This is a genomic window from Micromonospora sp. CPCC 205554 (assembly GCF_036902745.1).
Classification (GTDB): Bacteria; Actinomycetota; Actinomycetes; order Mycobacteriales; family Micromonosporaceae; genus Micromonospora; species Micromonospora tulbaghiae.
In genome coordinates this window covers 506,788-563,809 of the sequence record NZ_JBAKHP010000003.1, presented here as the reverse complement: position 1 = coordinate 563,809, position 57,022 = coordinate 506,788, and the positions used below count along the sequence as shown (strand labels likewise).

Sequence of the window (57,022 nt, the reverse complement as noted above, 5' to 3'; positions counted from 1 at the left end):
GGGCGGCGCTGCCCTGGATCGTCGCCGGGCTCGCCCTGTACCTGGTGATGCTCGTCGTCACAGTGGCGGTGAACGTGCCGCTGAACGACGCTCTCGCCGCGGCCGGTCCGGCCGATCCCGCTGGGGCACGGGAGCGCTTCGAGTCCGCCTGGGTCGCGTGGAACGTGGTGCGGACGCTGGCGAGCACGGCCGGGTTCGGCGCACTGTGCTGGGCGCTGGTGCTCGCGGGCCGCGCCACGTGAGCACCGTTTGCCTGGGAGATGCTAGGAGACGAACCTGTCCGCGTACTCCTCCGCGGGTTCCACGTTGGTGATGACGTCGATCAGGACACCGTCCGGGCCGGCGAGGATGAAGTGCCGCTGTCCGAACTCTTCGGTCCGGACGGGGAGCACGACGTCGAGGTTGCGCAGCCGCTCCCACTCGGCGTCGACGTCGTCCACTTCCAGGTTGAGCAGCATCCCGCGGGCGGCCGGCCCACGGTAGGCCGCCGGGATCGTCTCGTGGCTGCTGTCCAGCACCGCCAGTTCCCAGTTGTCGCGGCGCAGGCTCACGTACCACTCCGTCTCGAAGGTGGGCTGGAACCCGAAGTGCTCGCGGTAGAAGGCCGCAGTGGCGGCCACGTCAGTCGTCATCAGGACCGGGTACGCGCTGGCCAGTGTCATCGCAGACTCCCTTACATACACTGTGCAGGTAAGAGGAATATACATACACGGCGCATGTAAGAGAAGGTGCGGTATGGCGCGAGCCACCAAGGAGCAGAGCGAGATCACCGGCCGGCGCATCCGGGACGTCGCGACGACCCTGTTCGCCGAACGCGGCTACACCGCCGTCCGTCTGGAGGAGGTGGCCGCCGCCGCCCAGGTCACCCGGGGCGCGGTCTACCACCACTACCGCAACAAGCAGCATCTGTTCGAAGCGGTTGCGGCCGCCGCGCAACAGCGGGTCGCCGCCGCTGTCGCCACCGCCGCCGAGGCGGTCGCCGACCCGTGGGACGGCCTGGTCGCCGGCTGCCGGGCGTTCCTCACCGCCAGCGTCGACGACACCTACCGGCGGATCCTGCTGGTCGACGCGCCCGCGGTGATGGGTTGGCGCACGTGGCGCAGCCAGGACGCGGCCGCTTCCGGGCACCATCTGGCCGAGGCGGTGGCCGCGCTGGCGGCGGAGGGGCACCTGGAGGTCAACTCGCCCGAGGCAACCGCCACCCTGCTCTCCGGCGCGATGAACGAGGCGGTGCTACGGATCGCCGAGGCGCCGGACCGGGACGCCGCACTGGCCGACACGTGGCCCGATCTGCTGCGCCTGCTTCAAGGTCTCCGTAGGCCGCGCCCCGTACCGGTCCGGCACGGTTAGTCGGTGCCGGGTGATGCGCGATCAGCGCACAGATACGACAAACACCCCGGCGCGGGATCATGTCCCTCACCAGGGTGTTTCGCTCGGGTGGAGCCGAGGGGACTCGAACCCCTGACCCCCACACTGCCAGTGTGGTGCGCTACCAGCTGCGCCACGGCCCCTTGCGGTCGTCCCCGGTCGCCCGGGCACGGAGAGAACTATACACACGCCGCCCGGCATGGTCATCTCGCGGGGGTCAGCCCGCACCCGCCTCAGTTCAGCGCCACGTCCGGCGGGAAGTGGGCCACCGCGGCCATCATGCCGCCCTGCCGGCGCAGCACCATCGGCCAGAGATCATCCGGCCGGTCGACGAAGGCGTCACCGGGCAGCGCGTCGAACACGAACCAGGAGCCCTCCTCGATCTCGCGCTCCACCTGCCCGGCGCCCCAGCCGGAGTAGCCGGCGAAGACCCGGATCCCGCCGACGGCCTCGCGCAGCTTCTCCGGGTCGACCGAGAGGTCGATGGTGCCGACCGCGCCGGAGACGCGGTGGAAGCCCTTGACCGGCCGGACGGGGTGCCGCATCCGGGCCAGGCAGATGGCCGAGTCGGGCTGCACCGGGCCGCCCTCGAACAGCACGGCCGGGTCGCGGGCCAGGTCGCTCCAGTCGCCGAGCACGTCGGCCACGGAGACCTCGGTGGCCCGGTTCAGCACCACCCCGAGGGCGCCGCCGGGTTCGTGGGCGACGAGCAGCACGACCGTACGGTCGAAGTTCGGATCCTTGAGCCCTGGTGTCGCGACCAGCAGTCGTCCGGTCATCGACTCCATGGCTCGGCCACCGATCGCCTGCCCCTCACTCTGCATGTCCGACACCCGTCAGCCGTGCGCCCGTACGGGCCCCAGGCCGTCGACCGTCCACCCTGTCAACGCCATGTCACGCACCATAGCCTGCGCCCGGCCCGCTGGTTAAGGTCTGACGGGCGGGTGATCACGACGGATCGAGGGAGGGCCGGATGGCGGCGCAGGCCGAACTGGCGGTGATCGGCGGGTCGGGGCTCTATGCCCTGCTCGACGGGGTGGAGCACGTGGTGGACACCCCGTACGGCGAGCCGTCGGGCCCGATCACCGTCGCCGAGGTGGGCGGTCGCCGGGTGGCGTTCCTGCCCCGGCACGGCCGCGATCACCGGTACCCGCCGCACCTGATCCCCTACCGGGCCAACCTGTGGGCGCTGCGGTCGCTGGGCGTACGCCACGTCCTGGCGCCCTGCGCGGTGGGTGGCCTGCGGCCGGAGCTGGGCCCGGGGACGTTCGTGGTGCCGGATCAGTTGATCGACCGCACCAGCGGGCGCGCGCAGACCTACTACGACCGGGGCGCGGTGCACGTGTCGTTCGCCGACCCGTACTGCCCGGCCGGGCGGCGCACGCTGCTGGACACGGCGGCCGGGCGCGGCGTGCCGGCGGTGGACGGCGGGACCGTCGTCGTGGTCGAGGGCCCGCGCTTCTCGACCCGGGCGGAGTCGCGCTGGTTCGCCTCGATGGGCGGCACGATCGTCAACATGACCGGCCACCCGGAGGCGGTGCTCGCTCGCGAACTGGCCCTCTGCTACACGTCCATCGCGCTGGTCACGGACCTGGACGCGGGCGTCGAGGCGGGCGAGTCGGTCACCCACGAGGAGGTGTTCCGGGTCTTCGCGGAGAACACCGACCGGCTGCGCGGGCTGCTGCTGGACGCCGTCGCGGCGCTGCCTGCCGAGCGGGAGTGCGGGTGCGGGAGCGCGCTGGACGGGATCAAGCTGCCGTTTCCGCTGCCCTGAGCGCGGGAAGCGCCCGAAAAGCCGCCTTCGGCCCGATAGATTCGGCTGGTCGGGAGACTGGGCACCGGGCCGGCTCCGGCATCCGCGTACGGAACGGAGGCAGCGGGCGATGGCGACGGTGCGGGAGGCGACCTACGACCTGCTGCGCGCGCTCGGCCTGACCACGGTCTTCGGCAACCCCGGCTCGACCGAGGAGCCGTTCCTCCAGCAGTTCCCGGCCGACTTCCACTACGTGCACGCGCTCCAGGAGGCGTCGGCGGTCGCGATGGCCGACGGCTACGCCCAGGGCACCGGCCGGCCCGCGCACGTCAACCTGCACACCGCGCCGGGCACCGGTAACGGCATGGGCAACCTGGTCACCGCCTGGCACAACCGGACGCCGCTGATCGTCAGCGCGGGCCAGCAGACCCGCGAGATGCTGCTGATCGAGCCGCGCCTGGCCAGCCCCCGGGCGGTCGAGCTGGCCCAGCCGTACGTCAAGTGGGCCCACGAGCCGGCCCGCGCGCAGGACATCCCGGCGGCCTTCATGCGGGCGTACGCCTCGGCGGTGCAGCCACCGGCCGGCCCGGTCTTCCTCTCCCTGCCGATGGACGACTGGGACCGTCCGGCCGACCCGCCGCCGCAGGTGCGTACCGTCGCCACCCGGATCGCGCCGGACCCGGACCGGCTGCGGAGTTTCGCCGGGGCGCTGGCCGCCGCCCGCGCCCCGGCGCTGGTGCTCGGCGCGGCGGTGGACCGGTCGGACGCCTGGCCGGACGCGGTCGCGCTGGCCGAGCACCTGGCCGCCCCGGTCTGGGCGGCCCCGGCGCCGGAGCGGGCCGTGTTCCCCGAGCGGCACCCGCACTTCCGGGGCGTGCTGCCGTACGCGATCGGGCCGCTGTCGGAGGCATTGCGCGGCCACGACGTGGTGCTGGTGGTGGGCGCGCCGGTGTTCCGCTACTACCCGCACGTGCCGGGCGACTACCTGCCCGGCGACGCGCGGCTGCTGCACGTCACCGACGACCCGGACGAGGCGGCGCGCGCCCCGGTCGGGGAGAGCCTGCTCGGCGACGCCGGGCTGACCATGGCCGCGCTGCGGGAGCTGCTGCCGGCGACCGACCGGGCGGCGCCGTCACCGCGCCCGCGGCCGGCCCCGCCGGAGCCGGCCGATCCGCCGAGCGCCGACGCGTTGTTCGCCGCGCTGGCAGACGCATGGCCGGCAGACGGGGTGCTGGTGCAGGAGTCGCCGTCCAACCTGGCCGCGCTGCGCCGCCGGCTGCCGATCGAGCGGCCGCGCTCGTACCTGACGATGGCCAGCGGCGGTCTCGGCTTCGGGCTGCCGGCGGCGGTCGGCCTGGCGCTCGCGGAACGCGACACCGGGCGTGGTCGCCCGGTGGTCGCGGTGGTCGGCGACGGCTCGTTCCACTACTCGGTGCAGGCGTTGTGGACGGCGGCGCGGCTGCGGCTGCCGCTCGCCGTCGTGGTCCCGGTGAATCAGCAGTACGCGATCCTGAAGGCGTTCGCCGAGCTGAAGCACACCCCGGGCGTGCCGGCGCTGGACCTGCCCGGGCTGGACGTCACGGCGGTGGCACACGGCTACGGCTGCGCCGGTGAGGTGACCACGCTGGACGGGCTCGGTGCGGCGCTCGCGGCCGCGCTCGCCGCGGACCGGCCGACGGTGCTGCCGGTGCCGATCAGCACCGACGTGCCGCGGATCCTGTGAGCCTCAGCCGGGCCGGACGGTCAGCGGGGCGCCGCTGGCGGCATCCAGCACGGCCCGGCCACCCACCGGCGCGCCGAGCGTGACGCTCACCGGCTTCAGCACGAGCTGGGCGGTGCAGGGGCCGGTGGGCGGGACCACGGCACCGCCGATCACCACCACGTCCGGCCGTTCCAGCACCAGCGGCGTGGGCGGGCCGTCGCAGGCCCCGACGCCGAGCAGGTAGTCGATGCGGTCGCCCTCGACCGCCCGGAGCTGCTGCGCGGACACCAGACCGTTCGGCAGCGGCTCACCGGGCACCGCGCCGCCGGGAACCCGGCCGGTAACGCGCGGCGCGACAGCGATCCGCGCCACGGGCACGGCCAGCTCGTCCACGGTGAACAGCCAGGCGGGCACCTCGGCACGGCCCCGGCTGGTCCACACCGGCGCGGTGCCCAGCCGTACCCCGGTCACGGTGAGCGCGACGCACGGGGCCGGCGCCGACGTCGACACCGGGTCGTCCGGGCCGGGCCGCCCGGTCGGTGCCGGGTCCGGTGCGGCCGGGCGCCCGTCGCAGGGCGGCGGGTCGCCCTGGCGGAGCTGGGCGTACGCGTCGGCGGCGCTCACCAGCGGCACCCGCAGCGTGCCGTCGGTGAACCGGATCGTGCCGTCCTTCGGCACGGCGGCCGGGATCGGGATCTGGTCCCGGTACCAGCCGGCGCCGAACGCCGTCTTCGTCTCCTCGGTGAAACCCGGGTCGCCGGTGAGCACAGTGGCGTCCTGGAGCGGCACGTACCCGTCGCGCCAGCCCGGCCCGGGCCGCCAGCCCGCGGCGACCTCCTCGGCCCGTTCGGTGAACGCGGGCCGCTGGTCCGGGCCGGTGGGCGGGGTACGCACCGGAACCCCACCGGGTGCGGCGCACGCGGAGAGGGCCAGCAGCGGGATCCCGAGCAGGGCGACGACGCGACGCATACCGCTTGGACGCGCGCCGGTCCCGGCCGGTTCCCCGGGCTCAGTCCTCGCCGCCGAGGTCGGCCTGGTACGCCTCCCAGAGCAGGTCGGCGCCGAGCCGCCGGTGCCGGTCGAGCGCCCGCAGCAGGTCGCGGGTGCGGGCCCGCACCTCATCGGCGGACACCCCGGGCAGGCGTACGGCGTGCTGGAGCGCCGCGAGCGCCGCGCTGATCGCGGCGTGCTCGCCGACCAGCAGGCGTACGCCCCGATCCAGCCGGGGCGCGGCGCGCACCAGGTCGGCGTAGTGCCCACCCGCTCCCTCGGTGACGCGGACGTGTTCGGTGAACCCCCGCCGGACGGGGTCCAGATCGGTGAGAAGGCGCTCCCGCCAGCGCGGCCCGGTGGTCGGCGAGCGCCCGAGGGCGCGCAGGCCACCGGCGACGCCCGAGAGCGCGGCGGTCGGCTGCTGGATCGGACTGGTGACCATGGGACACCTCCCGCTGCTGGGTGCGAACCCGTATGGCGATGGTGGACCCGGTTCGAGGGCCTGTCCAGCCGTCGGCGCCGCCTCATCTGCCCCGTCTGTATCAGCGGCCCCAGAGGTCTCAACCACCCCGGACACGACTGTGCGCCCCGGTCCGGTGGACCGAGGCGCACAGGTCGTGTGGTGGAGGTGCCGGGAATCGAACCCGGGTCCTTCGCCGGTTTGTCAGGGCTTCTCCGAGCGCAGCTCGCTATGCCTCTACTCGGCCCCACCGCTCACGCGAGCAAGTTGGTGTGACGGGCCCAGTCGCTGATTGATCTCGCCGCACGGACCCCGCGACCGGGTCCGGTTGGCCAGCCTTCTAGCTGATGCCGGCAAACTGGGTCGAAGGCGCTCCCAGGCCGACAGACTTGCTACTCGCCTCAGGCGGCGAGAGCGAAGTCAGCGCGATTGTTCTTGGCGCTTATTGGTTTCCGACGACCGATTCTCGAGACGACGTCGGCTTCCTCGGCTCGCTTCCCCTGTCGCTGCGTACGAAGTCGAAACCAGTCACCCCCTCGTAGCGCTGCCCCTGTCGGCAGCACACCAAGCCTAACGCCTGGCGCAACCGGATTCATCCCGAGGCCCGCTCGACGCGGGCCACCGGACGAACCGGACGTATCACTCACCCATGCCCTTGCCACGCCGGCCCACCGCCCGGGCGATCTCCCGGTCGGCGTCCCGCTTGGCGAGGTCCTGGCGCTTGTCGTACGACTTCTTACCCCGGGCCAGGCCGATCTCCACCTTGGCCCAGCCGTCGGAGAAGTAGACCTGCAACGGCACCAGCGTCAGGCCGCTCTCCTTGAGCTTGCCCAGCAGCCGGTCGATCTCCAGCCGGTTGAGCAGCAGCTTGCGGGTACGCCGGGGCTCGTGGTTGGTCCAGGTGCCCTGCGCGTACTCCGGGATGTGCATGGCGTGCAGGTAGATCTCGCCGTCGCGCTCCTGGGCGAACGCGTCCACCAGCGACGCGCGCCCGGCCCGCAGCGACTTGACCTCGGTGCCGGTGAGCGCCATGCCCGCCTCGTACGTGTCGAGGATGGCGTAGTCGTGGCGTGCCTTCTTGTTGGAGGCGACCACCTTGCGACCCTTTTCCCGTGGCATCGGCGCCACCCCCTTCCTGATCGACTCACCGGCCACCGGCCGGCGGGCGGAGATCATGCTACCGGAACCACAAGGGCCCTCCCGCGCCGTTTATTCCGGCGCGGAAGGGCCCTCGGTGAGCCGTACGAGGTGACTAGACCCGCAGGTAGAACCGGAGCGTGACCCAGGCGGTGACCGCGCTGACCACGCCACCGACGGCGGCCATCAGCGGGAAGGTCAGGAAGATCTCGGACCAGGAGATCGGCGTGATGAGGCCCTCCAGGGCCGCCATCGAGCTGCCCGCCGCCAGCAGCTTCACCGCGATCAACGCGAGCAGGCCCAGGATGGAGCCGAACAGACCGGCCACCACCGCCTCCAGCACGAACGGTGCCTGGATGAACCAGTTCGACGCGCCGACGAGCTTCATGACCGCCACCTCACGCCGCTTGCTGTACGCGGCGACCTGGATGGTGTTCGCGACGAGCAGCAGGGCGGCGACGGCCATCACGATGGCGATCGCGAGCGCGCCGTTCTGGAAGCCGCTGAGCACGCCGAAGACCTTGTCGAGCAGCTTGCTCTGGTCGACGATCGTGTCGATGCCCTCGGCGGTCTTGTACTTGTCGTAGATCGCCTTGTACTGCTCCGGGTCGTTCAGCTTGACCCGGTACGACTCGGGAAGCTGGTCCGGCTTGACGGCGCTGACCAGGTCCGGGGCGTCGGCGTACATCTGCTGGAAGCGCTCGTACGCCTGCTCCTTGTTGACGTACGTCGAGTCCTTGACCAGCGGGTCCTGGCCGAGCTGCTGGCCCAGCGCGTCGACCTGTTCCTTGGTGGCGTCGGTCTTCAGGAAGATCGAGACCTCGACGTTCTCGTAGTAGAGGTCCTTCATGTCGCCGACCTTCTGGTAAAGAAGGCCGCTGCCGCCCAGCATGAACAGCGACACCGCCATTGTGATGATCATGGCGATGGTCATGGTGACGTTGCGCCACAGCCCGACCAGTACTTCGGACAGGACGTACTTCATCCGCATCGGGATATTCCTCCGGCTCTCCGGCGTGAGGTTTCGTCGTCAGGGTCTACGGAACGTCGTCCGGCTCAGCCGTAGACGCCGCGGGCCTGGTCGCGCACGATGCGGCCGCTCTCGATCTCGATGACCCGGCGCCGCATCTGGTTCACGATGTTGGAGTCGTGCGTGACCATCACGACGGTCGTACCGGTGCGGTTGATCCGGTCCAGCAGGCGCATGATCTCGATCGAGGTGTCCGGGTCCAGGTTTCCGGTCGGCTCGTCGGCCAGCAGGATCAGCGGCCGGTTGACGAACGCCCGGGCCACCGCGACACGCTGCTGCTCACCACCGGAGAGCTCGTGCGGGTAGCGGTGCTCCTTGCCGCCGAGACCGACCAGCTCCAGCACCTCCGGCACGACCCGGCGGGCGACCGCCTTCGTCTTACCGATCACCTCCAGCGCGAACGCCACGTTCTCGTACGCGGTGCGGTTCGGCAGCAACCGGAAGTCCTGGAAGACGCAGCCGATGGAACGCCGGAAGTGGGGTCGCTTCCAGGAACGCATCGAGGTGACGTCCTTGCCGTTGACGACGACCCGGCCCTTGTTGGGCGTGACCTCGTGCAGCAGCAACTTGATGATGGTGGACTTGCCGGAGCCGGATGGACCGATGAAGAAGACGAACTCACCCTTCTCGATCGAGACGGACACGTTGTCGAGCGAAGGCCGGGACGCCTTCGGGTACGTCTTCGTCACTTGCTCAAGCTGAATCACGGGTCGGTAGTCTACGCGGTGTAACCGCAGAGCCAAGCCCCACGCCCCGTCGAAGCGGTGCGCGTCATCGATTTACCCGGTCAGACCGAGATCGATGACGCGCTGCGTCCAACCGTGATCACGCACTGTCAGCGCTGAGCTGCTGCTGCTTCCGCCAGCGGATTCCCGCCTCGATGAAGCTGTCCAGGTCACCGTCGAAGACCGAGGACGGATTGCCCGTCTCCTGTTCGGTACGCAGATCCTTCACCATCTGATACGGGTGCAGGACGTACGAGCGCATCTGGTCGCCCCAGGAGCTGGTGCTGCCGGTCTTCAGGCCGGCCAGCTTCTCCTCCTCCTCCTGCCGCTTGCGCTCCAGCAGCCGGGCCTGGAGCACCCGCATCGCGGAGGCCTTGTTCTGCAGCTGGGACTTCTCGTTCTGGCAGGTCACCACGATGCCGGTGGGGATGTGGGTCAGCCGCACCGCCGAGTCGGTGGTGTTGACGCTCTGCCCACCCGGCCCGGACGACCGGTAGACGTCCACCCGGACCTCGTTCTCCGGGATGTCGATGTGGTCGGTCTGCTCGGTGACCGGCAGCACCTCGACCCCGGCGAAGCTGGTCTGCCGGCGGCCCTGGTTGTCGAACGGGCTGATCCGCACCAGCCGGTGCGTGCCGGACTCCACACTGAGCGTGCCGTAGGCGTAGGGCACCTTCACCGTAAAGGTGGCCGACTTCAGGCCCGCCTCCTCGGCGTACGAGGTCTCGTAGACCTCGGTCGGGTAGCCGTGCCGCTCGGCCCAGCGCAGGTACATCCGCAGCAGCATCTCGGCGAAGTCGGCGGCGTCCACGCCACCGGCGCCGGCCCGGATCGCGACGAGCGCCTCCCGCGAGTCGTACTCGCCGGAGAGCAGCGTGCGGACCTCCATCTCCTGGATGGCCTTGGTCAGCCCGGCGATCTCCGACTCGACCTCGGTCAGCACGCCCGGGTCGTCCTCGGCCTGGGCCAGTTCCAGCAGCACCCCAGCGTCGTCGAGCCGGGAGCGCAGGTCACCGAGCTTGGTGATCTCGCCGTTCACGTACGACAGCTGCGACGTCACCTGCTGCGCCTTGGCCTGGTCGTCCCAGAGGTCGGGCGCGGAGGCCTCCTGCTCCAGCCGGGCCTTCTGCTCGCGCAGCTTGTCGAGGTCGAGCACAGCCTCGATGTTGCGCAGCGTGGCGTCGAGTTCCTTGAGCTGTTCGGCGTAATCGGCAGCGGTCACGACAGACAAGACTACCGGCGCGTGCGAGGAGTGAGCTTGCGAGCCCCGCAGTCACGCGCGAAAAGTCGGCGCTGCCTGTCCTGGTCGCCGCAGGTGGTCAGCCGACGGGCGCGGTCTTCAGCCAGGACAGCGCCGCCTTGTGGTAGGCGACGGCGAACTCCAGCGCGCTGGCGTCGTAGCTGTCGCCTTCCTTCTTGGCGTTCTTGACCTGCTCCCGCACCGCCGCCAGCGCCTCGGTGTGGTACTCGTTCGCCGAGGCGTACAGGTTCTTGAGCTGGCTCGACGAGTGCAGGTTGCCGAACGCGATCCGTAGCGCTATCGGGTTACGGATGGTGTCCTTGCCGGGATTCTCCGCCAGCCAGCGGGAGAATGTCCGTTTCCCGGCCGCCGTCAGCGCGTACGGCTGGCTCATCCGCGGCCCGGGCTTGCCGAGTCGCACCAGACCCTTCTCGGCCAGGACCGGCAGCTCCCGGTAGACCTGACTGCGGGTCATCGACCAGTACGGCGCCAGCCGGCGCTCGGCGGCGGCCATCAACTGGCCGCCAGTCATCGGGCCGTCGTGCAGCAGACCGAGCAGAGCTGCTGCCGTCGGGTTGACTCCGGATTCCGCCATGCCCTCTAAGCTGCCACTTTGTCGGCTCTGGCGTCCAGGATTTGCTCATTTCGGCACCCGATGACGGGTCCGATGTGCACTGTCGGATGAGGAAGAGGGCCCGCCCCGGCCGGGACGGGCCCTCGTGGAGCGCCTCAGCCCATGTGCGGGTAGGCGTGATCGGTCGGCGGGACGAAGGTCTCCTTGATCGTCCGCGGCGACATCCAGCGGACCAGGTTGTGCCAGGAGCCCGCCTTGTCGTTGGTGCCGCTGGCCCGGGCGCCGCCGAACGGCTGCTGCCCGACCACCGCGCCGGTCGGCTTGTCGTTGATGTAGAAGTTGCCCGCGGCGTACCGCATCTTCTCCGCCACCTGGTCGACCACCCGGCGGTCGGTCGCGAAGATCGACCCGGTCAGCGCGTACGGCGCGATCGACTCGGCCTGGGCGACCACCTCGTCGAAGCGGGCGTCGTCGAAGACGTGCACGCCGAGGATCGGCCCGAAGTACTCGGTGGTGAACGTCTCGTGCGCGGCGTCGGAGCACTCGAACAGCGTCGGCCGGACGAAGTAGCCGACCGAGTCGTCGGCGGTGCCCCCGGCCAGGATGCGGCAGGAGTCGTCGCCCTTGATCAGCTCCAGCGCGGCGGTGTGCCGGCCGAACGCCTTGTCGTCGATCACCGCGCCGCCGAAGTTGCTGAAGTCGGTCACGTCGCCGTAGGTCAGCGAGTCGGCGGTGGCGGCGAGCCGGTCGCGCAGCCCACCCTCCCAGATCGACCGCGGCACGTACGCCCGCGAGGCGGCGGAGCACTTCTGGCCCTGGTACTCGTAGGCGCCCCGGATCAGCGCGGTGTGCAGCGCGTCCACGTCGGCGCTGGAGTGCGCGACCACGAAGTCCTTGCCGCCGGTCTCGCCGACCAGCCGCGGGTAGCCCCGGTAACCGGCGATGTTGTCGCCGACGGTCTTCCACAGGTGCTGGAACACCTTGGTCGAGCCGGTGAAGTGGATGCCGGCCAGGTCCGGGTCGGCCAGCACCACCTCGGAGACCTCCTCGCCGCGCCCGGTGACCATGTTGATCACGCCGGGCGGCAGGCCGGCGGCCTCGAACAGGCGCATGGTGAAGTGCGCCGCGAACTGCTGCGTCGGGGACGGCTTCCAGACCACCGTGTTGCCGAGCATGGCCGGCGCGGACGGCAGGTTGCCGGCGATCGCGGTGAAGTTGAACGGGGTGATCGCGTAGACGAACCCCTCCAGCGGCCGGTGGTCCAGGCGGTTCCAGACCCCGGGCGAGGACAGCGGCTGCTCGGCCAGGAGCCGCCGGGCGAAGTGCACGTTGAACCGGAGGAAGTCGATCAGCTCGCACGCCGAGTCGATCTCGGCCTGGACGGCGGTCTTGGACTGGCCGAGCATGGTGGCCGCGTTGAGCGTGTCCCGCCAGGGGCCGGCGAGCAGGTCGGCGGCGCGCAGGAAGATCGCGGCCCGCTCCTCGAACGGCAGCGCGCGCCACATCGGCGCGGCGTCCTTGGCGGCGCGGACCGCGGCGCGCGCGTCGTCGTGGGTGGCGTGCCCGGTCACGCCGAGGACGTGCGCGTGCTTGTGCGGCTGCACCACGTCGATCGACGCGCCGCCGGCCATCCGGCGCTCGCCGGCGATCGTCATCGGCAGCTCGATCCGCTCGGCGGCCAGGTCGGCCAGCCGCCGCTGGAGCCGTTCCCGGTCGGCGCTGCCGGGCTCGTAGGTGTGAACCGGCTCGTTGACCGGCTCGGGTACGGAGAACACGGCGTCCATCACAGGCTCCTGGCGATCTCGACGGCGACGGCGAAACCGGACCCGCGGGCGCCGGCCGGCGGCCGGACGCCGGACACCGCGGGGTCAGCGGCGGCGGGACCTGGCCCGATTCTGTCACGAGACGCCCCCGCGGGCCGCGCCTCCCCGGTACACCGGACAGCCCGGCCGTCTCCGGACCTTCGGCCGCAGCCCACCCACAACCGACGAAACATCGGAGTACGGGATGACGCGTCGTTGATCCTTCGGCGCGCTCGGTTCTCGCGCCCGCCGTGCCCGGCCCACCCGAGTGGCGGCGGCATGCCGCGTACGCTGGATGGCCGGTGACCTGCCCGGCCCGGCGCGGGGCGATCCGGCGACCGTCGAAGGGGAGACGATGAGCAACCAGCCCGGCAGCTCCACGGCCGCGGAGACGGACGAGCCCGAGGCCGTCTCGCCGTCGGCCGGCGAGGCGAGCGTGGACGAGGCCCTCGCGACCGGGCGCCCCGAGTTCGCCCCGGGGGCGCTCGTGCTCGCCCTGGTGTCGATCGGGTGGCTGGCCGCCATGCTCTGGTCCACCCGCGAGGCGATCCACTCGACCGCCGCCGGCGTCACCGCGATCAGCCTCTCCGCGTACGCGCTGCCCGGCGTCATCACCGCGGCGCTGGTCACCGGCGCCACTGTCGCCCTGCTCGCGACCAACCGGCTGGGCCGCGCCACGCTGCGTTTCCTGGCCGCCGTCGGCACCGGCCTCCTGGTCGGGCTCGTCACCGCGGTGGCGATCAACCTGACGTACGCGGACAACGCCACCACGAACACCATCGCCGGCACCGCGGCGGCGGCCGCGATCATCGGCGGGGCGATGGCCGGCGCGCGCCAGGCCCGGGTGGTGGGGGCGATCACCCTCGCGACGCTCACCGCGCAGATCTTCGTGGTGCTGTTCAGCCGCGCCCGCGATCCGCTGTCCGACCTGTTCGGCGCCGGGGAGACCCAGCAGTCGATGCTCGACGCCGCGAAGTGGGTCTCGCGTACCGAGTCGTTGCTCGCCGGGCTGCTCGCCGGCCTGGCCGCGTACCTCTACCTCACCTGGTCCCGCCGCCGGGCGGAGCGCCGCGACGGCGCGGCGTCGCCGCTGCGCTGGCCGGCGTACCTGGTCGCCGGGGCGGGCGCGGGCCTGCTCCTGCTGCTCACCGAGGTGATCATCCGGATCGGCGGGCGCGGGCTGCTCGACCTGGCCGCCGCGCTCAGCGAGGCCGACGAGGTGGCACAGACCGCGCTGGGCACCTCACGGGTGGACAACGGGATCTGGGTGCTCTTCGTCGGTGCGCTGACCACGCTCATCGTCTTCGGGCGCACGCTCGGCCCGCGCCCGGTGGACGAGGACGAGGACGAGGACGAGCCCGCGGCCTGAACCGGCAGTCAGCCCGCCTCGCGCAGCAGCAGGTCCAGCTCGGTCACGTCGTACCACTCCAACTCGTGGTCCTCGGCGCCGTCGACGGTGAACTGGGCGTCCGGGTCACCGGCCTGCGCCTCCACGACCACGTCGACGGCCGCGGCCACGTCCTCGACCGCGTCCGTGCCGTCCACGTGCAGCGCGGCGACCGACTTCACCGGCACCGGCCCGGCCGGCCGGACCACGCTCGACCCCAGCTCGCCGTCGACCCGGCCGACCGCACGGGCCGGCAGGTCGGCCGAGACCACCACCCGTCGCCGGGGCGCTGTGGGGTCGTTGCGGAGCAGGAGCAGCGCGTCCTGGGCGGCCCGGGTGAAGGCCACGTACTCCAGTTCCTCCTCGTCGCCCTCGGCGTACCACTCGCGCAGCTCCGGGGTCACGGCGTGCGCCGCCTCGGCGCTCAGCCCCTCCTCGCGCAGCCGGGCGAGCATGGGGACGGTCGCCGGCAGGTACACCCGGACAAGCTCGTCGGTCACGGGTCACTCCCACACTCAGGCCGATCGCCGGCGGACGCCGACTCCGGGCGCCGATCATGCCGTACGCCGAGACCGTCATACACCCGGCACCCGCGCGGGTGAAGTGTCCCGCCGGTGTGTCTCCCGAACGGGCGCGCGACGGTGTCACCAGGTGATGGCAAACTGAAGCAAACGCAACCAACCCCGGGAGTCACCGTGGAGTCGAGGTTCCTGCTGCTGTCCGACGTCGCCGCCGAGCTGAACGTCTCGGACTCGCAGGTCTACCACATGGTCCGCAGCGGCGAACTGCCCGCGATCAAGATCGGCGGCCGGGGCCAGTGGCGGGTCGAGCGCGCCCGGCTGGAGGAATACATCGAGCGCAAGTACGCCGAGACCGCCGAGTGGGTACGCGGCAACCCGCTCGGCGAGCGCGACGAGGAGTAACGTCGCCGGGACCGCCCGCCATTGACGACGGTCGTCCGCGTCCGGAATGATGAGAACCTGTCGGAGGCAAACGAAGGCAAACGCAAGGATTCGAGATGGTCGACACCCGCCGTCCCCGAGCACCCCGCCCGCCGGTCCGTCTCCGGCCCGCCCCGCCGCTCGATCCGCCATGCACCGACGAGGAACCGCTCTGGAGTCCCGTCGGTCAGCTCACGCTCGACCTGGCCGACCCGCGCCGCCGCGCCGCCGCACGCCCCGCCGGCCGCGCCCCGGACCCGGCACCCGCCTGGCCACGCTGGACCGGCACCCCGGCGTCAGCCCTCGCGTCCGCCACACCCGAGGGAGCGCGGGCCGCGCACCGGTTCGTCCGCACCTTCCTGGAGATCGTCAACGGCTTCCGGCCACCCGGTCAGCTCCGGCCGCTCTGCCTGCCCGAGTCGGCCGGCCCGGTGGCTGCCGAGCTGACCCGCGCGGCCCGCCGGGTGACCCCGGTGCGCCGCCGTAACGCCCGGCCGGCGCTGCTGCTGCGGCGCCTGCGGGTGTGCGAGCCTCGCGCTGGCGCGGTCGAGGCCACCGCCGTGTTCGCCGGCGCCGGAGGCGCGAGCTGGGCGATCGCGGTACGCCTGGAACGCCGCCGAGGCGCCTGGCTGTGCCTCGTCCTCGACGTCCTCTGAGCCCGGCCGCAGCCTCCCCGACCACGCTCGACGCGCGGCCCACCCGCGCCGATCCGCGAGCCGGGCGTAGTCAACCCGACTCCCGACTCCCGACTCCCGACTCCCGACTCCCGACTCCCGACTCCCGACTCCCGACTCCCGACTCCCGACTCCCGACTCCCGACTCCCGACGAGATCTTGGTACCAAACGGCCCCCATAAGGGCCCTTTCCTACCAAGATCTCCACCGCTCCCGCCGAGTGGAACGCCGATCTCGCTCATCGGGAGGCTCTCCGCAGCTCCAGCCGAACGAGGATCTACACCCACGCCAGCGCCTCCACCGGCGCCGATCTTGCACTTTCAGCCCCCCGATACCGGTATGAATCGGGCACGATGAGGGCTGAAACTGCAAGATCGCGGGGCAGGTAGAGCGGGTGGGGACGGGTGGGGACGGGGACGGGGACGGGCCCCGGCCGGAAGGCCGGGGCCCGTCGGGGCACTTGTTCGGGGTCAGTTGCCGCCGTTGGGGGAACCGTGGCAGCGCTTGTACTTGCGGCCGGAGCCACACGGGCAGGGCGCGTTCCGGGACGGACCCTCGCCGCCGTCGACCTGGCCCGGCGCGGCTCGCCGGGCGGTGCTCGCGGCGACCGCCTGGCCGCTCGCCCCGGCCGCCGCACCGGGAGTACGGCGCGGCGTGGAGGCGGCCGGACGCTCCGAGGACTGCTGGCCGATGCCGAGCGCCGGGGCCTGCTGCTCGGGCCGCTCGATCACCGGGGCGCCCCGGCCGGCCTCGCCGTCCACGGCGGGCGCGGAATACTGCAGGCCCTGCTGCTGCGGCGCGCGGTTGAGACCCTTGGCCCGGATCTCCACCGGCTTCTCCAGCAGCTGCACCTCCTCGGCCTCCGGCTCCGCCTCCTCGACCTGGACGTCCAGGTTGTAGAGGAAGCCGACCGTCTCCTCCTTGATGCCGTCCATCATGGAGGCGAACATGTCGAAGCCCTCGCGCTGGTACTCGATGACCGGGTCGCGCTGGGCGTAGGCCCGCAGGCTGATGCCCTCCTGGAGGTAGTCCATCTCGTAGAGGTGCTCGCGCCACTTACGGTCGATCACCTGGAGCAGGACCATGCGCTCGAGCTGGCGCACCGCCTCCTCGCCGAGGTTCTCCTCGCGCCTGTCGTACGCGGCGTGCGCGTCCTCCTTCAGGCGGGCGAGCAGGAAGTCCTGGTCGATGCCGGAGCGGGAACCGACCTCCTCCTCCAGCTCCTCGACTGTGATACCGACCGGGTAGAGCTGCTTCAGGCTCGACCAGAGCTGGTCGAGGTCCCAGTCCTCGGCGTAGCCGTCGCTCGTCGCGCCGACCACGTACGCGGTCACCACGTCGTCGATCATGTTGCGGACCTGGTCGGACAGGTCCTCGCCGTTGAGCACCCGGAGGCGCTCGGCGTAGATCACCTGGCGCTGCTTGTTCAGCACCTCGTCGTACTTGAGGACGTTCTTGCGGATCTCGGCGTTCTGGCCCTCGATCTGGGCCTGGGCGCTCCTGATCTGGCGGGTGACCATCTTCGACTCGATGGGCACGTCCTCCGGGATGTTGAAGCGGTCCATCACGGCCTCGACCGCGCCGGCCCGGAAGCGCTTCATCAGCTCGTCCTGGAGCGACAGGTAGAAGCGGGACTCGCCCGGGTCACCCTGCCGGCCGGCGCGACCGCGCAGCTGGTTGTCGATCCGGCGGGACTCGTGCCGCTCGGTGCCCAGCACGTAGAGCCCACCGGCGGCGGCGACCTCCTCCGCCTCGACGTCGCACGCCTGCTTCCAGGTCGGGAGGATCTCCTCCATCGCCTTGGCGTACTCCTCCGGCTGCTCGACCGGGTCGAGCCCGCGCTGGCGCAGCTCGTTCGCGGCGAGGAACTCGGGGTTGCCGCCGAGCAGGATGTCCGTACCGCGGCCGGCCATGTTGGTCGCGACGGTGACCGCGCCCTTGCGCCCGGCCTGCGCGACGATCTCCGCCTCCTTGGCGTGGAACTTCGCGTTCAGCACCGAGTGCGGGATGCCGCGGCGGCGCAGCATGTGCGACAGGATCTCGGAGTTCTCCACCGAGACGGTGCCGACCAGCACCGGCTGGCCCTGCACGTGCCGCTCGGCGATGTCCTCGACGACGGCGTTGAACTTGGCCTTCTCGGTCTTGTAGATGACGTCGGGCCGGTCGAGCCGGACCATCGGCCGGTGCGTCGGGATGGTCACGACGCCGACCTTGTAGACCTTGTTGAACTCGCCCGCCTCGGTCTGGGCGGTACCGGTCATGCCGGAGAGCTTCTCGTAGAGGCGGAAGTAGTTCTGGAGGGTGATGGTGGCGAGCGTCTGGTTCTCCTGCTTGATCTCCACCCCCTCCTTGGCCTCGATCGCCTGGTGCATGCCCTCGTTGTAGCGGCGGCCGTGCAGGATGCGGCCGGTGAACTCGTCGACGATCAGGACCTCACCGTCGCTGACGATGTAGTCCTTGTCGCGCTTGTAGAGCTCCTTGGCCTTGATCGCGTTGTTCAGGTAGCCGACCAGCGGGGTGTTCACCGACTCGTACAGGTTGTCGATGCCCAGGCGGTCCTCCACCTTGGCCACGCCGCGCTCGGTGATCGCGATGGTGCGCTTGGCGTAGTCGACCTCGTAGTCGCCCTCGCCGTCGGTGCCGGGCTGGAGCCGGGCCACCATGGCGGCGAACTCCTGGTACCACCGGGCGGAGTGCTCGGCCGGACCGGAAATGATCAGCGGGGTACGCGCCTCGTCGATCAGGATCGAGTCGACCTCGTCGACCACGGCGAAGAAGTGGCCGCGCTGGACCAGTTCGTCCTTCGACCAGGCCATGTTGTCGCGCAGGTAGTCGAAGCCGAACTCGTTGTTGGTGCCGTAGGTGATGTCGCACTCGTAGGCCGCGCGGTGCTCGCTGGCGGGCCGGTTGGGCAGCACCACGCCGACGCGCAGGCCGAGGAACTCGTGGACGCGGCCCATCCAGGCGGCGTCGCGCTCGGCCAGGTAGTCGTTCACCGTGATCACGTGCACGCCCTTGCCGGCGAGCGCGTTCAGGTAGACCGGCATGACCGAGGTGAGCGTCTTGCCCTCACCGGTCTTCATCTCGGCGATGTTGCCGAAGTGCAGCGCCGCGCCACCCATCACCTGGACGTCGTAGGGGCGCTGGCCGAGAACCCGCGAGGCGGCTTCCCGGCACACCGCGAACGCCTCGGGCAGCAGGTCGTCGAGGGTCTCGCCATCCTCGAGCCGCTCCTTGAACTGGTCGGTCATGGCGCGCAGCTCGTCGTCGCTGAGGTTGACGTAGTCGTCCTCGATCGAGTTGACGGCGGCAGCGATGGCCTTCAGCCGACGCACCATGCGGCCCTCGCCGGCGCGAAGGAACTTTTCCAGAATCGACACGGATCAACGCTCCCCTAGACGGTCTCGAACCATCGTAGGCGCTCCGACGCGACGATGGTCACTGGTGGCGGCGGTCCGGGCTCCGGAACCCGACATAACGCCGCGACCGTGCGCCACCGGGCCGCTAATCGGGTTACGCCGTGCGCGAACGATCCGGCACGATGGCTCGAATGCAGCCTGTGGAGATCATCGAGGACGGCCTGCTGCTGCGCCCGTGGCGCGCGGAGGACGCCGACGCGGTGCACCGCGCCTGCCAGGATCCGGACATCCAGCGCTGGACCACCGTACCTCGCCCGTATCTGCCGGAGCACGCGACCGAGTACGTCACCACGATCAGCGCCACCGCCTGGGCCGAGGGCACCGGGGCGCTCTTCGCGGTCTGCGACGCCGGCACCGGTGAGCTGCTCGCCTCGTTCGGCCTGGTCTCCGTCGACCGCGCGCGGGACTCGGCCGAGGTGGGCTACTGGACCGCGCCGTGGGCCCGGGGCCGGGGCGTCGCGGTCCGCGCGACCCGCGCGCTCGCCCGCTGGGCGTTCGACGCGCTCAAGCTGCGCCGGCTCACCTGGCAGGCCGAGATCGGCAACCACGCCTCCCGGCTGGTCGCGCTGCGCGCCGGCTTCCGGATCGACGGTGAGCTGCGGCTCGCCCACCCCTCCGAGGGCGGCCGGTCCGAGGGCTGGATCGGCTCGCTGCTCCCCGGCGAGGTCGCCGCCGCCGGCGATCCGGTCCCCTACGGGCCGGACACGCTGCAGGCCCGCCGGGCGGCGGTCTTCGGCCGGCCGCAGCCGGTCCTGTTCGCCACTGCCGGGGCCACCGAACTGCGGCTGCGCGCGCTGGAGGAACGCGACCTGGCCGAGGTGACCCGCACCTGCCAGGACGAGCAGACCGTCCGCTGGACCACGGTGCCGCACCCGTACCGGCCCGAGCACGCCGAGGGCTTCCTGCACGACCTGGTGCGCCCGGCCTGGGCCCGGGGCACCGCCGCGACGTTCGCCGTGGCCGACCCGGACGACCGCTACGTCGCCTCGGTCGACCTGCGCCTGCTGCCGAACGACCCGCTGGTGGCCGACGTGGGCTACATGACCGCGCCGCACGCGCGCGGCCGGGGTTACCTGCCGGCCGCTCTCGCCGCGGTCTGCACCTGGGGTTTCACCACGCTCGGCCTGGCCCGGATCGAATGGCGGGCGAACGTGGGCAACACCGCCTCGCGCCGGGCCGCCGAGAAGGCGGGCTTCACCGTCGAGGGCACGCTGCGCGGCGGCGTCCAGCACCGCGGCGAGCGGCAGGACGTCTGGATCGGCGCGCTGCTGCCGGGCGACCTGACGTGACCCCGGAGACGATCGAGGGGTACGGCGTACGGCTGCGGCCGTGCCACCTCGCGGACGTGCCCGAGATGGTGGCCGGGTGCGCCGATCCGGAGACCCGCCGGTTCATGCCCCTGCTGCCGGACCCGTACGACGCCGACGCCGCCCGTTGGTGGATCACCGAGGGCGCGCCCGCGGCGTGGGCGGCGGGCGGTGCCGCGTACACGATCGCCGACCCGGCGACCGACCGGCTGCTCGGCAGCATCGGGCTGACCCGGCTCAGCGCGGAGCGGGCCACGTACGAGATCGGTTACTGGGTGAGACCGGCGGCGCGCGGCCGGGGTGTGGCCACGGCTGCCACCCGGCTGCTGACCGAGCGGGCGTTCGCCGCCGGGGCGGCCCGGCTGGAGCTGCTCACCCGCGTCGACAACGTGGCGAGCCAGCGCATCGCGCTGGGCTGCGGTTACCGGCACGAGGGCGTACGCCGGGCGGCGGGCGCGGACGGCGACGGCGTACGCCAGGATCTGATCGCCTGGGTGCGGCTGGCCGACGACCCGCCCGGTCCGGTCGCCCGCCTGCTGCCGGACCTGCCCGACGGCCGGCTCACCGACGGTGTGGTGACGCTGCGTCCGGTGGAGCCGGCGGACACGGACGCGCTGTTCCGGCTGCACTCGCTGCCGGAGGTGGTGGCGAACCGGGTGCCGCCGGTGGCGCCGCAGCGGGCGGCGCTCGCGCGCCGCTGCCGGCTGGCGGCGAGCCGCTGGCTGGCCGGCGAGGCCGCCGACCTGGCGATCCTCGACGCGGCCACCGGCGCTGTCGTCGGCGGCTGCGCGTTGTTCTACGACGAGCCGGCCACCGGGCAGGCCATGGTCGGCTACAGCCTGCTGCCCGAGGCGCGCGGGCGCGGGCTGGCGGCCCGGACGGTCCGGCTGGTCTCGGGATGGGCGTTCGGTGTCGGAGTGGCCCGGCTGTGGGCCGGCACCCGGCCGGACAACGTCGCCTCGCAGCGGGTGCTGGAGCGGGCCGGCTTCCGGCGTGAGGGGCTGTTGCGCGGCCGGCTGCCCGGCCCGGACGGCGGCCGTGTCGACTCGGTGGTCTACGGCCGCCTGGCCACCGACGAGGACTGAGGACGGACCCCTGCGCGGGGCCCGTCCTCGCCGGTCAAGGGGTCACGTGTCGAGCTGGATGATCCCGTAGTCGTACGCGTGCCGCCGGTAGACCACGCTCGGGCGGCCGGACTCCTTGTCCTGGAACAGGTAGAAGTCGTGGCCGACCAGTTCCATCTGGAACAGCGCGTCGTCGACGGTCATCGGTTCGGCGGGGTGGACCTTCGCCCGGGCGATGTGCCACGGCTGGTCGTCGGGTTCGGTGTAGCCGCTCTCGTCGGGGCGTTCGGCGACCGCTGTGGCGGTGCCGTGGCCGTCGAGCGCCGCCAACCCCGGGCCGTCGAGATCGGCCACCGGCAGACCGGCGGTCGCGGCGGCCACGGAGATCGGCGCGTGCCGCCCGCGGTGTACCCGGCGACGGTCCGCCGCGCGGCGGAATCGCGTGTCCAACTTGGCGATTGCGGCGTCGAGCGCGCTGTAGAAGTCGTTCGTGCAGGCCTCGGCCCGGATCACCGGGCCGCGCGTCACGCACGTGATCTCCACCCGCTGGCAGGTGTCCGCCTGGCGTGGATTGCGCTCGTGGAACAACTCGACGTCCACGCGAATGAGCTTCTGGTCGTAGCGTTCGATCTTCGCGAGCTTCTCGGCTACGTGCACCCGGTAATGGTCCGGCACTTCGACGTTACGGCCCTTGACCACGATGTCCACGTGACCTCCCTTGTTCGGACGGTCGTTCGGTCCGGATCAGATCCGGCCGACGCACCCGGGAGGGCCCCGCTCGGCGTCGACCGGTGTTGTTCGGCTACGCCTCCTTCCAGTGCCGGGGGAAGGTTTGACACTCACTACCCCCGACACCGAAACGCTAACTCCTGTACGGCCACCCGTCACCCCTGGTTGCCGAAGGCGGTCGCGAAATTTAACAGCTCATACACCATGGGGTGAAACGGATACACGAAGCGTCACCGACGGTGCCGCTTTTGCGTTGCGGCGAGCACCGCCGCGGCCTTTGGCGTCATTCCCGCGCGGTGCAACATCCGGCTCACCGCCGCCAGCGTGGCGCCGGTGGTGACGATGTCGTCGAGCAGCACGACGGTCTCCCCCGGCCGCCTGCCGGTGAGCGGGCGGCGTAGCCGGAACGCGGTCTCGGCCGCGGCGGCACGCCCGGCGCTGTCCAGCGCCACCGAGTCGGTGCGGGGCAGCGCGCGCAGCGGACGCAGCACGCGTACCGGCCAGCCGGCCGCACGCAACCGGGCCGCCGCCGGCCGGACCAGCCGGTCCAGGTGGTCGCCGTAGCGTGCCCGGGCGGCGCGGGCGGTGTCAGGCACCGCCACGAGCGCCACCGGGCGGGGTGCCCCCGCCGCCGCGGCGACCACCTCGGCGAGCAGCGCGCCCAACGGCCGGGCCAGCCCGTGCCGGCCCTTTTCCTTGTACGCCAGCAGCCCCTCGCGCAACGCGCCGCCGTACGGACCGAGCGCGACGCAGGGCGGCAGGCCGGGCGGGGCCGGATCGGGCCGGGCAGGTGCGGGACGCAGCGACTCCAGCTCCCGCACGCAGCCGCTGCAGAAGCCCTGCCGCAGCCGTACCGACCCCGCACCGCAGCCCGCGCACCCGGCGGGCAGCACCAGGTCGGTCAGGTCCGACCAGAGCCCGCCGAGGTCACGCACGGGCGGGTCAGTAGAGGAAGAACGGCGCGGTCGGGTTGGTCGCCCGGCTGCCCGACGGAACGTCGAGCACCTGCTCCCGCTTGACGTAGTCGAACGGGTTGTTCCGCCAGGCCGCGCCGTCCGTCTCGAACATGAACGAGAACGCGGCCAGGCCGCGGTCGCCGCCGCCCGGATACCCGGCGAGCTGGGTCACCGGGGCGCCGATCTCCACCGCCAGCGGGGTCTCCCAGGCGCCGTCGACGCTGAGCTGGTGGATCGCCGAGCGCCGGTCCGCCTCGTTGCCGGCCAGCGCCAGCTCGTTCTCCGCCACCCAGTCCACCACGGTCACGCCGGTGAGCAGCGTGGTCACCCGGCGGGGCTGCCCCAGGCTGACCACGCCGCCGTCGACGCTCACCGCGGCGACGAAGACCGCGCCGCCGGAGGCCAGCGCGATCCGGTGCCCGTCGAGGGAACCGGCGACAGCCGTCACCGGCCCGGGGACGGACAGCGGGATCTCGCTCGTCCGGCCCGCGCCGTCGAACCGGTAGAGCCGGCCGTCCGCCGCCACCAGACCCGCCGGGCGGGCCTTGTTCAGCGACCGCAGCCAGGTGGGACGGCTCATCGTCCGGAACGTCCGGTCGCCTGGGTTGAGCGTCGTGACCGGATCCGGGCCGGTGCCCACCTTGAGCCGCCTGCGGTTGTCCGACCCGGTCACCACGAGCGCGGCGAGCACCTGGTCGTCGGCGCGGGCGAGCGACGCCGAGACCACGTTGCGGTTCTCCGCGGGCGGCAGCGGCACGGCGGCCCGGGACTCGTTGCCGAACGCCAGGGGACGGACGGCGCCGTCGTAGACGGCGAACCGCATCGGGTCGCCGCCGCGTGGATAGGCGGCGGTGGAGACCCGCTCGCGCCGCAGGTCGACGGTGAGCCGCTTCTGGTTCTGGATCTTCAGGTCGACCTGGCCGTCCAGGTCCGACAGGGACCACGCAAGCTGGGTGCCGAGCCGGGTCAGCCGCTGCTCGTTGGCGCCCGGCATGTTCAGGTTGATCTCCCAGTGGCCGTCCGCGCCGGTCGCGTTGTTGATCAGCTGGGTGCCGTCGGGCAGCCCGGTGACGCCGGGGGACAGCCAGTCCGACGGGCGGTCGGCCAGCCACTTCATCACCTCGGTGATCCGCCGCTCGGTCGGCGCGGACGAGGGCAGGTAGCGCTGGTCCGGCACCAGCCGGGTCAGGTCGGTGTTCCAGAAGTAGACGGTGCGGGGACGGTAGTACTCGCGCATCGCCGAGTCGCTGGCCAGCAGCACGTTCGGCAGCTCGGTGATCAGCAGGCCGGTGCCCGCCGGCTCGGCCCGGCGCAGCTCGAAGGCGTACTGCGTCTCGCTCGCCACCGGCGGGCCGAGCGTGCCGTCGGCCCGCAGCACGCCCACCTGCTGCACCTTGAGCGTCACGGTGCTGGTGCCCTGGTTGTTGGGCGGCGTGCTCTCGGGCTTCTCCCGCAGCCGCACCACTGTCAGCTCGACCTCGCTGGTCTGCGGCTTGCCCGGAAGCACGTCCTGGGCCTCCGCGGCGAGGAACTTCCGGGCCCGGTCGTACGCCTGGTCGCGTTCCCCCGCGGCGGCGGCCCGCAGGTAGTTCTCGATGAACGGCACCGGCTCGCTGCTGTCGGCCGGTTCGGGCGGCCGGGCCGGGCTGCCGTTGAGCGCACCGGACTCGGCGGCCGGCACCGAGCCGTCCACCTGCACGTCGGTCTCGTCCGGGATGCCGCATCCGGCGAGCGCGGCCGGCAGCAGCGCGCCGGACACCAGCAGGGCCAGGACGCGGCGGTTCACGGCCGCGCCTCCGCGTGGTCGCCGCCGGCCGGTCCGGCGGTCAGCGCCGCGACGCCGCCGCCGGGCCCGACGGCGGGCAGCCCGCCGTCGCGCGGGCCACCGAACGGCACCGTGGCGTCGGCCGGCACCAGCCGCAGCGGGGAGGTGGTGAGCCGGTCCCCGGCCCGGGCCGGCAGGGTGAGCCGGAACTGCGCGCCCTGCCCCGGCGCGCCCCACGCCTCCAGCCAGCCGCCGTGCAGCCGGGCATCCTCCAGGCTGATCGACAGGCCCAGCCCGGTGCCGCCGGTCTGCCGGGCGCGCGACGGGTCGGCCCGCCAGAAGCGGTTGAACACCAGCTTCTCCTCCCCCGGCTTGAGGCCGACGCCGTGGTCCCGCACGGTGATCGCCACCGCGCTCTGGTCCTGGCCCAGGGTGATCCGCACCGGCTTCGCCTCGCCGTGCTCGACCGCGTTGCCGACCAGGTTGCGCAGCACCCGCTCGACGCGGCGCGGGTCGACCTCGGCGATCACCGGACTGTCCGGCAGGTCCAGCTCGATGGTCACCCCGACCCGCTCGGCCAGCCCGGCCAGCCGCTCGGTCACCCGGTGCACCACCGGCACCAGGTCGGTCGGCTCGCTGTCCAGCACCGCGAAACCGGCGTCGAACCGGCTGATCTCCAGCAGGTCGGTGAGCAGTTCCTCGAACCGGTCCAGCTCGGCCTGGAGCAGCTCGGCGCTGCGGGCCACAGCGGGGTCGAACTCGTCGCGCTCGGCGAAGATCAGGTCGGCGGCCATCCGTACCGTGGTCAGCGGTGTCCGCAGTTCGTGCGAGACGTCGGAGGTGAACCGGCGTTGCAGCCGGGACATCTCCTCCAGCCGGAGGATCTGCCGTTGCAGGTTCGTCGCCATCTGGTTGAACGAGGCGGCCAGCAGGGCGAGGTCGTCCTCGCCGGAGACCACCATGCGCTGGTCGAGCAGGCCGGCGGAGAGCCGCTGCGCGGTGCGCGCGGCGACCCGTACCGGCGTCACCACCAGGCGGGTGACCAGCGCGGCCAGCAGGCCGAGCAGCAGCACCAGCGCGACGCCGGTCGCGACCACCGTGGCCCGGGCGTCGGCCGCCGTCGCGTCCTGCCGGGCCAGGGGTACGAGGTAGTAGAGCTCGACCTGCCCGAACTTGGTGGGCACCGGGGAGCCGTAGACCAGGTATTTCGTCCGCTCGCCGCCGAGCGAGCCGGTACGGATCTGGTGCGCGACCTTGCCGGAGGCGACCGTGGCCCGCAGCTCGTCGCCGATCACCGCGCCCACCGGCACGTCCGGCGTGGTACGCGGCTCGATGAACTCGGCGAAGTTGTCGGCGGTGATCGCCACCACCACGCCGCTGGTCTGGGTGGGGTCTCCGCCGGCCAGGTAGTTGACGGTCCCGTCGATGGTGTTCTGGAGCTGCGCCTCCTGCGGCTGGCTGTAGAGGTTGAACTGCTTGGCCGCGTACTCGCTGCCGTTGCTCAGCCGCAGCCGCACGTCGGTCTCGGCGTTCTCCAGCAGGATGCTCGTGATCTTGTCGGCGATCAGGTAGGCGAAACCGCCCACCAGCAGACTCGACGCCACCAGCGTGATGGTGACCACACGGACCTGGAGCGACCGTCGCCACGCCTGGTGCACCGCTGCCACCAGCCGGGCGACCCGGCCGGTCAGGGCGAGCCAGAGCGCCCGCACGGCGTGGAGCCGGCGGGGCGCGGCGGTCTGCGGGTCGGGCAGCGGGGTGGTCACCACAGTGCTGACCAGGCTATCCGGTGCCCGCCTTGTAGCCCACGCCCCGCACGGTGAGGATGATTTCGGGTCGCTCCGGATCCGGCTCGATCTTGGCGCGCAGCCGCTGCACGTGCACGTTGACCAGGCGGGTGTCCGCCGCGTGGCGGTAGCCCCAGACCTGCTCCAGCAGCACCTCGCGGGTGAAGACCTGGCGCGGCTTGCGGGCGAGCGCGACCAGCAGGTCGAACTCCAGCGGCGTCAGCTTCACCTCCTCGCCGTCGCGGCTGACCGTGTGGGCCGGCACGTCGATGGTGATCTGGTTGCCGGGCGGGCCGATGGTCAGCATCTCCGGCGCCACGTCCTCGCCCCGGCGCAGCCGGGCCCGCATCCGGGCCACCAGCTCCTTGGGCTTGAACGGCTTGACCACGTAGTCGTCGGCACCGGACTCCAGCCCGAGCACCACGTCGACGGTGTCGCTCTTGGCGGTCAGCATCACGATCGGCACGCCGGACTCGCCCCGGATGGCGCGGGCCACATCGATGCCGCTCATGCCCGGCAGCATCAGGTCGAGCAGGACGATGTCGGGTCGGTTGTCGCGGAACGCGGCCAGCGCCCGTTCGCCGTCCGCGACGAAGGACGGCACGAAGCCCTCGCTGCGCAGCACGATGCCGAGCATCTCGGCGAGGGCGGGGTCGTCGTCGACCACGAGTACCCGGGCTCTCATGGGGTTTATCGTTCCATCCCCGTTCGTCTGGAGTGTTCGGCGTCTCCACGGCACCGTAGCGCCGAGCGGCCCCGTGCACCACAGCAAGTCGGCGTGGCCGCCCAGCGTGGCGCGCCGGGTCGGACGGGTCCACCGGATGCGGACCCGCCGTGCAACCATGATCCCCGGGCGTCGCCCCGCCCGCCACCTCCGCTCGCCCCGCCCAGGAGTACGCGTGCCCGACGCCGGCCCGACCGCGGTGCTGCCGCACCGTCCGCTGACCGTCGGTGAACTGCTCGACGCGGCCGTGCTGCTGCTGCGCGACCAGGCCCGGGTGCTCGTCCCGCTCGCCCTCCTGCTGGCTCTCGCCGAACAGGCGGTGCTCCACCCGCTGCGGATGCTCGCCGGGACCGAACCGCCGTACTGGTGGCCGGCCGAGTTCGGCGATTCCCTTCCCGGCTACTGGCTGCTGCTGGCGGCCGGCGCCGGCACCGAAGCCGCGATCGTCGCGCTGCTCGGCGCCCCGGCCGCGCGCGGCGCCGGCGCGGCGCTGCTGGGCCGCCGTCCGGCGCCGTGGGAGCTGCTGCGCGGCGCCCGGCTCGGCGCGGCACTGCCGGTCGCCGGCCTGGTCGGGCTGACCGTCACCGCCGCCGCGCTGACCGGGCCGGGCTGGTTCCCGGCGTACGCGCTGCTCGGCCTGGTGGTGCCCGTGCTGGTGCTGGACGGGGTGCCCGCGCACCTGGTGCCCTGGCGGGCGGTACGCCTGGCCGGCCGGGTCAGCGCGCGGGCCGCCGCGATCCGGCTGCTGGGGTACCTGGGCTGGTGGCTGATCCGGCTCGGCATCGGGCTGGGCGTCTACCAGGGCCTGAACATGCTGGGCCTGTTCGACGTCTCGGCCTGGGCGCTGCCGGTGACGATCGCCGCCTTCACCGCGGTGAACGCGCTGGCGTACCCGGCGCTCGCCTGCCTCGACGCGGTGCTGCACCTGGAGACCCGGATCCGCACCGAGGGACTGGACATCCGGCTCTCCCGCGCGCCGGCCGGCGTGCCCGAGCCGGTCCTGCTGGCGGCACACCGGTGAGCCGGTGGTGGACCGAGACGGTCGCGGCCCTCGGTGACGTGGTGCCGCTGCCGCTGGCCGCGCTGATCCTGCTGGCGGTCGCGCTGCTGGTGGCGCTGGGCTGGTATTTCTTCCCGGCCTGGGTGCCCCGCCGGCTGCCCCGGTTCGGTCTCCCCCGGCTGCGGCGCCCACGGCTGCCCCGGTTCCGCCTGCCCCGGTTCCGGCGCCCCCGGCGGCGTGCCCGCCGAGCCCGCACCGACCCGCCGGCCGTGCGCCTGCCCGCGCCCCGGCTGCCGGAACCGGCAGCGGCCGGACCCGGACTGGCCGACCGGCTGGCGGCCGAGGGCCGGTACGCCGAGGCGGTGCGGGAACGGCTGCGCGAGATGGTCCGGCTGCTGGTCCTCCGGCAGGTGGTGGAACCCCGCCCCGGGCTCACCGTCGTCGAGCTGACCGAGGCGGCGGCCCGCGCCCGGCCGCAGGTCCGGCCGACGCTGCACGCGGCCGGTGCGATCTTCTCCGACCTCTGGTACGCCCAGCGCCCCGCGACCGCCGCGCACGACCGGCGGATGCGTGAACTCGCCACCGACCTGAGTCGCGAGCTGACCGGGGAGGCGCCGCGGTGACCGCAACAGTCGTACCGGAGACCGCGACGGCGGCGACGGCCACGGCGGTGCCGCGCCGGCGCACGTACCGGCTGCTCGTCCCGCTCGGGCTCGCCGTGCTGCTGATTCTGACCACGCTCGTGCTGCGCACGGTCGACCGGCCCGACGCGGACGAGCCCGGTTTCCTGTCCCCGGTCGCCACCGACGACGACGGCGCCAGCCGGCTCGCCGAGGCGCTGCGGACCCAGGGCGTCGCGGTGCGCCGGGAGACGGACCTGGCGGCGGCGCTGCGTACCGCCAGGGCCGAGCCGAGCACGCTGTTCGTGCCCGCGCCCGGGCTGGTGCACCCGGAGCTGCTCGACGGGTTGACCGTCCTGCCGCCCGGCAGCCGGCTGGTGCTCGTCGAGCCCTCCCGGCGGGTGCTCGCCGAGCTGGACACCCCGGTCGACCCGGCCGGCGGGCGCTGGGCCGCCCGGGCGGTGCCGCCGGACGCCGGCGGCACGCCGTGCCCGCTGCCCGAGGCGGTACGGGCCGGCACGGCCGCGATCGACCTCCAGCGTTACGCCGGACCGGCCGAGGTGGACCACTGCTACGGCGGCGCGCTGCTGCGCGTCCCCGGCCGGGTCGAGGTGGTGCTGGCCGGCGCGAGCGACCCGTTCCGCAACGACCGGATCGGCGAGTGGGGCAACGAGGCCCTCGCCACCGGCCTGCTCGGCGGCGACCGCCCGCTGGTCTGGCTCGACCTGCCCGAGCCGGCGCCGGCCCCGACGCGCCCGAGCTGGTCCCCGGAACCCTTCACCGAGGAGCCCGCCCCGGCCGGCAGCGGCGGGTCGGAACGGCCCGACCCGCCCGAGCGTGCCGACCCGCCGCGGGAGAACCCGCTCTGGGGCGCCTTCCCGCAGTGGTTCTGGGCGCTCCTGGTGCAGCTCGCCCTGGCCGGCCTGCTCGTGGTGCTGTGGCGGGCCCGCCGGCTCGGGCCGCCGGTGTCGGAGCCGCTGCCGGTGACCGTCCGGTCCGCCGAGACGGTACGCGGCCGGGCGCGGCTCTACCGCCGGGCGGGCGCCCGGGACACCGTCGCCGGGACGCTGCGCGCCGCCGCGCTGGACCGGCTGGTGACCCGGCTCAACCTGCCCCCGGGCACGCCCGACGACGAGGTGGCCGCCCGGGTCGCCGAACGCGCCGGCGCCGACCCGGAACGGGTGGCCGACCTGCTCTACGGCCCCGCCCCGGAGAAGGACCGCGAGCTGCTGGAGCTGGCCCGCGAACTGGACGCACTGACCCGTACCCTGGCCCCGCATCCCAGCGAAGGAGACCCCCGGTGACCGGACCCGTCACGACCACCGCCCCGTCCGGCGCCCGCGCCGCCCTGCACCGGCTGCGTGCCGAGGTCGCCAAGGCCGTCGTCGGGCAGGACGCCGTGGTCACCGGCCTGGTGATCGCGTTGCTCTGCCGGGGGCACGTGCTGCTGGAGGGCGTACCGGGGGTGGCCAAGACGCTGCTGGTCCGGACGCTGGCCGCCGCGCTCGACCTGGACGCCAAGCGGGTGCAGTTCACCCCCGACCTGATGCCGGGCGACGTCACCGGCTCGCTGATCTTCGACCAGCGCACCGCCGCGTTCACGTTCCGGGAGGGGCCGGTCTTCACCAACCTGCTGCTCGCCGACGAGATCAACCGCACTCCGCCCAAGACGCAGTCGGCGCTGCTGGAGGTGATGGAGGAGCGGCAGGTCTCCGTCGAGGGCGAGCGCCGTCCGCTGCCCGACCCGTTCATCGTCGCGGCCACCCAGAACCCGGTCGAGTACGAGGGCACCTACCCGCTGCCCGAGGCACAGCTCGACCGTTTCCTGCTCAAGCTGACGGTGCCGCTGCCGGAGCGGGAGGAGGAGCTGGGCGTGCTGCGGGCGCACCACGCGGGCTTCGACCCGCGCGACCTGCGTGCCGCGGGCGTACGGCCGGTGGCCGACGCGTCGGACCTGGCCGCCGCGCGGGCCGAGGTGCGGATGGTGCACGTGGCCGAGCCGGTGCTCGGCTACATCGTGGACCTGTGCCGGGGCACCCGGTCCGCCCCGGCGCTGGAGCTGGGCGCGTCCCCGCGGGGCGCCACCGCGCTGCTCAACACCGCCAAGGCGTGGTCCTGGCTGGCCGGCCGCGACCACGTCACCCCGGACGACGTGAAGGCGGTCGCCCGGCCCACGCTGCGGCACCGGCTGCGCCCGCGTCCGGAGGCGGAACTGGAGGGCGTGACGGTCGACGCCGTGCTGGACTCCGTGCTGGCCACCGTGCCGACGCCGCGATGACCTGGCGGGCGGGTCTGCTGCTCGGCGTGGGCGCGCTGACCCTGCCGGCCTGGCCGGCGCCGTTCCTCGGCGTCGCCGTGCTGACCGCGGCAGTGCTGCTGCTGGTGCTGCTCGACCGGGCGATGGCGGTCCCGCCGGACGCGCTCACGGTGACCCGCTCCGGCGAGCGGACGGTCCGCCTCGGCGGCACCGCCACCGTCACGCTGCACCTGGCCAACCCCACCGAGCGCACGCTGTACGCCCAGGTACGCGACGCCTGGGTGCCCTCGGCCGGGGCGCGCCCCGACGTGCCGCCGGATCGCCTGCTCACGGTGCCGCCCGGTGGCACCGCCACGCTGCCGGTCCGGCTCACCCCGACCCGGCGCGGCGACCGGCCGGCGGTGGCGCTGACCGTACGCTCGCTCGGGCCGATGCGCCTGGGCGCCCGGCAGCACGCCGGAGCGCCCGCCACACCGCAGTGGACGCTGCGGGTGCTGCCGCGCTTCGACTCCCGCCGGCACCTGCCGGAGAAGCTGGCCCGGCTGCGGGTCATCGACGGTGTGCAGGTGACCCGGGGGCGCGGCCACGGCACCGAGTTCGACACGCTGCGCGAGTACGCGGTGGGCGACGACGTCCGCTCGATCGACTGGCGGGGCAGCGCCCGCCGCGCCGACGTGCTGGTGCGCACCTGGCGCCCGGAGCGGGACCGGCGTCTGGTCTGCGTCCTGGACACCGGCCGCACGTCGGCGGTACGCCTCGGCGACGAGCCCCGGCTCGACACCGCCATCGACGCGGCGCTGCTGCTCACCGCGCTCGCCGCCCGGGCCGGTGACCGGGTGGACCTGCTGGCGGCGGACACCGAGATCCGGGCCCGGGTGGCCGGCAGCGGTCGTCCGGCGCTGCTCGCCCGGCTGGTCGACGCGGTGGCGCCGTTGCAGCCCGCGCTGGCCGAGACCGATTTCGAGCTGATCGCGGCGGAGGTGCTGCGCCGGGAGCGGCAGCGCAGCCTGGTGGTGCTGTTCACCGCGCTGGAGGCGGGCGCGATCGGCGACGGGCTGCTGCCGGTGCTGCCCCGGCTGGCGACCCGGCACCGGGTGGTGCTGGCCGCCGCAGGTGACCCGGTGCTGAACCGGCTCGCCACCGCCACCCCGGCCGGCCCGGACGACCCGTACGCGGCCGCGTCGGCGTGGCGGGCGCTGGCCGAACGGGACCGGGTGCGTGCCGCCCTGTCGCGCTACGGCGTGACGGTGGTGGACGTTCCGGGGCACCGGCTGGCCCCGGCCGTCGCCGACACCTACCTGCGGCTCAAGTCCCTCGGCCAGCTCTGACCGCACGCCGGCCGAGCACCAGCGCGTACGCCAGGAACGCCAGCCACACGGCGGCGCCGGCGGCCACCCGCAGCGGGACCGGCACGGGCGCCGGGGTCACGAACGCCTCGATCAGCGCGGAGACCGCGAAGACGCCGACCAGGCCGGCCGCGACCACGACGGCGAGCCGTCCCGCCTCGGCGACCGCCCGGCCACGCCCGAGGTGCGCGGGCGGGGCGATCCACGCCCAGGCGGTCCGCAGTCCGACCCCGGCGGCGACGAAGATGCCGGTCAGCTCCAGCAGCCCGTGCGGGGTGATCATGCCGAAGAAGACGTCCGCCCGGCCGTAGGAGATCATCACGCCGCCGACCACGCCGATGTTGAGCGCGTTCTGCCACAGCAGCCAGAGCACCGGGACCACGAGCACGCCGGCGGCCAGGCACTGGGCGGCCAGCCAGGCGTTGTGCGTCCACAGGTGGAACGCGAACGTGGGCGCGGCGAACTCGGTGTAGTAACCCGCGAAACCGGAGTCCACGAGCTGCCGCGCCGCCTCGGGGCCGACGAACGCGGCGGCGGTGTCCGGGTTGCCGGCGACGAACCAGATGAGGAAGGCGCTCAGGGCGCTGAACGCCGTGGCCACGCCGCACCACCAGGGCCAGGCCCGGTAGAGGGCGGCGGGCAGGTCGGCGGCCAGGAACCGGCCCACCGCCGCCCAGGACGGCCGGGGCCGGCCGGTGACCCGGGCGCGTGCCGCGAGGACCAGGTGGGACAGCCGGTTCACCAGCGCCGGCTCGGGCGCCCGGGCGCGCAGCGCGGAGAGGTGCGTGGCGCTGCGCTGGTAGAGCGCCACCAGTTCGTCGACCTCGGCCGCGTCGAGGCGACGCCGGCCGGTCAGGTGTTCCAGCCGCCGCCATTCGGCGCCGTGCTCGGCCACGTACGCGTCGAGATCCACTCAGCCTCCCCCGTTCGGCGTCCATGGTGTTCACTGTCGGGGTGCGCGCGCAACCTCCCCCACCGCCCCGTTGGGCCGACGCCGGTCTGGTCAGCGGCGAGGCGGTGGAGCTGGACGTCCGGGTGGCCCGGCTGGGTTCCCGGGTGCTCGCCCTGCTGATCGACGCCGTGATCCAGCTCGGGCTGTTCCTGCTGCTCGGCGCGGTGCTGGCGATGGTGGCGCTCGCCCTGCTGGGCGACGTCCTCGACGCCGCGCTGGCCGGCGCGCTCCAGACCGTGCTGCTGGTGCTGGTCCTGCTCGGCTATCCGGTGGTGATGGAACGCTTCGCCGGTGGCCGGACGGTGGGCAAGCTCGCAGTGGGGCTGCGCGTGGTGCGGGCCGACGGCGGCCCGGTGGGGGTGGGCCAGTCGCTGACCCGGGCGCTCGTGGGCGTCGCGGTGGAGTGGCCCGGGCTGGTGCTGCCGCTGCTGAGCTGGGTCGCGAGCGTCACGGTGATGCTCACCGACCCGCGCGGCCGGCGGCTGGGCGACCTGGTCGCCGGCACGATCGTGGTGCACAGCCGGGGCGCCGCGCTGTGGCGGCCGCTGCCGCCGGCTCCGCCGCCGCTGCTGGCCTGGGCGGCCACGCTCGACCTGACCCGGTTCGACGACGGGCTGGCGCTGGCCGCCCGGCAGTACCTGGACCGGCTGCCTCAGCTCGCCGAGCCGGACCGCTCCCGGCTGGGCCGGGCGCTGTGGGCGGAGGTCGCGGCGGTCACCTCGCCGCCCCCGCCGTGGTCCGCGCCGGACTGGGTCTACCTGTCCGCCGTGCTGGCCGAGCGGGGGCGCCGGGCCGCGCTCCGGCTGGGCCGTGCCCGGACGGTCACCGCCACGCTCTGGCCGGAGCTGGTCGCGGCCCCGGCCACCGTGCCGCACGCCGTCGCGCCGGCCGCCCTGCGTCCCGCCGCGCCGGCCACCGGCCGGTTGCGGTCCGCCGTCCCGGACGCCGGCCCCGATCCGGTACGCCGCTGAGCCGGGCTCAGGCGAACAGCGCCCGCCCCCACCAGTCGGCGGCGTCGCGTACGCCGGGCGGGCAGGCGAACAGGCCGCTGGAGACGTGCCGCAGGTATTCGTTCATCGCGTCGTTGCGGGCCAGCCGGGTCTGGATCGGCACGAACTGCCGGCGCGGATCCCGCTGGTAGGCGATGAAGAACAGGCCGGCGTCGAGCCGGCCCAGCCCGTCCGAGCCGTCCACGAAGTTGTAGCCGCGGCGCAGCAGGCGGGCGCCGTCGTTCTGGTCGGGGTGGGCCAGCCGTACGTGGGCGGTGCCGGCGATGAGCGGCTCGCCGTCGTCGCCCTCGGCGGCGAAGTCCGGCTCGTCGAACTCGTCGCGGCGGCCCAGCGGGGCGCCGCTGCCCTTGGTCCGGCCGACGATCATCTCCTGTTCGGCCAGCGGGCTGCGGTCCCACGTCTCGATCAGCATCCGGATCTTCCGGGTGACCAGGTAGGAGCCGCCGGTCATCCAGTCCGGACCGTCGCCGGGCTGCACCCAGAGCTGGTCGCGGAGCAGGCCGGCGTCCTCGGCCTTGAGGTTGGCGGTGCCGTCCTTGAAGCCGAACAGGTTGCGGGGTGTGGCCTGGTCCCGCGACGTCGACGAGGTACGCCCGAAGCCGAGCTGCGACCAGCGGACACTCACCACGCCCATGCCGATCCGGGCGAGGTTGCGGATGGCGTGCACCGCCACCTGCGGGTCGTTGGCGCACGCCTGGACGCAGAGGTCGCCGCCGGACAGTTCCGGCTTCAGCGCGTCCCCGGCGAAGTGCGGCAGGTCGGCCAGGGCGGCCGGACGCCGGGCGGCGATGCCGAAGCGGTCGCGGCCCTGCGCGTCGCGGAACAGCGACGGCCCGAATCCCACGGTGAGGGTGAGCTGCGACGGGGGCAGTCCGAGCGCCTCGCCGGTGTCGTCCGGCGGGGCCTCGGGCATGCCGCCGACCGCGCCGATCACCCCGGCGTCCTTGCCGGCGGTCATCCGGGCCGCGGCGGCGGTCCACTCCTGGAGCATCGCGACCAGCCGGTCCCGGTCCTTGGTGACCACGTCGAACGCGACGAAGTGCAAGCGGTCCTGGGCCGGGGTGGTGATGCCGGCCTGGTGCTCGCCGAGGAACGGCACGGAACCGGCCGCCGATCCGGTCGCGGACGCCTCGTTCCCGCCGGCGAGCAGCGCGCCCGCGCCGCCCGCCACCCCGGCGACGCCTGCCACGCCGACGCCGGCCAGGGTCATCGCCCGGCGCCGGGACAGGCCACGTCCGGTCCGCCGGCTGTTCGGCTCGCTCGTCGCGTCACCGCCGTCCGGGCCGGTCATCGCGCGACGGCCGCCGCGACCTTGCTGACCGGCTCGGCCAGCGCGTTCACCGCGTCCGACAGCTCCTTCAGCTCGGCCTTGCCGAGCTGGGTGTGCAGCTTCCAGCCGTCGCCGGCCCGGTGCCTGCCGAGCGTGGCCTCCACGTTCGCGAACTCGCTGTCGAGCTGCTTGACCAGGTCGGGCGCGCGCTGCTCCAGCGCCGGGCGCAGCGCGGCGATCGCCGCCTTCGAGCCTTCCAGGTTGGCGTTGAAGTCCCAGAGGTCGGTGTGCGAGTAGCGCTCCTCCTCGCCGGTGATCTTGCCGCTGGCGACCTCGTCGAGCAGCGCCTTGGCGCCGTTGGCGAGCTGGAGCGGGGTGAGCTTCTCGGCGTCCGCCTTGGCGACGATCGCCTTCACGTCGACCAGGAGCCGGTCGGCGATCGCGCCGTCGGAGCTCACGTCCCCGGTGGTCCAGAGGTCCTTCTCGATCCGGTGGAAGCCGGTGAACTCCATGCCCTCCTCGACCACCTCCTCGCGGCCGTCGATCTTCGGGTCGAGGTCGCCGAAGCTCTCCGCGACCGGCTCGATCCGCTCCCAGTAGGTGCGGGCCACCGGGTACAGCGCCTTGGCCTTGGCCACGTCGTTCGCCTTGACCGCTGCCACGAACTCCTCGGTCTTCGTCAGCAGCGCGGCGGTCTGGCTGCGCACGTACCGCTGGTAGCTCTCGGTGGCCTGGGTCAGCGCGGCGTCCGGCGCGACGGTCGCCGCGGTGCCGGAGACCTTCAGCGCGCCCCGGATGCCCCGGCCGCTCATCCCCGGCTTGCAGGCCGTCTCGTACGTGCCGGCGGTCAGCTCGACCCGCAGCTCGCGGCTGAGGCCGGGGGCGATGTTCTCCACCTCGCCCATCACCCGGTCACCGGCCGCGTAGACGTAGAACTCGTTGACCTTGGATCCGGTGTTCGTCACCTTGAAGGTCACCTGGCCGGCGTCGATCTCGGTGTCGCCGACCTCGCAGACGGTGTCGGTGGCCTTGACGGCGATCGGCCCGCCGTTCGTGGCGTCGGCGTCGTCACCACCCCCGCAGCCGGTCAGTCCGGCGACGGCGAGCAGCCCGGCGGCGGCGGGCGCGACGAGTCGAGTGGTACGCATCGTGCGGGGTCTCCTCGGGAACGGGCGGGTCAGGAGCGGGGGGACGGAACGGCGGCGACGTCGGCCGGATCGGCAGCCGGCTCGGTGGACTGAGCGGGCAGCACCGACTTGGCGGGCTGCACGGGCTGGGCCGGCCTGCGCAGGAAGAGGACGAGCACCGGCACCGCGTACGCGACCCAGGCGACCAGTTCCAGCACCGTCGGCGCGGCGGTGACGTTGAACATGCCGGCGAGCAGCGCGCCGTACCAGGAACCAGGGTCGAGCGTGGTCGAGATGTCGAATGCGAGGTCGTTCAGGCCGGGCAGCACGCCGGCCTCCTGGAAGTCGTGCACGCCGTACTTGAGGATGCCGGCGGCGACCAGGATGAGCAGCGCGCCGGTCCAGGTGAAGAACCGGCCCAGGTTGATCCGTACCGCGCTGCGGTAGAGCAGGAATCCGATCACGACGGCGGTGGCGATGCCGCCGGCCAGGGCGAGCAGCGAACCGGGACCGGCGCCGCCGGCCGCGCTCTCGGCCGCGGCGTAGAAGATCAGCGCGGTCTCCAGGCCCTCGCGGATCACGGCGAGGAACGCCATGCCGGCGACGGCCAGGGAACCGACCGCGAGCGCGTCGGTGAGCTTGCCGCGCAGCTCACCGGCGATGGTCCGGGCGGCCCGGCGCATCCAGAAGATCATCCAGGTCACGAAGACCACGGCGGCGACCGAGGTGACCGCCTCGAACAGCTCGCGCGACTCGGAGGTGCGCAGCAGCGAGGTGGACGTGTACTGGATCAGGGAGCCGAAGCCGACGGAGAGCGCCACGGCCAGGCCGACGCCGGCCCACACCTGCGGCAGCCGGTCCCGGCGCTGCGACTTGACCAGGAAGGCGACGAGGATGCTGACCACGAGCGTCGCTTCCAGGCCCTCGCGCAGGCCGATCAGGTACGTGGCGAACATCAGCACTCCGTCATCGCTAAGTTAGGGCAGGCATACCTTGCTCCTGTTCACAGCAAACGTCAAGCTGATCCGGGTAACGTCACCCGGTTCGACATCCGCCGGCCTTCTCCCGTACGCGAAAAGGGACCGGGACGGCCGCGCGGCGGCCGGCCCCGGTCCCTCCGGGAGCGTGGAACTCAGTAGCGGTAGTGGTCCGACTTGAACGGGCCCTCCGGGGAGACGCCCAGGTAGGCGGCCTGCTCCTTGGTCAGCGTGGTCAGCTTCGCGCCGAGCGCGTCCAGGTGCAGCCGGGCGACCTTCTCGTCCAGGTGCTTGGGCAGCACGTAGACGCCGATCGGGTATTCCTCGGTCTTGGTGAACAGCTCGATCTGGGCGATCGTCTGGTTGGCGAACGAGTTCGACATCACGAAGCTCGGGTGGCCGGTGGCGTTGCCCAGGTTCAGCAGGCGACCCTCGGAGAGCACGATGATCGCGTGGCCGTCGTCGAAGCGCCACACGTCGACCTGCGGCTTGATGTTCTCCCGGGTCACGTCGCTGCGCTTGGCCAGGCCGGCCATGTCGATCTCGTTGTCGAAGTGGCCGATGTTGCCCACGATGGCCTGGTGCTTCATCCGGGCCATGTGCTCGTTGGTGATCACGTCGAAGCAGCCGGTCGCGGTGATGAAGATGTCGGCCTGCTCCACCACGTCGTCGAGCGTGGCGACCTGGTAGCCGTCCATCGCCGCCTGGAGCGCGCAGATCGGGTCGACCTCGGTCACCACGACCCGGGCGCCCTGGCCGCGCAGCGACTCGGCGCAGCCCTTGCCCACGTCGCCGTAGCCCATGACGACAGCCATCTTGCCGCCGATCAGCACGTCGGTGGCGCGGTTGATGCCGTCGATGAGGGAGTGGCGGCAGCCGTACTTGTTGTCGAACTTGCTCTTGGTCACCGAGTCGTTGACGTTGATGGCCGGGAAGAGCAGCGTGCCGGCGCGGTGCATCTCGTAGAGCCGGTGCACGCCGGTGGTGGTCTCCTCGGTCACGCCCTTGATGCCGGCGGCGATCCGGGTCCAGCGCCGGCCGTCCTCGGCCAGCGAGCGGTGCAGCAGTTCGAGGATGACCGCGTACTCCTCGGAGTCGGCGGACTCGACCGGCGGCACGACGCCGGCCTTCTCGAACTCGGCGCCCTTGTGGACGAGCAGGGTGGCGTCGCCGCCGTCGTCCAGGATCATGTTCGGGCCCTGGCCGTCCGGCCAGTTGAGCACCTGCTCGGTGCACCACCAGTACTCCGGCAGCGTCTCGCCCTTCCAGGCGTAGACCGGCACGCCGGCCGGGGCCTCCGGGGTGCCCTCGGGGCCGACCACCATCGCCGCGGCGGCGTGGTCCTGGGTGGAGAAGATGTTGCAGGACGCCCAGCGGACCTGCGCGCCGAGCGCGACCAGGGTCTCGATCAGGACGGCGGTCTGAACGGTCATGTGCAGCGAACCGGTGATGCGGGCACCGGCCAGCGGCTGGGCCTCGGCGAACTCACGCCGGATCGCCATCAGGCCGGGCATCTCGTGCTCGGCGAGCCGGATCTCCTTGCGCCCGAACGCGGCGAGCGACAGATCCGCCACCTTGTAGTCGCCCTCGGCGAGGGTGCTCGGCCGGGCCTGCGACGACGCGCCGCTGGAGGCCGCCGGGAGGGTGCTGGTCATGGAAGCTCCTGTCGAACGATGGTGGTGCGCAGCCTTCCACCTTACGCTCGCGGGCCACTCGGCCCGTGCCCGGTTGGCCGACCGCGCAATCGGCCGGTCGGCGGACAGCGCACGGGGCGGTCGGTCGTGAGCGGACTTTCCACTCACGGCCCGGCCGCCCCGCGCATCCCCCCGGTTTGGTTCCCCCGCACGTCACCGGACCTTCGTCGCGACAACGCTGCGTACCCATAGAGTCACACCACGCAGCGTGACCGTCAAGCTATTTCGGGAAAGTCGGACTTGCGCGGATCAGTGCATGCCGCAAGTGGCGACGAACGCCTCGCCCGCCCCGTCCACCGTCAGCGGGCCACCGGCCGCCGTGCCGACCGCGGCCTGGCCCGCGTCCAGCGTGACCATGCCCACGCCGTCGTCCACGGTCAGCTTCCCGGACCGGCAGAGCACCACCCGCGGCCCGGGAAGCGTCAGCCGCACCCCCGGCGACCCGGCAGCCACCTCGACCCGGTGCAGCGCGAAGTCCTCCACCGGCACCGGCCAGGTCAGCACCCCCGGCTCCACCCGCTCCGGCCGCAGCACCGGCCGGGTCAGCACCTCGAACCGGAGCACCCGCAGCAACTCGTCCACGTCGACCCGCTTCGCGGTGAACCCGCCGCGCAGCACGTTGTCGCTGGCCGCCATGATCTCCACGCCGGTGCCGCGCAGATAGGCGTGCAGGTTCCCGGCCGGCATCCAGATGCCCTCGCCGGGCGCCAGCCGGACGTGGTTCAGCAGCAACGCCACCACCACGCCCGGGTCGGCCGGATAGCCGGCCGCCAGCGTGCGGACCAGTTCGGCGTCCGCCGAGGCCGGCCCGGCCTCCGCCGCCGTCAGCACGGCCGCCACCAGCCCGGCGCGCTCCGCCCGCGGCCAGCTCAACAGCAGGCGTACGGCCTCCCGCAGCCCCGCCGGCCCGTCGCGCAGCGCCGCCACCACCGGCTCCAACGCGGGTACGCCGAACGCGGCGATCGCCTCCGCCGACTCCCCGGGGTCGCGGAAGCCGCACAGCGCGTCGAACTCCGAGAGCGCCACCAGCAGTTCCGGCTTGTGGTACGGATCGACGTAGTTGACCCGCCCCACGTCGGCGGCGTGCCCGGCACGGGCCTGCTCGGCGTCCGGATGCGCCTGGAGACTCAGCGGCGAGTCGGCGGCGAGCACCTTCAGCAGGAACGGGAGCCGGGTGCCGAACCGGCCGACCAGCCGCTCACCCAGCCAGTGGCCCGGCTCGGCCACCAGCAGGTCGGTGAGGCTGACCGGCCGGCCGTCGCGCTGCACGGTGGCCGGGGCACCCGGGTGGGCGCCCAGCCACAGCTCCGCCTCCGGCCCGTTGCTCGGCACCGGCCGCCTCTGCAACTCGGCGATCGCGGTGCGCGAGCCCCAGGCGTAGTCACGGATCCGGCCCTGCAACAACTCCATCGGTCAGCTCCCGGGCCGCCCGGCGACCTCGTCGGCCGCGTTCGTCCCACCACCACTGGTCACGGCCTCCGGGACGGCGGTGTCCGCCGCCTGCCCGGTGCCGGCCTGCTCGGCGGCGGGCGAGTAGATGTCCGGCTCCAGGTAGATCACCCGGGCGGTCGGCACCTCGCGGCGGATCCGCGCCTCGACCGCGTTGATGTCGCGCGCCAGGTCCTGGGCCGTCTCCCAGGCCGGAACCGCGATCTTCGCGGCCACCATCAGCTCCTCCGGGCCCAGGTAGAGCGTCTTCATGTGGATGATCCGCTCGACCTCGGGACCGTTCGTCACGGCCTGCTCGATCTTGGTCAGCTCGCCCTCCTCGGCACCCTCGCCGAGCAGCAGGCTCTTGGTCTCGATCGCCAGCGTCACCGCGATGACCACGAGCAGGACGCCGATCATCGCGGTGCCCGCCGCGTCCCACATGCCGTTGCCGGTGATCAGCGTCATGCCGACGCCGAACAACGCGAAGACCAGACCGACCAGGGCCCCGAAGTCCTCCAGCAGCACCACCGGCAGCTCCGGGGCCTTGGCCCGGCGGATGAACCGGACCCAGGTCTGGTTGCCCCGGACCAGGTTGGACTCCTTGATCGCGGTACGGAAGGAGAAGCTCTCCATCACGATCGCCGCGACCAGCACCGCCACCGGCACCCACTGCCAGCTGTCGATCGGGTGCGGGTCGGACGCCTTGTGGTACGCCTCGTAGAGCGCGAACAGGCCACCGAGGCTGAACAGCACGATCGCCACGATGAACGCGTAGATGTAGCGCTCCCGGCCGTACCCGAACGGGTGCTGCGGCGTGGCCTGCCGCTTGGCCCGCCGGCCGCCGAGCAGCAGCAGGCCCTGGTTGCCCGAGTCGGCAACCGAGTGGATCGACTCGGCAAGCATCGACGACGAGCCGGTCAGGGCGAACGCGATGAACTTGGTGACGGCGATCCCGAGGTTCGCCGCCAGGGCCGCGACGATCGCCTTGGTGCCCCCGTTTGCGCTCATTCCCCGCCTCGCTCGATGCCCCGTGTGCTCACTGGTTCGCCAGCTCCTTCATCTCCGTGATGGCCGGTACCGCCATCGGGTCCAGCCCGTGTGCCAGGGCGAGGTAGATCGAGGCGAAGTCAGGGACCGCGACCAGCGACGCGAGCCGCTCCAGCGCGGAGCCGCCCTCGGCGGTCACCACGTCGCAGCGCACCCCGCGCCGCTCGGCGAGCGTCTGCACCGCGTCCGCGCGGCGCTCCTCGACCGCCAGCGGCTCGTCGGTGTCGTCGTCGGCGTTGAGCCCGCCGTCGCGCAGCAGGACCAGCCGAAGCCGGGTGCCGTCGGACTCGTCGTCGCCCGGGTCGGCGAAGATGTCCCGCTCGCCCTCGGCCAGGCCGCCGAACACCCCGTCGAGCAGGCCGACGCGGCCCCGGCCCGCCTCGCCCAGCGCGCCCGCGACCACCGGGTAGCGGGCGTTCGCGGACAGCGTGTCACCGAACCGCCGGGCGGCCACGGTGGCCAGCGGGGACGAACCCCACACGATCGGGATCGAACCGGACAGGCCCAGCGCCAGCGACTTCGCCGGGTTGACGAAGGAGTCGGCGGTCGGCCGGCATCGATCGGCGTCGGCGTCCAGCCGGGCCGCCGTCTCGGCCAGATCCGCCTCGTTGACCTTCACGAGCCCGAGGGTACGGGCGGCCAGCAGAACCGGCACGGTGAGCGCCCACAGGCTGGCCCGGGCCGGCGCGCGCCGGGGCACCGGGATGAACGGCGCACGGGCCCGCTCCGCCACCGACTGGAGCTGCGAATCGGGCGCGCCGACCGCGACCAGCCGGGCACCGCGCCGGTGCGCCGCCTCGGCCGCGCCCAGCGCCTCCGGGCTGCGGCCGGACGCGCTCACCGCGATGACCACGTCCGCCGCGCCCACCCAGCCGGGCACGCCGGCGCTGCGGTGCGGGATGACCGGCACCGGGCAGCGCGGCCCGGCGACGGTGGCCAGCACGTCACCGGTACGCCCGGCGGTGCCGATACCGGCGATGACCACCGCGCGGGGGCGTCCGTCGTCGGCGAGCACGGACAGGTTCGCCTCGGCGGCCAGCGCCGCCGACTCGCGCACCTGGGCGCCCGCGGACGCGGTGTGCCGGAGCATGCCGCCCGGATCCCGCTCGGAGAGCTGCGCCGCGTCGTCCAGCAGGGCCTCGTCGGCGTGCCGGTGGCCGCTGACCCCGGCCGTACCCTCCATCACCGCGACGACCCGCCCCGCGCCTCGTCGGCGGCGGGTCCGCCGCGCGCCTCGTCCAGCAGGAGCACCGGGACGTCGTCCCGGACCTCGAAGATGCGACCGCACTCGGTGCAGGTGAGCGTCTGCGCCTGCGCGTCGTAGTCCAGCGGGGCGTGGTGCGTGTCCGGGCAGGCGAGAATGTCGAGCAACTGCGGGTCCAGGGCCACGGCGCGGCTCCTTCCACGTATGCGGTCTCACCGGTCGGCGGTGCCGGTCGGCGCACGCGATCTTATCGGCCGAGCGGCCCCGGCACCGGGCCCCGTTCGGCCCCGGTGTTCCGTCCTCCGGTCGGGCAGGTGGCGGTCACCGGGTCACGGCACGACCACCCACCGTCACGGTAACCCCGGGAGCCGGTCGGGTTCCGGCTCAGTCCGGCAAGCGGGGCAAGACGCTCGTCGCATCCCCGGCCGCCGGGGGCGGAGGCGGGGGCAGGACGCTCGTCGCGTCCGCGCCTGCCGGTGCCGGTGACGCCGGGGCGGACGCGGGCGCGCCGTACACGTTGCCGGCCGGGCGGGGCGGCGTCGCGCCCCCGTACACCGTTGGGGCCGGTCCGGGCGTGCCGGAGCGGTAGGTGGTGGTGCTGCGCGGCAGCGGGACCGGCGGCAGGTCGGCGGCGTTCCCGCCGCCGGTCCGATCGGCGCGGTTGCGGCGCAGCAGCAGGACGATGAGAGCGGCGCCGACGAGCACCAGCCCGATACCGAACCACATGATCATGGAACCTCCGAACGACGAGTCGTCGGCCGCGGCGGTGGCCGGGGCGACGGCGGCGGCCACCGGCGACGTGTCGGTCACCTCGGCCGCCGGTGTCTCGCTCGCGCTGGGCGTCGGCGAGGGCTTGCGGGACGGACTGGGGCTCGGCGTCCGCGGAGCGCCGACCAGGCGGGCCGACGCACCGGCCCGGCCGAGCACGTCGCCGTTCGCGGCGCTCGCCTCACCGGCCAGTTCCAGCCGCCCGCCGACGGCCCCGGCCAGGAAGGACACCCGGTAGCGCACGGTGACGCCCTTGCCCTTGCACAGCGGCCGGTCGACCGGCGCGACCGCAGCGGTGGCGACGGCGCCGCCGTCCCCGGAGACCTGCACCGGCACCCATCGGCCCCCGGACGCCACCTGCACGCGGACCTGGTCCGACCGCAGGCCCTCCAGGCGGAGCCCGACCGCGGTACGCAACTGCACGCAGCCGTCGGTGCGCTTGCGCACCTCGACCGCCACCGTGCCCGGCGGACCACCGGCGGTGAAGCTGTTCGCCGACCGCAGTCCCACCCGGTCGTCCCGGGCCGACGCCGGTGACGCCGGGACGGCGATCAGGCCACCCAGCAGCGCGCCGACCATGGCCCACCGCGCCGCGTGCCGTCCTGCCGACATCTCCACCTCACCGTTGCGTCCGGACCGGATCCGCCGGTCAGGTTACTACCGGCCCCTCCGGGCACCCGCGCATCGAGGACGCCACATGTGTGCCGCGCCACGCGATCACCGCCCGCCCAGGTCACCGCCCGATGCGCCTGCCTCGGCGAGCGCCCGCCGGCACAGCCGGTCGGCCGTACGGGTGGTCTCCGGCAGCCGGTACCGGGGCGTCAGTGCCAGTACCCGGTCCACCGCGTTGTCCAACCCCATCCGGTGCCCGACGCTCACGAAGACCGGCCGGACACCGTTTTGAGTCCGCAGCACCCGCCCGACCACCTCGCCCTCGTCACACAGGTCGGCGCCGTCACCACGCTCGGGTCCGGGGCCCGTCCACGAACCGACGAGCGGCGTCTTGCCGACCCCGATCGTGGGCAGCCCGGTCACCAGGCCCAGGTGGCAGGCCAGCCCGAACCGGCGCGGGTGCGCCAGCCCGTGCCCGTCACAGACCAGCAGCTCCGGACGGACGGTGAGCCGGTCCAGCGCGGCCAGCAGCGCCGGCATCTCGCGGAACGCGGACAGCCCCGGCACGTACGGGAAGGCGGGTCGCCCCACGCACACCGCCTCGTCCACCATGTCGAGGGTGGCCGCGTCCAGGACCGTGACGGCGGCGGCGAGCAGGTCACCGCCGGGCGAGTAGGCAACGTCCAGCCCGGCCACCGTCGCGGGCGCGGCAGGACCGGGCCCGGTCAGGTCGACCCGGGACCGCAACTCCTCCTGTACGCGTCTGGCCTCCGCCACGTCGGCGGGCGGCACATAGGGCACGGGTTGGCCGTCGGTGGAGGGCATGGTGTTCCGGCCCGCCTGTCAGGAGGCGATGGTGGGGTCGGCGGCGGGGTCACCGGCCTGCTGGAGCTGCTCCTCGAACATCACGAAGGTCCGCCGCCGGATCCCCTTTATCAGCGCCGCTTCCTCCGCGGTGAACGGTCGTCTCTCTGCGATGGCGGGCGCCGCGATCGCCCGGACCGTCTCGTAGAGCGCGAAGACCGGCCCCTCTCCGCTCAGGCTCAGGCCCCGCTCTTCTTCGACCCGCTGCACGAACCGCTCGGGCGAGAGCACGAAGATTTCCTGCTCCCTGGCGAAGATGATCTCATCGATGATGTCGTTCGCAGCGCGCCAACCGCCCGTGGTGCGGTCGAGCCGCCACGCGGCGAGGCCACCGTCGGAGGTCGGAACGAACTTCACCGGATTGTCGTAGTAGTCGTAGTAGCCCGCGAGGCCGAGTTCAGCCACTGCATCCGTCACTGCCGCTCACCGTTCAAGGTCGATTGAAGCGCGGCCCAGAAGCACTCACGCTGCCGTCGGACAATGCCCTTCTGGATCGCTACCTCCGTGGCAGACAGGCTACGGGCCTCGCTCCTGGGGACTGCCTCCAGGTCACGCCAAACTTCGAACAACGAGTGCTCCCACTCCGCCACCTGGTCAAGCGCCGCCAGATGAAGACGGAACTCACTGATGTGCCCGGTCGAGGTCTGCACCGAGAACTGAATATCTCGATATCCGCTGTCCTGTGGCTCCCGGAAGCGATCCCTGAACTCCGCCACCTGGAAACGAGGGTTATTGCTCAGTTCGGCCAGCCCGGCATACAGGTCGTCAAGCGTTTGGTATGCGACCCGCCCTGCAGCAAGGTCGCGGAGGCGAGCAGCATTGCCGCCATTCCGATCGATCTTGTCCTCAGCTCGAACGCGATCCTTTGGTCCGGGTCGTGGCTTGTACTCTGCCCCGTTTGCCGATAGACCGGCCAGTTCACGCCCCAGCGAATCAAGTTCTCGCTGAGCGGTCACGGCCTCCTGGTATAGGTGATCCAAATACTGCTTGCGATATGCGAGATCGCCGGAGCGGGACTTGTCAAAGCTCGGCTGGACAGCCACCGACCGTTCGCCATCGAAGCGACTGCTCACCTGTATCTGGTGTGGACTGAGCGGGGTCGGCTCGATCGAGGGTGTGGGTGCAGTGGCAACAGCCTCGGAGCCGCGGTCTCGTATCTCCACCAACACGTCATTCAGTACGTCGATGGCCTGCTGGTGGCCGGCCAGGTGGTGCAGGGTCAGCGGCCGGGCGGTCAGCGAGTTGGCGAGTTCGGGTGTCGCCAGGATCATCCGGACCAGGTCGGGCCGCTCCGCGAGCTGCCGCACCAACGCCTCGGCCAGCAGCTCCTCCCGTCGCGGCGGAGCCTCCCAGCTCTGGTCGAGCATCCGCTGCACACGAGGGTCGGCGAACAACCGGGTGAGGTCGGCTGCGGCGCTCTCGTCAAGCCCCGGCACGAGCCGCCGCAGCGTCGGTACGTCGGCGTGCTGCGCCAGCTCGACAGGAGTCACCCCGGCGGCGAAGGCGGCGTCGAGGTTTCCGCTCTGCGCGAGCGCGTCGCGCACGTAGAGCCCGGCGGCGATCCGGTCGGCGTGCGCCTGCCGGTGGTCCTGGCGTACCCGGTCGGGTTCCGGCTCGACGGGCGGCGCGCTGCCCGGCAGCGGCCCGTCAGTTCGGCGGTGGATGGTGGTGGACTCGCCGAGCAGGTGGACGTGGTTGAAGTCCGGGACGTGGCCGTCGGCGATCGGCGGCGGGGCCGGTGGCCGTGGCGGCGCGGGGCGGGGCAGCGGCTCGGGCAGGACGTTGTAGGTGCCGGGCGGGCGGCCGGTGAGCGGCATCGGCCGCCCGTCGGGACCGAGCACCAGCGCGTCGACGCCGACCACGTTGCCGGCTGCCGGACGGCCGCTGTGGTGGTAGATCGGCCGGTCCGCCACCAGGCCCGTCTGCGGGTCGAGGAAGAGGACCGTGCCGTTCTGGTTCAACGCCACCCACGCGTGCGAGCCACCGCCCTCGAAGCTGGTGATGAGGAACGCGTAGCTGCCGTGGCCACCCGACGCGAGCTGCGCGTACAGGTCCCGGTAACCGCCGTCCACCAGCCGCTGCCGGTCCCGGCCGGTGACCCCGGGCCGATCCGGTGGGCAGAGGTTCTGGAACCGGCCACCGGTCGTCTGCTCGACCCGCAGCGGTCCGTCCGCCTCGCCGCCCACCGGCCGGTTCACGTCGCCGTTCAGGTAGCCGTCGAACGTACGCGGCGCCGCCACGCGCGGCCGTCCGTGGACCCAGGTCTCGAACAGCGACAGCGTGCAGTCGAGGCAGTTGATCCCCCGGGTGGCGTCGGCCACCGGTCCGCCGTCGTTCGCGAGGCGGAACCACCCGCCGCGCCGGGGATCGGCGGTACGGGTCACGCTGCCGTCGGGGTTGCGGGGCATCTGCCGTTCGAGATCGGTCTGGTGCAGTGCCAGCGGAGGCCGGAGCCCTCCCCGGCGGCCGTACGGCCGGGATCTGTCGATCGGCTCGGGGTGCCCGTGACCGGTGAGCGCCGAGTGGTCGGCCGTCTCCACCGCGCCGACGGCAAGGTCCGCCACGTCGTCGTTGATGCGGTAGAAGTCGAGGTCGTCCTCGACCATCACTTCCCTCGGCAGGCGCTCGCCGGCGCGGACCGCCTCAACCTCGTCGACGGCTCGGTAGTGCAGGCGTTCTCGCCGCCGGCCCTCCCACACGTGCCGGTCGGCGAGGTCGTGCCGGCCGGCTTGACGCAGCTCATGTGCCCGCGTCAGGAGCCAACGCGCCGCCTCGTAATGCTGGTCGGCGAGATCACGTAGCTCCTTGATCTGCGCCTGGCGTCTGTTCTCCTCGTGCAGGGCACGCTGAGCCTGCAGGTAGCCCTGGTAGCGCCGCCGGTCGAGGCCCTCCCGATCGGCTTTCAGCCGCGCGGCCCGCTGTTGAGCTGTCTCACGAGGCCACGTCCGGACATCGAGCGGGCCAGGGTTCGGCCCCGGGAAGTCGGTGGGAGGGCGAGGCGGAGCCAAGGACTCCAGCAGCGGAAAACGGGGATTCGGCCCCGGCCGGGGCTCGGGCCCGATAGTCGGCGCTCCCGGGTGCGGTCCCGGCTGAGGATTGACCGGTGAGACCGGCGGCGGTCCCACCTGACCTCCGGTGTTGATGGGCGCGGTCCGGTCTGCCGTAGGTGGTGGCGCGGCCTGCGGGTGGTCGGTAGGCGGCGCAGGCAGTGTCGCCGGTGCGGCCGCCGCCTGAACGGGGGTGGTCGAGGACGGAGGCGCGTGGTCGATCGGCGCTACAACCGGACCCGTGCCGCCGTGGACTCCGGTCGAGGATCGGCCTGCGTCGGGCGCCTCCGTGATCACCGAGGACAACGTGGGGCTTGTGGTGACCGTCGAACGTGCCACGTCGTGCGGGACGATGTCGCCGTGCGGCGGCGTCGTTGTGGGATCCGGCGTCGGGCGGGGCAGGTCCACGGCGAGCGGGTGCGGGCCGACAGCTTGGGGCGTGACGTGTGCGGGTGTCACGGGAACGGAACCCGCGGTCGTGTCGCCGCTTTGGACGACCGGCTCGGCGGTCCGCTGGGCCGGGATCAGCCCGACGGGGTCGGCGGCGACCGGCACGTCCAGGCCGACCGGCGACACCGTCAACCCGCTCAGCTGCCCGTCGAGGCGGCGTTGCAGCGCCGAGTCCGCCTGGTTGGTGGCGGAGCCGGTCGCGCCGGAGGCGGCCGCGCGCGCCAGGTCCTCCAGCGACGGGCCTTGGCCGGTCGCCAGACCCGCCGCGGTCTCGGCGAGCGTCTCCCCGGCCATCTCCCGCCCGAACCGCTCGCCGACCTCCGCGAACCGGCCGTTGGCGTGCCGGCCCAGGCCGGCCAGCGGTGCGACCGCGCCGCCCGCGAATCCGCCGAGCGCCGACGTGCTCACATCGGTCAGGTCGAGGCCGTCCCGCCGACCGGTGGAGTTCTGGTACGCCTGCGTGCCGAGGCTGGTGCCGGCCTCCTGACCGGCCTCCAGCAGTCCGCCGATCGCGGCGCGTCGAGCCAGGGTGCGTGCACCTGACTTGGCCACCTCCTTGGCAGCCCGTTCGCCAGCCTCCTTGAGGCCCTGCTTCACCGCCTTGCGGGCGAGCTGGGCCACCAGCCGCTTGAAGATCTGCTGCACCACCACCCGTGTGGCGGTGATCGCGGCGGCCGCCGCCGGGGAGGCGGCGCCCAGGGTGAGCACTGTGGCGACCGCCAGGGACAGCAACTCGATGACCAGGATCCCCAGCTCGATCCAGGCTTCGAGCTTCGCGCCCTCGATGTCGCAGCCGCAGGAGTCGACCAGCCGCGCCAGCTCGTCGGTGGCCGCGACCAGGACGTGCAGCGGTGCGTCCTCACCTTCGGCCAGCTTGTGCCAGGCCGTGTCGAACGCGCCGGCGACCAGGCCGACTCCCCCGTACCCGCTCTTCACCTCACCGGCGGCGGTGACCGCGTCGTCGCGCGGACGGGTCAGGACGCCTGCGACGCCGTACCACTGGTCGGCCAGATCCCAGACGGCGCGCTCGTTACCCTCCGGCCATTCGACGCCGACCACCCAGTCGAGCGCCTCGTAGATCCAGCCGGGCAGGTCCCATGGACAGAAGTCGAGCGGGTGCGGGATCGGGCTGGGCAGCATGCTCACGCGCGGGTCCTCCGGTGGTCAGCGCCGGGGCCGATGGGGGTTGTGCCCTTGCTGCGGGATCCTCCCGAGGTCACGGGCGTTGCTCAGGTCCGTCTCCACGGTGGCCGTGACCGAGCGGACGACGTCCGACCCGAGCACCTCCAACGACCGGCCGAGGAGCTCCCACGCGCGCAGCAGCGTCTCGGCGTACCCCTGGTAGTGCTTGTCGAACGCGGCACCGATGTCGTCCCGGCCCCAGGGGCGCTGGGCGCTCGCGGCGGCGATCGGCTCGCCCGTCTCCCGCCGCGCCGCGCTCACCGCCCGCCCCGACAGCGCCAGGTCGGCGCCGCCGCGCCGGGCCCGGTCCGGGTCCAGCCAGATCTCTCCCCCGGCCACCTGTCACTCGCCGCGGGCCAGCACCGAGTCGGCCCGGCCGAGCAGCGCGCCGAAGTCATGGGTACGCAGGAACTCGACCGACGGCGAACCCGGCGGCAGGTAACCGGAGACCAGCTCGCGGGTGGCGGTGGTCGCCGCGGTGGAGGCGCGCAGCACGGTCTCGGTGATCTTCCGGCTCAGCGCGCGGGCGTCCCGGTCGTGGAACACCGCCGGGCTCACCTCGACGCTGATCAGCTCGCCTCGTGCGCCGACGACGGCGGTCACCTGACCGTCGTCGGAGCGTTCGGTGACCCGCAGCTCGGCCAGCCTGGTCTGGAGTTCGTCCAGACCGGACCGCAGGCGCTGGTATTGGCCGTACACCTCGTCGAATCGCGCGCGTAGTGCACGGTTCGCATCCCGGTCCGCACTCTCGGCCACCGTCGCTCCCCTTCCGTCACCGTGGGTAGGGCCGACCATACCGGGCGCCACGAAATCCGTGGGGTCCGGTAATTTCAGGTGGTGATCGAGCGACAGCAGGCCGAGCAGATCGCGTCCGTGTGGGCCCGGCGGGACTCCGACCGCCTCGGTTTTCCGTGCACGCCGGAGGTCGAGGAGTTCGACCTCGGCTACGTGGTGAGTTCCATCGTGTCCACCGAGGCCCGCGCGCTACCCGGCGACCTGCCGACCACCGTGATCGACAAGGAGACCGGCGAGGTGTCCACGTGGCCGCGGGTGCCGGCCGCGGCGGTCGAGCGGATGTACCGGCAGCGGCGTCCGGCCGAACCGCGCGCACCGCGTACCGTCGATCCGGCCGCCCAGTTGCTGCGTGAGCTGACCCGCCTGCCCACGCCCGGCGTGGCGGCGCACCTCACGGTCGACGGTCGGCAGCACGTCGCGCAGGGCGCGAAGGGCGACGTCGAGGTGCGTCACCACCCGCTGGTTCAGTCCTATCTGGACGATCTGCCCCCGGGGCATCTCGTACGCGGCGGCGAGCGACACGCGGAGATGATCGTGGTCTCCGACGCGCTCTACGAGCACGACCACCGCCGGGCCGCCGACGGTCTGCCGCCGCTGTCCATCGAGGACGCGCGCGACCTGTTAGGCAGCAGCCGGATCGAGGTCTATCGCAGTCGCGAACCGGGCGACCCTCAGGGCGGGCAAGCAGATCTTCCCTGCGACTCGTGCGTCCGGTTCCTGGTGCGGTTCGCGGTGCTGCCGTGGTCCGACCTGGCCTTCGTCGAGGAGTGGCGACCGGAGCCGCGCGAGGTCATCGAACCTGGGCGTTTCCCGGACGAGGTCGCCCACGCCCTCGTCGACGGCGGCTGGCAGATCAGCATGTTCAACGAGGCACTCGCGATCGGCGCGATGACCGAAACCGAGGAGATCGCGGGACAGCACCACCGGCACGAGCCCTTCCCTGCCGCCGAGGCGGCGCTCACCGCGTTCCCGGCCGTCCTGAGTCGACGGCGCGGGCCCGGGGAGCAGGTCTGGATCAGCCGGTTCACCACGAACCCGCTGCGGGCCGCGCACACCGCCGACTCCCTCGCCGACTTCGCCGCCGTCCTCGGCGCCCGCCTCTTCCCCCTGGGCAGCGAACGTCAGGAGAGCATCCTCGCGGTCGACGAGCACGGCCGGATCTTCGCCCTCGACCAGGCCGGCGAGTGGTTCCTCGGCGCCGACATCGACGCCGCCCTCACCACCCTGCTGCTCGGCCGCGCCCCCGCCCGGGTCCGCGACGACGGCACCTGGTGAGCGGCGGGCGAGTGATCAGAGAGCCACGCCGGTCAGCACCGTGACGCGCGGCTCGGTGTAGTCGTCCATCGCGCTGCGCAGCCCTTCGCGCCCGACCCCGGAGCCCTTCACGCCGCCGTACGGCATCTGGTCGGCCCGGTACGACGGCACGTCGCCGACGATCACGCCGCCCACTTCGAGCGTGCGGGCGGCGTCGAACGCCACGTCGAGCCGGTGGGTGAAGACGCCGGCCTGGAGTCCGTACGCGGAGTCGTTGACGGCGGCGAACGCGGCCCTGTCGTTCGCGACCGGGGCAACCACCAGCACCGGCCCGAAAACCTCCTCGGCGCACACCTTCGCGTCGGCCGGCACGCCGCTGAGCACAGTGGGCGGATAGGTCCCGCCGTCACGCCGGCCACCGGTCTCGATGACCGCACCGGCGGCGACCGCCTCGTCCACCCAGGTCTCGACGCGCTGCGCCGCCTCGACCGACACCAGCGGGCCGACGTCGGTCAGCTCGGATCGCGGGTCGCCGGTGCGCAGGGCCTGCACCGCCGCGACGAGCCGGGGCAGGAAGCCGTCGTAGAGCCATTCGTGCACGTAGACGCGCTGCACCGCGATGCACGACTGCCCGGCCTGGTAGTTGGAGAAGGTGGCGATGCGGTGCGCGGCGAAGGTCAGGTCCTCGTCCGCCGCCCAGTCCTCGCAGATCACCGCCGCGGCGTTGCCGCCGAGTTCCAGCGTGACGTGCTTGTCCGGCGCGGCCCGGCGGATGGCCGCGCCGACCGGCCCGGAGCCGGTGAACGACACGACCGGCAGCCGGGGGTCGGTGACGAGTTCGGCGGCCCGCCCGTTCGGTAGCGGCAGCACGGAGAACATGCCCTCGGGCAGGTCGGTCTCGGCCAGGATCTCGCCGAGCAGCAGCGCGGTGAGCGGTGTCGCCGGTGCGGGCTTGACCACGATCGGGGTGCCGACGGCGAGCGCCGGGGCGACCTTGTGGGCGACCAGGTTGAGCGGGAAGTTGAACGGGGTGATGCCGAGCACCGGCCCGCGCGGCACGCGCCGGACCAGGGCGATCCGCCCGGTGGCAGCCGGGTCGGTGTCGAGCCGTTGCAGCTCGCCGGAGAAACGGCGGGCCTCCTCGGCGGCCCAGCGGAACGTGGAGATGGCGCGCCCCACCTCGGCCTTCGCCCACTTGACCGGCTTGCCGTTCTCGGCGGTGATCAGCGCGGCGACCTCGTCGGCCCGCTCGGCGAGCCGGCGGGAGACGTGGTCCAGGGCGGCCGCGCGGGAGTGCGCGGGCAGGGCCGCGGCCTCCGCGGCCACCCGGGCGGCGCCCGCGACGGCGGCTTCGACCTGGTCGGCCGTGGCGAGCGTGGTACGCCCCACCGGCTGCCCGTCGTACGGGTGGGTGACTGTCAGCTCGTCCTCGCCGTGGGCGGGGCGACCGGCGACGTAGAAGGCTCTCGGCTCCACGATCGGCAGCCTAGACCACAGGCGCCCACGCGGAAACAGTTGCTCAAACCCTTGTCTGCCTCGGATTTAGTAGCCAAGATGGCAGTCAGATTGCGATAACCTCCGCTGACCCTCTCCCCGGCCACCCTCTCGGAGACTTCTGATGAGCGACCAGCAGCAGCTGCGCAACTTCGTCGACGGCGAGTACGTCGACCCGGTGGACGGCGGCTACGCCGACCTGATCGACCCGTGCACCGGCGAGGTCTTCGCCCAGGCCCCCGTCTCCGGCGCGGCGGACGTGGACGCGGCGATGAAGGCCGCCGCCGCCGCGTTCGAGACCTGGCGGGACACCACGCCGGCCGAGCGGCAGCGGGCGCTGCTGAAGTTCGCCGACGCGGTGGAGTCGCGCGCCGCCGAGCTGGTCGACGCGGAGGTCCGCAACACCGGCAAGCCCCGGCAGCTCACCGCCGACGAGGAGCTGCCGCCTGCGGTGGACGAGCTGCGCTTCTTCGCCGGGGCGGCCCGCCTGCTGGAGGGGCGCTCGGCCGGCGAGTACATGGCCGGGCACACCTCGTACGTGCGGCGGGAGCCGATCGGCGTCTGCGCCCAGGTGACGCCCTGGAACTACCCGCTGATGATGGCGGTCTGGAAGATCGCCCCGGCGCTGGCGGCGGGCAACGCGGTGGTGCTGAAGCCGTCCGACACCACGCCGGTGTCGACGCTGCTGCTGGCCGAGATCGCCGCCGAGCACCTGCCCCCGGGCGTGTTCAACGTGGTCTGCGGCGACCGCGACACCGGCCGTACGCTGGTCTCCCACCCGACCCCGCAGCTCGTGTCGATCACCGGCTCGACCCGGGCGGGCATGGAGGTCGCCGCCGCGGCGGCGCCGGACCTGAAGCGGACGCACCTGGAGCTGGGCGGCAAGGCCCCGGTGGTGATCTTCGACGACGCTGATCTGGCGGCGGCGGCCGAGGCGATCGCGACGGGCGGCTACTTCAACGCCGGTCAGGACTGCACGGCGGCGACCCGGGTGCTCACCGGGCCGGGCATCCACGAGGACTTCGTGGCCGCGCTCACCGAGCAGGCCCGCAACACCCGCACCGGCCCGCCGGACGACGCCGACGTGCTCTACGGCCCGTTGAACAACGCCAACCAGCTCGCCCGGGTGAGCGGCTTCGTGGACCGCCTGCCGGACCACGCGAACGTCACCACCGGCGGGGCCCGGGTCGGCGAGCGCGGCTTCTTCTACGCCCCGACGGTGGTCTCCGGCGTACGGCAGACCGACGAGATCATCCAGGACGAGGTGTTCGGGCCGGTCATCACCGTGCAGCGCTTCTCCGACGAGGACGAGGCCGTGCGCTGGGCCAACGGCGTGGACTACGGGCTGTCCGCCTCGGTGTGGACGCGCGACCACGGCCGGGCCATGCGGATGACCCGCCGGCTGGACTTCGGCTGCGTCTGGGTGAACACGCACATCCCGTTCGTCTCGGAGATGCCGCACGGCGGCTTCAAACACTCCGGTCACGGCAAGGACCTGTCGGTCTACAGCCTGGAGGACTACACCCGGGTCAAGCACGTCATGCACAACATCGAGGGCTGATCCCGATGGCCACCAGCGAGGAGCTGCACAAGCGCCGGATCGAGGCCGTGGCGCGGGGCGTGGGCAGCACGATCCCCGCGTACGTGGACCGCGCGGGCGGCGGCACGATCACCGACGTGGACGGGCGGGAGTGGATCGACTTCGCCGCCGGCATCGCCGTCACCAACGTGGGCAACTCCGCGCCGCGCGTGGTCGAGGCGGTACGCGCGCAGGTCGAGCGGTTCACCCACACCTGCTTCATGGTCGCGCCGTACGAGTCGTACGTGGCGGTCTGCGAGCAGCTCAACACCGTGACCCCGGGTGGCTTCGAGAAGCGCTCGGCGTTGTTCAACTCCGGCGCCGAGGCGGTGGAGAACGCGGTGAAGATCGCCCGGCACGCGACCGGGCGGCCCGCGGTGGTGGTGTTCGACCACGCCTACCACGGCCGGACCAACCTGACCATGGCGCTGACCGCGAAGAACATGCCGTACAAGCACCGGTTCGGGCCGTTCGCCGGTGAGGTCTACCGGGTGCCGATGTCGTACCCGCTGCGCGACGGCGGGCTGGACGGCGCCACCGCGGCGGCCAGGTCGATCGAGATGATCGAGAAGCAGGTGGGCGCGGAGAACGTGGCCGCGCTGCTGATCGAGCCGATCCAGGGCGAGGGCGGTTTCGTCGTACCCGCCGAAGGGTTTCTCCCGGCGCTGCGCGAGTGGGCGACGGCGGCCGGGGTGGTGTTCGTCGCCGACGAGATCCAGACCGGTTTCTGCCGCACCGGCGACTGGTTCGCCTGCGAGCACGAGGGCGTCGAGCCGGATCTGATCACGCTGGCCAAGGGCATCGCGGGCGGCCTGCCGCTGGCGGCGGTGACCGGCCGGGCCGACCTGATGGACGCGGTGCACGTCGGCGGCCTGGGCGGCACGTACGGCGGAAACCCGATCGCCTGCGCCGCCGCGCTCGCGGCCATGGAGACGATGCGGGAGCTGGACCTGGCCACCGCCGCGCGCCGGATCGGCGCGGTGATGGGCGAGCGGCTGGACGCGATCACTGCCGGTGACCCGCGCGTGGCCGAGGTACGCGGCCGGGGCGCGATGCTCGCCGTGGAGATCGTGCAGCCGGGCACGCTGATCCCGGACCCGGCCGCCACGGCGGCGATCTCGGCGGCCTGCCACGCGGCCGGGCTGCTCACGCTGACCTGCGGCACCTACGGCAACGTGCTGCGGTTCCTGCCTCCGCTCGTCATCTCCGACGACGAGCTGGGCCGGGGCCTGGACATCCTGGCGGCCGCCTTCGGCTGACCCCGGACGTGGAACACCATGGGCCCGATCTCCCCCAGGGCCGGCCCATGGTGTTCCACCCGGAGGATCAGCGGATCAGCTCCACCGTGTTGCGGCGGACCAGGTTCTTGCCGGGTTCCCGGATCGCGTCCATGGCCGCCGTGTTCAGCAGCACGCAACTGCCCGACGGTCCGGTGACGGTCACCGTCACCGCCTTGTCGTTGTCCAGGTTCGTCACCCGCAGCCGGGTGCCGGGTGGGAACTGGC

At 72.9% G+C, this 57,022-nt stretch carries 52 protein-coding genes, 1 tRNA gene and 1 other RNA gene (2 of these 54 running past the window's edge); 18 read left to right on the top strand and 36 right to left on the bottom strand.

Translation table 11 applies throughout. The features are described from left to right. Window positions 1-242, top strand: partial view of an anthrone oxygenase family protein gene (locus V6U82_RS08600; protein ID WP_334460283.1) — the 3' portion only. 244 nt of this gene lie to the left of the window's left edge; the window shows 242 of its 486 coding nt (coding positions 245-486); its start codon lies off the left edge, out of view; the stop codon is at window positions 240-242. A 21-nt stretch (window positions 243-263) separates the two neighbouring features. Here V6U82_RS08600 and V6U82_RS08595 read toward each other — a convergent pair whose 3' ends face one another. Next, window positions 264-662: a VOC family protein gene (locus V6U82_RS08595; protein WP_128138706.1), complete on the bottom strand. Its 399-nt coding sequence runs from the start codon at window positions 660-662 to the stop codon at window positions 264-266. 73 nt (window positions 663-735) lie between these two features. Between V6U82_RS08595 and V6U82_RS08590 the strand changes: the two genes are divergently transcribed. Further along, window positions 736-1,350, top strand: a complete 615-nt coding sequence (locus V6U82_RS08590; RefSeq protein WP_334460279.1) for a TetR family transcriptional regulator — start codon at window positions 736-738, stop codon at window positions 1,348-1,350. Between the two features lie 88 nt (window positions 1,351-1,438). On the opposite strand, the gene V6U82_RS08585 is transcribed toward V6U82_RS08590, so the two are convergent. Together V6U82_RS08585 and V6U82_RS08580 are read right to left on the bottom strand one after the other, a co-directional pair. Continuing rightward, window positions 1,439-1,511 (bottom strand) — tRNA-Ala (locus V6U82_RS08585). 90 nt (window positions 1,512-1,601) lie between these two features. Next, a complete protein-coding gene (locus V6U82_RS08580; RefSeq protein ID WP_091418814.1) occupies window positions 1,602-2,192 on the bottom strand; it encodes a YqgE/AlgH family protein in 591 nt (196 codons plus the stop codon). A gap of 149 nt (window positions 2,193-2,341) precedes the next feature. Here V6U82_RS08580 and V6U82_RS08575 point away from each other — a divergent pair, with 149 nt between their 5' ends. Beyond that, window positions 2,342-3,142, top strand: coding sequence for an S-methyl-5'-thioadenosine phosphorylase (locus V6U82_RS08575; protein WP_334460276.1), 801 nt, complete (start codon window positions 2,342-2,344; stop codon window positions 3,140-3,142). 109 nt (window positions 3,143-3,251) lie between these two features. After that, a complete protein-coding gene (mdlC, locus tag V6U82_RS08570) occupies window positions 3,252-4,844 on the top strand; it encodes a benzoylformate decarboxylase (RefSeq protein ID WP_334460275.1) in 1,593 nt (530 codons plus the stop codon). Window positions 4,845-4,847: 3 nt separating this feature from the next. Here mdlC and V6U82_RS08565 read toward each other — a convergent pair whose 3' ends face one another. The 9 genes from V6U82_RS08565 to pruA form a co-directional block, all read right to left on the bottom strand. Continuing rightward, window positions 4,848-5,792 carry a hypothetical protein gene (locus tag V6U82_RS08565; protein WP_334460274.1) on the bottom strand — a complete coding sequence of 315 codons (945 nt, stop codon included), beginning with the start codon at window positions 5,790-5,792 and terminating at the stop codon, window positions 4,848-4,850. Between the two features lie 40 nt (window positions 5,793-5,832). Next, window positions 5,833-6,258: a hypothetical protein gene (locus tag V6U82_RS08560; RefSeq protein ID WP_334460273.1), complete on the bottom strand. Its 426-nt coding sequence runs from the start codon at window positions 6,256-6,258 to the stop codon at window positions 5,833-5,835. Between the two features lie 178 nt (window positions 6,259-6,436). Next, window positions 6,437-6,812, bottom strand: a transfer-messenger RNA (tmRNA) gene (gene ssrA / locus V6U82_RS08555). Between the two features lie 103 nt (window positions 6,813-6,915). Beyond that, entirely contained in the window at window positions 6,916-7,395 is a 480-nt protein-coding gene (smpB, locus tag V6U82_RS08550; protein WP_030271124.1) for an SsrA-binding protein SmpB, read from the bottom strand. 133 nt (window positions 7,396-7,528) lie between these two features. Further along, a complete protein-coding gene (ftsX, locus tag V6U82_RS08545) occupies window positions 7,529-8,404 on the bottom strand; it encodes a permease-like cell division protein FtsX (RefSeq protein ID WP_128137585.1) in 876 nt (291 codons plus the stop codon). Window positions 8,405-8,469: 65 nt separating this feature from the next. Beyond that, the gene (gene ftsE / locus V6U82_RS08540) at window positions 8,470-9,150 is read right to left on the bottom strand and encodes a cell division ATP-binding protein FtsE (protein WP_013284225.1); all 681 of its coding nucleotides are present in this window, start codon (window positions 9,148-9,150) and stop codon (window positions 8,470-8,472) included. Window positions 9,151-9,268: 118 nt separating this feature from the next. Next, the gene (prfB, locus tag V6U82_RS08535) at window positions 9,269-10,390 is read right to left on the bottom strand and encodes a peptide chain release factor 2 (protein ID WP_128137586.1); all 1,122 of its coding nucleotides are present in this window, start codon (window positions 10,388-10,390) and stop codon (window positions 9,269-9,271) included. 97 nt (window positions 10,391-10,487) lie between these two features. Next, on the bottom strand, window positions 10,488-11,003 hold the full coding sequence (locus V6U82_RS08530; protein ID WP_216932198.1) for a PadR family transcriptional regulator: 516 nt from the start codon (window positions 11,001-11,003) through the stop codon (window positions 10,488-10,490). Window positions 11,004-11,137: 134 nt separating this feature from the next. Continuing rightward, complete coding sequence (gene pruA, locus V6U82_RS08525; protein WP_128137587.1) at window positions 11,138-12,766, bottom strand: L-glutamate gamma-semialdehyde dehydrogenase; 1,629 nt, start codon at window positions 12,764-12,766, stop codon at window positions 11,138-11,140. Window positions 12,767-13,139: 373 nt separating this feature from the next. On the opposite strand from pruA, the gene V6U82_RS08520 reads away from it, so the two are divergent. Then, entirely contained in the window at window positions 13,140-14,153 is a 1,014-nt protein-coding gene (locus tag V6U82_RS08520; protein ID WP_334460269.1) for a hypothetical protein, read from the top strand. Window positions 14,154-14,161: 8 nt separating this feature from the next. On the opposite strand, the gene V6U82_RS08515 is transcribed toward V6U82_RS08520, so the two are convergent. After that, window positions 14,162-14,671 carry a DUF6912 family protein gene (locus V6U82_RS08515; protein WP_334460268.1) on the bottom strand — a complete coding sequence of 170 codons (510 nt, stop codon included), beginning with the start codon at window positions 14,669-14,671 and terminating at the stop codon, window positions 14,162-14,164. Window positions 14,672-14,866: 195 nt separating this feature from the next. Between V6U82_RS08515 and V6U82_RS08510 the strand changes: the two genes are divergently transcribed. Both V6U82_RS08510 and V6U82_RS08505 read left to right on the top strand, forming a co-directional pair. Then, the gene (locus tag V6U82_RS08510; RefSeq protein ID WP_013474124.1) at window positions 14,867-15,094 is read left to right on the top strand and encodes a helix-turn-helix domain-containing protein; all 228 of its coding nucleotides are present in this window, start codon (window positions 14,867-14,869) and stop codon (window positions 15,092-15,094) included. 95 nt (window positions 15,095-15,189) lie between these two features. Next, window positions 15,190-15,768, top strand: a complete 579-nt coding sequence (locus tag V6U82_RS08505; protein WP_334460265.1) for an Rv3235 family protein — start codon at window positions 15,190-15,192, stop codon at window positions 15,766-15,768. 488 nt (window positions 15,769-16,256) lie between these two features. Here the strand turns inward: V6U82_RS08505 and secA are convergent, their stop codons facing one another. Next, window positions 16,257-19,166 (bottom strand): preprotein translocase subunit SecA, encoded by a 2,910-nt coding sequence (secA, locus tag V6U82_RS08500; RefSeq protein WP_334460263.1) that lies wholly within the window; start codon window positions 19,164-19,166, stop codon window positions 16,257-16,259. Window positions 19,167-19,336: 170 nt separating this feature from the next. Here secA and V6U82_RS08495 point away from each other — a divergent pair, with 170 nt between their 5' ends. Both V6U82_RS08495 and V6U82_RS08490 read left to right on the top strand, forming a co-directional pair. Then, on the top strand, window positions 19,337-20,494 hold the full coding sequence (locus tag V6U82_RS08495; protein WP_334460261.1) for a GNAT family N-acetyltransferase: 1,158 nt from the start codon (window positions 19,337-19,339) through the stop codon (window positions 20,492-20,494). Then, window positions 20,491-21,597 carry a GNAT family N-acetyltransferase gene (locus V6U82_RS08490; protein ID WP_334460259.1) on the top strand — a complete coding sequence of 369 codons (1,107 nt, stop codon included), beginning with the start codon at window positions 20,491-20,493 and terminating at the stop codon, window positions 21,595-21,597. The genes V6U82_RS08495 and V6U82_RS08490 overlap by 4 nt, the downstream gene beginning before the upstream one ends. A gap of 42 nt (window positions 21,598-21,639) precedes the next feature. Here the strand turns inward: V6U82_RS08490 and hpf are convergent, their stop codons facing one another. The 5 genes from hpf to mtrA all read right to left on the bottom strand — a co-directional run bounded on the left by hpf (window position 21,640) and on the right by mtrA (window position 27,498). Further along, on the bottom strand, window positions 21,640-22,284 hold the full coding sequence (gene hpf / locus V6U82_RS08485) for a ribosome hibernation-promoting factor, HPF/YfiA family (protein ID WP_091418726.1): 645 nt from the start codon (window positions 22,282-22,284) through the stop codon (window positions 21,640-21,642). A gap of 251 nt (window positions 22,285-22,535) precedes the next feature. Continuing rightward, window positions 22,536-23,240 carry a ComF family protein gene (locus tag V6U82_RS08480; RefSeq protein WP_334460254.1) on the bottom strand — a complete coding sequence of 235 codons (705 nt, stop codon included), beginning with the start codon at window positions 23,238-23,240 and terminating at the stop codon, window positions 22,536-22,538. A 7-nt stretch (window positions 23,241-23,247) separates the two neighbouring features. Next, window positions 23,248-25,047, bottom strand: coding sequence for an LpqB family beta-propeller domain-containing protein (locus V6U82_RS08475; protein ID WP_334460253.1), 1,800 nt, complete (start codon window positions 25,045-25,047; stop codon window positions 23,248-23,250). After that, entirely contained in the window at window positions 25,044-26,792 is a 1,749-nt protein-coding gene (gene mtrB, locus V6U82_RS08470) for an MtrAB system histidine kinase MtrB (RefSeq protein WP_436836958.1), read from the bottom strand. Before mtrB ends, V6U82_RS08475 begins: the two co-directional genes overlap by 4 nt. A 16-nt stretch (window positions 26,793-26,808) precedes the next feature. After that, the gene (gene mtrA / locus V6U82_RS08465) at window positions 26,809-27,498 is read right to left on the bottom strand and encodes an MtrAB system response regulator MtrA (RefSeq protein WP_013284210.1); all 690 of its coding nucleotides are present in this window, start codon (window positions 27,496-27,498) and stop codon (window positions 26,809-26,811) included. Between the two features lie 214 nt (window positions 27,499-27,712). On the opposite strand from mtrA, the gene V6U82_RS08460 reads away from it, so the two are divergent. Genes V6U82_RS08460 through V6U82_RS08440 form a run of 5 tightly spaced genes read left to right on the top strand, consistent with a single transcriptional unit; the run spans window position 27,713 to window position 32,742 of the window. After that, entirely contained in the window at window positions 27,713-28,558 is an 846-nt protein-coding gene (locus V6U82_RS08460) for a hypothetical protein (RefSeq protein ID WP_334460250.1), read from the top strand. Further along, entirely contained in the window at window positions 28,555-29,160 is a 606-nt protein-coding gene (locus V6U82_RS08455; protein WP_334460249.1) for a DUF4129 domain-containing protein, read from the top strand. Before V6U82_RS08460 ends, V6U82_RS08455 begins: the two co-directional genes overlap by 4 nt. After that, entirely contained in the window at window positions 29,157-30,461 is a 1,305-nt protein-coding gene (locus V6U82_RS08450) for a DUF4350 domain-containing protein (RefSeq protein ID WP_334460247.1), read from the top strand. Before V6U82_RS08455 ends, V6U82_RS08450 begins: the two co-directional genes overlap by 4 nt. After that, window positions 30,458-31,435 (top strand): AAA family ATPase, encoded by a 978-nt coding sequence (locus tag V6U82_RS08445; RefSeq protein WP_334460245.1) that lies wholly within the window; start codon window positions 30,458-30,460, stop codon window positions 31,433-31,435. The genes V6U82_RS08450 and V6U82_RS08445 overlap by 4 nt, the downstream gene beginning before the upstream one ends. Then, window positions 31,432-32,742 carry a DUF58 domain-containing protein gene (locus V6U82_RS08440; RefSeq protein ID WP_334460244.1) on the top strand — a complete coding sequence of 437 codons (1,311 nt, stop codon included), beginning with the start codon at window positions 31,432-31,434 and terminating at the stop codon, window positions 32,740-32,742. Before V6U82_RS08445 ends, V6U82_RS08440 begins: the two co-directional genes overlap by 4 nt. Here the strand turns inward: V6U82_RS08440 and V6U82_RS08435 are convergent. Continuing rightward, window positions 32,720-33,673, bottom strand: a complete 954-nt coding sequence (locus V6U82_RS08435) for a stage II sporulation protein M (RefSeq protein ID WP_334460243.1) — start codon at window positions 33,671-33,673, stop codon at window positions 32,720-32,722. The genes V6U82_RS08440 and V6U82_RS08435 overlap by 23 nt on opposite strands. 41 nt (window positions 33,674-33,714) lie before the next feature. Between V6U82_RS08435 and V6U82_RS08430 the strand changes: the two genes are divergently transcribed. Continuing rightward, on the top strand, window positions 33,715-34,683 hold the full coding sequence (locus V6U82_RS08430; protein WP_334460242.1) for an RDD family protein: 969 nt from the start codon (window positions 33,715-33,717) through the stop codon (window positions 34,681-34,683). A 7-nt stretch (window positions 34,684-34,690) separates the two neighbouring features. Here V6U82_RS08430 and efeB read toward each other — a convergent pair whose 3' ends face one another. The 14 genes from efeB to V6U82_RS08360 all read right to left on the bottom strand — a co-directional run bounded on the left by efeB (window position 34,691) and on the right by V6U82_RS08360 (window position 51,151). After that, window positions 34,691-36,013 carry an iron uptake transporter deferrochelatase/peroxidase subunit gene (gene efeB / locus V6U82_RS08425; protein WP_334460240.1) on the bottom strand — a complete coding sequence of 441 codons (1,323 nt, stop codon included), beginning with the start codon at window positions 36,011-36,013 and terminating at the stop codon, window positions 34,691-34,693. Beyond that, window positions 36,010-37,140: an iron uptake system protein EfeO gene (gene efeO / locus V6U82_RS08420; RefSeq protein ID WP_334460238.1), complete on the bottom strand. Its 1,131-nt coding sequence runs from the start codon at window positions 37,138-37,140 to the stop codon at window positions 36,010-36,012. The genes efeB and efeO overlap by 4 nt, the downstream gene beginning before the upstream one ends. 29 nt (window positions 37,141-37,169) lie before the next feature. After that, a complete protein-coding gene (efeU, locus tag V6U82_RS08415) occupies window positions 37,170-38,075 on the bottom strand; it encodes an iron uptake transporter permease EfeU (protein ID WP_334460234.1) in 906 nt (301 codons plus the stop codon). 176 nt (window positions 38,076-38,251) lie between these two features. Further along, entirely contained in the window at window positions 38,252-39,751 is a 1,500-nt protein-coding gene (ahcY, locus tag V6U82_RS08410) for an adenosylhomocysteinase (RefSeq protein ID WP_128137827.1), read from the bottom strand. A 288-nt stretch (window positions 39,752-40,039) separates the two neighbouring features. Next, a complete protein-coding gene (gene manA, locus V6U82_RS08405) occupies window positions 40,040-41,200 on the bottom strand; it encodes a mannose-6-phosphate isomerase, class I (protein WP_334460231.1) in 1,161 nt (386 codons plus the stop codon). A 3-nt stretch (window positions 41,201-41,203) separates the two neighbouring features. Next, a complete protein-coding gene (locus V6U82_RS08400; protein ID WP_128137826.1) occupies window positions 41,204-42,229 on the bottom strand; it encodes a cation diffusion facilitator family transporter in 1,026 nt (341 codons plus the stop codon). Window positions 42,230-42,257: 28 nt separating this feature from the next. Continuing rightward, window positions 42,258-43,454: an SIS domain-containing protein gene (locus tag V6U82_RS08395; RefSeq protein ID WP_334460226.1), complete on the bottom strand. Its 1,197-nt coding sequence runs from the start codon at window positions 43,452-43,454 to the stop codon at window positions 42,258-42,260. Further along, the gene (locus V6U82_RS08390) at window positions 43,451-43,657 is read right to left on the bottom strand and encodes a Trm112 family protein (RefSeq protein WP_091418686.1); all 207 of its coding nucleotides are present in this window, start codon (window positions 43,655-43,657) and stop codon (window positions 43,451-43,453) included. The genes V6U82_RS08395 and V6U82_RS08390 overlap by 4 nt, the downstream gene beginning before the upstream one ends. A gap of 199 nt (window positions 43,658-43,856) precedes the next feature. Further along, the gene (locus V6U82_RS08385) at window positions 43,857-44,852 is read right to left on the bottom strand and encodes a hypothetical protein (RefSeq protein WP_334460219.1); all 996 of its coding nucleotides are present in this window, start codon (window positions 44,850-44,852) and stop codon (window positions 43,857-43,859) included. A gap of 105 nt (window positions 44,853-44,957) precedes the next feature. Continuing rightward, window positions 44,958-45,677 (bottom strand): deoxyribonuclease V, encoded by a 720-nt coding sequence (gene nfi / locus V6U82_RS08380; protein ID WP_334460217.1) that lies wholly within the window; start codon window positions 45,675-45,677, stop codon window positions 44,958-44,960. An 18-nt stretch (window positions 45,678-45,695) separates the two neighbouring features. Further along, window positions 45,696-46,133, bottom strand: a complete 438-nt coding sequence (locus tag V6U82_RS08375) for a hypothetical protein (RefSeq protein WP_334460216.1) — start codon at window positions 46,131-46,133, stop codon at window positions 45,696-45,698. Beyond that, window positions 46,130-50,353, bottom strand: coding sequence for a toxin glutamine deamidase domain-containing protein (locus V6U82_RS08370; protein ID WP_442933429.1), 4,224 nt, complete (start codon window positions 50,351-50,353; stop codon window positions 46,130-46,132). Before V6U82_RS08370 ends, V6U82_RS08375 begins: the two co-directional genes overlap by 4 nt. 24 nt (window positions 50,354-50,377) lie before the next feature. Then, window positions 50,378-50,734 (bottom strand): hypothetical protein, encoded by a 357-nt coding sequence (locus tag V6U82_RS08365; RefSeq protein ID WP_128136711.1) that lies wholly within the window; start codon window positions 50,732-50,734, stop codon window positions 50,378-50,380. A gap of 3 nt (window positions 50,735-50,737) precedes the next feature. Beyond that, entirely contained in the window at window positions 50,738-51,151 is a 414-nt protein-coding gene (locus V6U82_RS08360; protein ID WP_128136710.1) for a YbaB/EbfC family nucleoid-associated protein, read from the bottom strand. Between the two features lie 78 nt (window positions 51,152-51,229). Between V6U82_RS08360 and V6U82_RS08355 the strand changes: the two genes are divergently transcribed. Next, on the top strand, window positions 51,230-52,465 hold the full coding sequence (locus V6U82_RS08355) for an SUKH-3 domain-containing protein (protein WP_128136709.1): 1,236 nt from the start codon (window positions 51,230-51,232) through the stop codon (window positions 52,463-52,465). 15 nt (window positions 52,466-52,480) lie between these two features. On the opposite strand, the gene V6U82_RS08350 is transcribed toward V6U82_RS08355, so the two are convergent. Then, window positions 52,481-53,920: an aldehyde dehydrogenase family protein gene (locus tag V6U82_RS08350; protein ID WP_128136708.1), complete on the bottom strand. Its 1,440-nt coding sequence runs from the start codon at window positions 53,918-53,920 to the stop codon at window positions 52,481-52,483. 142 nt (window positions 53,921-54,062) lie between these two features. Between V6U82_RS08350 and V6U82_RS08345 the strand changes: the two genes are divergently transcribed. Then, window positions 54,063-55,499, top strand: a complete 1,437-nt coding sequence (locus V6U82_RS08345; protein WP_334460209.1) for a gamma-aminobutyraldehyde dehydrogenase — start codon at window positions 54,063-54,065, stop codon at window positions 55,497-55,499. A 5-nt stretch (window positions 55,500-55,504) separates the two neighbouring features. Beyond that, a complete protein-coding gene (gabT, locus tag V6U82_RS08340; protein WP_334460208.1) occupies window positions 55,505-56,776 on the top strand; it encodes a 4-aminobutyrate--2-oxoglutarate transaminase in 1,272 nt (423 codons plus the stop codon). Window positions 56,777-56,843: 67 nt separating this feature from the next. Here the strand turns inward: gabT and V6U82_RS08335 are convergent, their stop codons facing one another. After that, window positions 56,844-57,022, bottom strand: partial view of a hypothetical protein gene (locus V6U82_RS08335; RefSeq protein ID WP_128136706.1) — the end only. It continues 481 nt past the right edge of the window; the window shows 179 of its 660 coding nt (coding positions 482-660); the start codon falls outside the window, past its right edge; it ends in the stop codon at window positions 56,844-56,846.

Bases quoted from the DNA above. Each gene is read 5' to 3' on its own strand.
- ahcY (WP_128137827.1), bottom strand. From the start codon at position 39,751: ATGACCAGCACCCTCCCGGCGGCCTCCAGCGGCGCGTCGTCGCAGGCC.
- gabT (WP_334460208.1), top strand. From the start codon at position 55,505: ATGGCCACCAGCGAGGAGCTGCACAAGCGCCGGATCGAGGCCGTGGCG.
- V6U82_RS08440 (WP_334460244.1), top strand. From the start codon at position 31,432: ATGACCTGGCGGGCGGGTCTGCTGCTCGGCGTGGGCGCGCTGACCCTG.
- efeU (WP_334460234.1), bottom strand. From the start codon at position 38,075: ATGTTCGCCACGTACCTGATCGGCCTGCGCGAGGGCCTGGAAGCGACG.
- V6U82_RS08560 (WP_334460273.1), bottom strand. From the start codon at position 6,258: ATGGTCACCAGTCCGATCCAGCAGCCGACCGCCGCGCTCTCGGGCGTC.
- efeB (WP_334460240.1), bottom strand. From the start codon at position 36,013: ATGACCGGCCCGGACGGCGGTGACGCGACGAGCGAGCCGAACAGCCGG.
- mtrA (WP_013284210.1), bottom strand. From the start codon at position 27,498: ATGAGAGCCCGGGTACTCGTGGTCGACGACGACCCCGCCCTCGCCGAG.
- V6U82_RS08580 (WP_091418814.1), bottom strand. From the start codon at position 2,192: ATGCAGAGTGAGGGGCAGGCGATCGGTGGCCGAGCCATGGAGTCGATG.
- V6U82_RS08590 (WP_334460279.1), top strand. From the start codon at position 736: ATGGCGCGAGCCACCAAGGAGCAGAGCGAGATCACCGGCCGGCGCATC.
- V6U82_RS08595 (WP_128138706.1), bottom strand. From the start codon at position 662: ATGACACTGGCCAGCGCGTACCCGGTCCTGATGACGACTGACGTGGCC.
- ftsX (WP_128137585.1), bottom strand. From the start codon at position 8,404: ATGCGGATGAAGTACGTCCTGTCCGAAGTACTGGTCGGGCTGTGGCGC.
- V6U82_RS08345 (WP_334460209.1), top strand. From the start codon at position 54,063: ATGAGCGACCAGCAGCAGCTGCGCAACTTCGTCGACGGCGAGTACGTC.
- pruA (WP_128137587.1), bottom strand. From the start codon at position 12,766: ATGGACGCCGTGTTCTCCGTACCCGAGCCGGTCAACGAGCCGGTTCAC.
- V6U82_RS08565 (WP_334460274.1), bottom strand. From the start codon at position 5,792: ATGCGTCGCGTCGTCGCCCTGCTCGGGATCCCGCTGCTGGCCCTCTCC.
- V6U82_RS08520 (WP_334460269.1), top strand. From the start codon at position 13,140: ATGAGCAACCAGCCCGGCAGCTCCACGGCCGCGGAGACGGACGAGCCC.
- smpB (WP_030271124.1), bottom strand. From the start codon at position 7,395: ATGCCACGGGAAAAGGGTCGCAAGGTGGTCGCCTCCAACAAGAAGGCA.
- V6U82_RS08575 (WP_334460276.1), top strand. From the start codon at position 2,342: ATGGCGGCGCAGGCCGAACTGGCGGTGATCGGCGGGTCGGGGCTCTAT.
- mdlC (WP_334460275.1), top strand. From the start codon at position 3,252: ATGGCGACGGTGCGGGAGGCGACCTACGACCTGCTGCGCGCGCTCGGC.
- V6U82_RS08400 (WP_128137826.1), bottom strand. From the start codon at position 42,229: ATGAGCGCAAACGGGGGCACCAAGGCGATCGTCGCGGCCCTGGCGGCG.
- V6U82_RS08530 (WP_216932198.1), bottom strand. From the start codon at position 11,003: ATGGCGGAATCCGGAGTCAACCCGACGGCAGCAGCTCTGCTCGGTCTG.
- V6U82_RS08495 (WP_334460261.1), top strand. From the start codon at position 19,337: ATGCAGCCTGTGGAGATCATCGAGGACGGCCTGCTGCTGCGCCCGTGG.
- nfi (WP_334460217.1), bottom strand. From the start codon at position 45,677: ATGCCCTCCACCGACGGCCAACCCGTGCCCTATGTGCCGCCCGCCGAC.
- manA (WP_334460231.1), bottom strand. From the start codon at position 41,200: ATGGAGTTGTTGCAGGGCCGGATCCGTGACTACGCCTGGGGCTCGCGC.
- efeO (WP_334460238.1), bottom strand. From the start codon at position 37,140: ATGCGTACCACTCGACTCGTCGCGCCCGCCGCCGCCGGGCTGCTCGCC.
- V6U82_RS08505 (WP_334460265.1), top strand. From the start codon at position 15,190: ATGGTCGACACCCGCCGTCCCCGAGCACCCCGCCCGCCGGTCCGTCTC.
- V6U82_RS08385 (WP_334460219.1), bottom strand. From the start codon at position 44,852: ATGTCGGCAGGACGGCACGCGGCGCGGTGGGCCATGGTCGGCGCGCTG.
- V6U82_RS08370 (WP_442933429.1), bottom strand. From the start codon at position 50,353: ATGCTGCCCAGCCCGATCCCGCACCCGCTCGACTTCTGTCCATGGGAC.